Genomic DNA, 57,671 nt, shown 5'->3' on the forward strand with positions numbered 1-57,671 from the left:
TGACCCATATAGTTCGGGTTATGATCAACGGCACCAATCAAGGTCATATCATCGGCTTGACTGACCGCCTTAATCACTTCACGACCCATTTTACCCGCCGCACCGTTGACTACAACGGGGATGGGAGATGCATTTGTCATGGTTTTGCTCTATCCTTGAGACTCGTCAAGGGAATTTTAGCTTCTTTTGGCGATAGGCGGCGTTGTAGAACACAATAGTATAATGTGTCAATTGTGTTATAAAAACTATTACGGTATCACTATAGTTAACATGATCGTTGGTACAACTCAAGCGGCTCAACTTTTAAATATCTCTACGGCTCGACTGAGAGTCCTGTTGCTTGCGGGTCGAGTCGAAGGTGCTTACAAGACTGGGAAGATGTGGTTAATGCCTCTATTTAACGGCAAACCGATCATTAAGCGCGGTCAAAGAGGTCCGCAGCCTCGTTGGCGCAATCCCCGAAAGCCGGCGAAAACGATTATTCACGTTAACTCACAAAGAATTCGCTCCAATCAAAAAAACGACTCACGCCAGCCGGTGATTACGGTGAAGAAGTGGTGCGACAGAATACCGGGGATTGGGGCAAAGGAGCAGGGAGACCCAAGCGGCAAGACGAATGTCTATGGTCATGAGGTGGAAATACCGGGAGGATGCCGTGTGGTTTATCGTCCTGATCGTCCCAGATGTGGTGCCCAGGTTTGGATCGAAACCCTTTACGACGTCAGGGTGATTTCTTGGCAAAAAGACGGTTCGGGCTGATTTATACCCAGTTCCGTTCAAGATAGCAGATCGAGTCGATGGGGTGATATCAAGTCCGACTTTCTCACCTTAAGTTGACACGGGTGGGTATTGTTTCAATTGCCCTACCCCTACAGATAACGCCAGCGCCGCCAATAAAACGTAAGTGTTTTCCCTATTCCAGCAAGCGTGAACAAAATTTATGTCCAAATCCTTATCCATTATCGGTTGGCGGGAACGAGTCGCCTTGCCGGATCTAGGAATTGCCCAGATTAAAGCTAAAATTGACACCGGGGCGCGTTCCTCCGCCTTACACGCCTTTGATGTCGAACCCTTCTCACGGGATGACAAAACTATGGTTCGGTTTAAAGTCCATCCCTATCAACGAGATACCCATCGCACCGTATCCGCCGAAGCCGAACTGATTGACCAGCGACAGGTTCGCAATTCTGGCGGTCACGCCCAGTTACGACCCGTTATCCAAACTATGGTAGAACTAAACGGGGAGCGCTGGTTGATTGAACTGACCCTGACGAACCGAGATGTTATGGGATTCCGGATGCTGTTAGGGCGTCAAGCCGTCCGTAAACGCTTTTTAGTCGATGCGGGTCGGTCTTTTGTCCAAAGTTCAACCAGGAAGCGCACAATTAAGCAAATGATTCTATAGTCCTTTTATGAAAATAGCTATCTTGTCCCAAGATGCTTCGCTATATTCCACGCGACGCCTCAAGGAAGCGGGGGAAGCGCGGGGTCATGACATGCGGGTGATTAATTACCTGCGTTGTTATATGAATATTACGTCTCATAAGCCCAAGGTGGTGTATCAGGGGAAAGTTTTGGAAGAGTTAGATGCGATTATTCCTCGCATCGGTGCGTCGAAGACGTTCTATGGGACGGCTGTGGTGCGCCAATTTGAAGTGATGGGGGTGTTTACGGCAATGAATCCCAAGCTATTTCTCGTTCCCGCGATAAGTTACGCTGTCTTCAGATTCTCTCCCGTGAAGGTGTGGGACTTCCGGTGACGGGGTTTGCTCATTCCACGCAAGATATTGATGGGTTGATTGATATTGTGGGTGGTGCGCCACTGGTGATCAAACTGCTGGAAGGGACTCAAGGGATTGGTGTAGTTTTAGCAGAAACCCATCAAGCGGCGAAGTCGGTGATTGAAGCGTTTCGCGGTTTAGATGCCAATATCTTAGTGCAGGAGTTTATTAAAGAAGCGGCGGGTATGGATATTCGCTGCTTTGTGATTGATAACAAAGTGGTGGCGTCGATGAAGCGACAAGGCGCACCGGGGGAATTTCGTTCCAATCTGCATCGGGGTGGTAATGCTGAACAAATTAAGTTAACTCCAGAGGAACGCAGTACGGCGGTACGGGCGGCGAAAGCGATGGGATTGAGGGTGGCGGGTGTGGATTTGTTGCGATCTAATCATGGTCCGGTGGTGATGGAAGTTAACTCGTCTCCTGGTTTAGAAGGGATTGAAAACGCGACGGGTGTGGATGTAGCGGGAAAAATTATTGACTTTTTGCAGAAAAATGCAGCATCCGGAAAAACGCGCGATCGCATTCAGTATTAGTTTGTCATTTGTCCTTTGTCAAATAGCGACGCGCAGGGTCAAGTTGGGGCGGGTTTAGTTTCATCTGGGTGAGGGAAGAAATGATAGTAGTGAAACCTGCGCCTACATTTGGAAAGGGCGGGTTTTGTGCAAACATTATCATCAATAGCGAAACGTAAGTCCCTAAACCCGCCCCTACGAACTCGGTTACCTCAAACGCAGTGAAGGGTCAAAATGAAAAACTCAACTGTGAATCATGAATCTATAACAATTGGTGGAATTAGTATTGCGCCCGGAGAACGGAAGCGCACAGAAATTCCGGTTGCCCGTCTGCCAACGCAAACACTGCTTTCATTACCGATTACTGTGATTAATGGTGTGGATGCGGGTCCACGATTGTGGATTAGTGCGGCGATTCATGGGGATGAAATTAATGGGGTGGAAATTATTCGCCAAGTCTTAGAACGGATTAATCCGTCTCAACTTCATGGTGTCCTGATTGCGGTGCCAATTGTTAATGTTTTTGGCTTTATTGAACAATCGCGTTATTTGCCCGATCGCAGAGATTTAAATCGTTCCTTTCCGGGTTCCCCTCGTGGTTCTTTAGCCTCTCGGTTGGCGGATTTGTTTATGACTGAAGTGGTGAGTCGCTGTACCCATGGGATTGACTTGCACACAGCGGCTCAACATCGCACAAATCTACCACAAATTCGGGCGAATTTGGATGACTCAGAAACCTATTCCTGTGCGAAAGCGTTTGCTGCACCCCTGCTGATGCATTCAACCATTCGGGATGGTTCGTTGCGTCAAGCGGTAACCAAGCGAGGTATCCCCATCCTCTTGTATGAGGGGGGTGAGGCGTTGCGATTTGATCCGGATGCGATCGCCATTGGGGTAGAGGGTATTCTCCGGATGATGGTGAGATTAAACATGATTGAGTTGGCATTTCCTGACTCGTTGCACCCATCACTAGAAGTTAAGCAAAGTAAGTGGGTACGAGCGCCCCGGAGTGGGATTTTGCGTCTTACTGTTAAATTGGGTCAGCGCGTTGACAAAAAGCAAGTTTTGTGTATTATTTCCGATGCCTTTGGTGAGAATAGCATTAAAGCGTATGCACCCTTTGATGGTTTAGTGATTGGTCACACGCAGAATCCGTTGGTGAATCAGGGCGATGGGATTTTGCATTTAGCGGTTTTGAGGGATTAGAGACTAGGGAAAGGGTGTAGTACGAGCGTCTCGCTCACTATTTTATATGGGTTTGTCCTACACCTCAAATAGCTTGTCACCCCTTCAGGGATACAGGATTGATGCAACCCTCGATAGTCTCAGTGGATTGCCCTCTATCTTTGCAAATCTTTACAAGTTTGTATTATTTTATCCCTATTCGTTAAGATAGATATACGTTTATAATAATTCTCAAAATCTGAGTCAGAGTAGCGACAACGCCCCAAAAGGGGTTGAGTCTGTCACTCCCAGACAAATGCCGTTAGAAATTTAAAGGAATTGGTTATGGCAAGCAACGCTACTTCCCAAGGAAAAGCTAATAGTAAAACAAACAGTCGTACCCGTAAAAAAAGTGAGGAAACAAGCATGGCAAAAGATAACGACAAGCAATTAACAGCGATAACGACTCAAGACAAACAAACTGGGGGAGTGTCTCTGGTTGAACCTTCAATCCCTCTACCGGGAAATCGTCCCATCGCCACCAGTACGCTAAAAGTGAGTGACCAAGCTTCGATCATGAGGATGCGTCCTGTTGATACCAGTGAGTTACAAGTTGTTGGTACGCTTTCCGCCTTAGGCAATCGCCCGATCGCAGCGAGTAATGTGCAAGTCCAAGATGTCATCCCTGTGTCTGGAAATCGCCCCATTTCGATTAGCACGCTGAATCTGGCGGAAACAGAAATGATTATGGGCAACCGCCCCATTGCCTCCAATATCATGGAAGAAGTTGATGAACTGATGGGTTATCTGGATTAACGGTTAGTGGAAAATCTTTCTGGTTGTAGAGACGTGCCATGGCGCGTCTCTAAAGTTTTGTCGGGGAGTTCTAAGTAATCAGATCTTTCTTTAGACGTAAACAGGGGATCAGGTTAATCTATCCGTAGATTGACGATTATCTCCCAAAATACAGATACATTAGATACTAATACGAGAGAAATTTACCCAAAAAATCATTCACTTTTTTTTAGGGCAAATTTATCATCATCACAATTAGGAGACAATTAAAATATGAGTACCGAAGATAGAGCTAAAGCCACTGCCAAAAACCTGGAAGGAAAGGCACAGGAAGCCATGAGTAATGTCACGGGTGATCCTGAAGATAAGGCAGAAGGTAAAGCAAAGCAAAATGAAGCTGAAGCTCGCCACGCTGTTGAAGACGTGAAAGACAAAGCCAAACAAGCAATTGACTAATTGCATTATCAGAAATAGTAAGCAGGTTGATAGTTTTGCGTGATTGGGAACGCCGAAAAACTCGTATCTGATTTGAGTTGGCTGATTTATTTCGACCTGCTTTACTAGAATCAGAAGGTCTAGTCAGTCTTGATCTAGACCTTCTGGTTATGTATTTAAAACCCACTATTCGTTTTATCAGGAGGTTGCTGTGACTTTAGGTCAAAGAACTCGTCAATTTTTCACAGCATTGGCTTTAATTTTAGTTCTAGCGACAACATCGGCTTGCCAAGGAAATCAAAGCCAAGCAAAAACACCAACAGCATTAAATCCCAGTGTCACCTATCAACAATTAGAACGAGGGAATACGGCAGCAGGTCAAGAGTTTGGGAATTGGGTGGTGCAAACGGCAAAAGGATTAATTAACGACGCCTACGTGCGTGATAATGATAAGTTAGGCGTTGTGATTACTCCTCAAGTTCGTCCGCAAGAGGTTAAGGATTTAGCCCGGTCTTTAGTTCAAGGGTTTCACCATAATTTTCCGAATCGAGATTTGAAAGTATTGGTATACGCCCCAGATAAAGAACTTATTGTGACAGCTAATTACAATAATCAGTCCAATCAAGTTACCTATCAATAAAAAAGGAGATAATAAACGATGGCAACGAGTGACCAGTATAAACGTCAGATCATGAAGGATTTGGCGGGTGGTAATACTGAATCTCTGGAACCTGTTCCAGAAACACCAGAGCAAGAATATCAAAACTTTGATGACTTTGCACAACGTTCTTCGCGAGATGAACGACGCCAATTATTTGGCAAATCTCTGCATCCTGATCGCATTCCTCCCAGTCAGATGGAACCTGAACTGCGACAGGCGATCGCTCAGATTAAGCCCAATGAACGGGATGATGTGGCGCGTGAGTTTTTCAAGCAACTCAAGAAACGCGGATTGAGCGATCGCGACTTGGAAAAACAACTGGGACTTTCCACCCATCACGCCCGTCGGATGACAGAGGATGATGTAGCTAAACTCGCTGCGTTTACCTATCACTCTCATCCGGATATCTTTCAGGAGGTTTTAGCCGATCAACCTGCGATTGTCAAATTCCTCAGTAATCCCTTAGTGGGGGCGGTTATGGGGGCAATTGCCTCAAAATGGTTGGGACATCGCCGTTAATCCTTTCAATAGTAGAGACGTTGCATGCAACGTCTCTACAATGGTGGCGAAAGTCCTAATCGATGTGTCTACTGCTATATCATTGCCACGAACCTGCGTCAGCAGGTTTTTTATTAGCCATTCGACGGATGATACCCAATCTGATGAAGTCATATCATGTCCGCCGAAATAACCATAATATCCTTCTTCCTTGCAACCTTGCTCCTTCCCTTGGAGCCCTGGAGCCTTCTGCCCTCTGCCTTGTCTCCACCTAAATGTGAGTATTCAACCGGACATGATATCATCCCCTTTCCGAAATGCTAAAGTTTATGCACAACTGATGAAGAAAGCCCGAACCCTTTATAGCTCAGAAATCGTGAGTCGAGCCGAAATGGTGGATGGGATCAGCGTGACTCATAACTATTTGAATCAAGAGGGTGGGATTCCTCTACCTGCAACCTACTTACTGGAACTGAGTCGTGAAATTCGAGAAAAGAAAACTGACATGTCCGTTCGACTCTACAGCGATTATCCATTTCCTTGGCGACGTGAGGAAGCAGGACCCAAAAATCAATTTGAATGGGACGCCCTCAACTACTTAAAAACCAATCCTGAGCAATCTTTTTTCCGAGTTAAAACCCTTGATGGCATTTCTGGTTTGACCTTATCCATCCGCCGTTTACGCCAGCACTTCAGACAATTAAAACCAGCCGATGAAGTTGGCGGGGACTACTATGAGTGTGAGTGGACAACATGAAGAAATGATTGTCTGTACTAAGGAATGTAAAGAAGCCTGAAGTCCTTCCTGTTGCCTAATCTCAACCGTTAACTTTAAATTAGATCTTATGGGATTTACGGAACCCGTTGACGAAGTTGGAGGAGACTATTATGATAGTCTCCATTACAACGATGTGGAATAGGATAGATTTAGGTTTTCCAATTGGCTTAGATGAGGAAATCACTGAGTTTATCAGCCACGCTTGTGTGCAGTTAGAGTCAGGGGATGATATTGTGCTATATTGAGTCAACCCTCAACAGTCGTATAACGTTATTGAGCAACTTACTTATGAGAAAACGAATAACCTTGGATTGGATATAAGGGCTATGCATAAAATATTCGGAGAATTTAAAGAAAATCTATCGAATGAACATGAGTTTTTAATTCTTGGCTTCTCACCGAGTTCCATTCCCATTCAGCAACGCTGGCGCAATAATGGTTTGTCCGCTGATTTTGTCGCTGATTACTTGACTACATTTTTTCCCGCTATTGACGAAGATCCAGATCCTGAGGGAAAGCGGATTGAAATAAAAGGAGCCGTGAGTTATGTCGCGAATGAGTTACTGGAAAACGCGATGAAGTTCAATGACGATAGTTCATCCTATCCGATTAAGTTTGGTCTACATATTTTAGAGGTTGCGGCAGAAATAACATTAGTTTTGCTGGCAACGAATAGTATTTCTCATCAATCTATGTATAAGTTCCAATCCTTCATTAAAGAATTACTGGGATCTGATCTGGATGAACTCTATATCCGTCAACTCGAAAAAAGTGCTGAAGATGAAAGTGGAGGCAGTTCTGGGCTGGGGCTATTAACCATGAAAAATGATTATTTTGCCAAATTAGGTTGGAAATTTGAAACCGTTCAAAAAGAACCAGAGGTGGTTACGGTAACAACTATGGTGCAACTTCAGGTATAGAGCCTAAACCTTCAAAACATAAGATTTTTGATTCGTTATTTTAGGAGATAATGTATTCATGGACAAGCAAGCAGTTCAGGGTGAAAACTACCAAGTAATCGGGGAGCCAGAAACAGCAACCGTATATTTTCAAGGGTCACTGCGACTGGGTGGAATGAAGGAGTACCAACCGATTGTAAACATCCTCGATCAGATGATTCAGCAAGATCCTGCGCTAATTACGTTAAATCTGCGAGAGCTAGAATTCCTGAATAGTTCAGGAATTAGTATGTTGTCGAAATTTGTTCTGAATGTACGTAAAAAGAAGACGATCCAGATTGAAATTAAAGGATCGGATAAAATTCCTTGGCAAGGTAAATCGTTAAAAAATTTACAGCGATTAATGCCAGGGTTAAAGTTGGAATTGGAGTAATTAATAGCCCTGATTTCAACATGGCTAGACTGTTGATCCCTGTTTCTTGAGAGCGCACCGCACTCATCTCAATCTCATCCGCAGGACGACTCACAGTGTTAGAAATTTGTAGCATAATTAAATAATTGCCTAGGGATGAGTCGTACCAGTATTGGAGCAAATTTTACCCAAGTTTGCCTTTACTGAGTATCGTCCAGCAGAGTGAGTTGTTAGCCAAACAAGCCGATGGATCGATTAAATTTCAAGGTACTCCAGCAATTCTGGACGATCGCAAAGTCTTATTGGTTAGGAGATGAGAAATGGCTTGCCAGAGGGTTACTCCTGAGTGTGGTGCTGTTTCTGCTAGCCTATACGGGATTGAGTGTTTTACTCAATAACAAACGAGGGGTACTCATCTCAGCCCTTTCTGCCCAGGATGAAGCCCGTTTCTGGCAAACGGTGATCATTTTTATCGGTGTGCTGGTGATTTATGCACCTCTATTGGCGGGCTATACCTATCTACGCGATCGCCTCAGCCTGCAATGGCGCAAATGGCTCACCCATCGATTCGTGGATAACTATTTTCGCGTTTCGCGTAGCGATCCCTTTGGGAATCGCGCTTATTACAACCTGCATATCGGTAAAACTGAGATTGATAACCCGGATCAACGGATTGCCGAGGATGTCAGGAGTTTTACCCAGGAGTCTCTCACCTTTTTGCTGGTATTGGTGGAGTCGGTGCTGTCGGTGGTTGCGTTCAGCAGTGTACTTTGGGGCATTTCTAAGCCCCTGGTGTTTTTTCTGGTGCTGTATGCTCTAATCGGAACGCTGGTGACGACGTTCGTATTTGGTAAGCCCCTGGTGCGACTTAACTTTGAACAACTCAAGCGGGAAGCAAATCTCCGGTTTAGCTTAGTACGAATTCGGGAAAATGCCGAAGCGATCGCGTTTTACCAGGGAGAGGAGCAAGAGTCGAATCAGGTTAAGCAGCGATTTTTTGATGTGTTTGAGAATGTCAAACGGCTGCTGGTTTGGGAGTTGAATTTAAATATTCTCACCAATGCTTATGAGTTCATCCCCTTCATCCTACCTGCCCTAGTGGTTGCCCCAGCGATTTTTGCCGGAGAAATGGAGGTGGGTAAAGTATCTGAGGCGCAGGGAGCCTTTATTCGCGTCTTCTTCTCCCTCAATGTGGTGGTTGCCCGTTTCCAGCAATTAACCACCTTTGGCGCTGGCATTAATCGTCTCTATACCTTTGCCGAGTTTTTAGAGCAGACAGAGGCAAAACAGGCATCGGAGGTTTCCCAGCCCCAGATTCAGACGGTTGAGGCAGAGCATCTAGCAGTGGAACACCTGAGTCTGCAAACGCCCAATTATCAGCAGACGTTGGTAGAAGATTTATCAATCGAATTACCTGCTGGAGAGGGACTTTTAGTCATGGGACCCAGTGGGTGTGGTAAGAGTTCCCTGCTAAGAGCGATCGCGGGATTATGGGATTCTGGTACAGGTACAATTATTCGTCCGGAACTCAACCAGATTCTATTTTTGCCCCAGCGTCCTTACATGGTACTAGGTACTCTTCGTGATCAATTGCTCTATCCTAACACCCACCTTGAGGTTGAGGAGCAACAGTTGAAACAAGTTTTGGAACAAGTGAATTTAGCGGGTTTAGCTGAACGGTTTGGCGGGTTTGATGCCCAACAGGATTGGGCAGATGTCCTCTCTTTGGGCGAACAACAACGGCTAACCTTTGCCCGATTGCTGCTGAACCAACCCCAGTACGCGATTCTAGACGAAGCAACCAGTGCCTTGGATCTGGGGAATGAGGAACGGTTATATCACCATTTGCAGGCGAAAGGGACGACGTTTTTGAGTGTGGGGCATCGCTCGACGTTGGCAAATTACCATCAGTCTTTGCTGGAACTTTCTCAGGACAAAACCTGGCAGATTAAAGAATCGTTGGCTGGGGTTAAAGACTAATCGGAGTACCCGCCGTTAAGTTTAATTGTGTCCACCTAATTCAACATTCCTCCCCCCGCAGATAGATGAAAGCTATTCCTACTTCTCCCTTACAGTAGGACAATAGTGAATACTTGGATAAACCCATGACTTTGATTGCTGGAAAACCTGCTTCATTTTGGATTGATTCAACGCCAACGTCTACATTTTCTCCTTTTATCAACAACCTGGTTGTCGATGTAGCGATTGTTGGTGCCGGAATCGCGGGACTGACCGCTGCGACTCTGTTAAAGCGTGCGGGTAAAACCGTTGCGGTGATTGAGTCGAAACGAGTTGCTATGGGTGTGAGTGGTCATACAACGGCAAAGATAACATCGCTGCACAAGTTAATCTATGCCGATCTAATTCAGCAATTGGGAGAAGATAAAGCCCGCCTTTATGGAGAGTCCAATCAGGCGGCAATTGAGCAGGTGGCTCAACTGGTTAAAGAGGAGAAGATTGATTGTGATTTTAGCCGTCAAAGTGCCTACACTTTTGCCGATTCTCCAGAACAGTTGAGTCAAATTGAAGCTGAAGTAGAAGCAGCGATCAAGTTAGGACTTCCCGCCTCTTTTGTCAAAGAGACATCACTCCCCTTTCCCATTGAAGGAGCCGTAAAGTTTGAAAATCAAGCGCAGTTTCATGCCCGCAAATATTTGCTTCATTTAGCAAAAACTATTCCCGGTAATGGTAGCTATTTGTTTGATGATACGCGAGTGGAAACCGTTGACGAAGATAGCCCTTGTCAAGTTCAAACGACTAGGGGGGTACTTAAAGCCAAAGATGTAATTGTCACCACAAATTTACCCATTCTGGATCAAGGGCTGTTTTTTGCTAAAGCCTATCCGAAACGTTCTTATATTGTCGCCGCTTCAATTGATCCAGCCAAAGCACCGGATGGGATGTTTATTGGCATCGGTGAACATTATCGATCGCTGCGGACGACGCCCTACAATGATGGTGTACTCTTACTGATTGGTGGCGAGAGTCATAAAACGGGTACAATCACCCAGACAGAGGAACGATATCTGCGTTTAGAAGACTATGGTCGCACCCAGTTTGGCATAGATACTTTCGAGTATCGCTGGTCAACCCAGGATATGGTATCCTTCGACAAGTTACCCTACATTGGTAAATTAACCCCAGTTAACAATCATATCTATGTCGCCACGGGATTTAGTCTCTGGGGTATGACCAAGAGTACCCTATCGGGGATGATTCTATCTGACCTGATTTTAGGACGTTCCAATCCCTGGGCAGATTTGTATGACGCCACTCGCGCCACTCCCTTTATCTCGGAAACCTCGATCAAAGAGAATCTGGACGTGGGTAAGCATTGGATTGGCGATCGCTTGAAGGGATTAGATAAGTCCTCTTTTGCTGATGTTAGCAAAGGGGAAGGAAAACTGCTCACCATTGATGGGAACAAAGTCGCCGCGTATCGAGATGAAAAGGGTTCAATTCATGCGGTTTCCGCCGTTTGTCCTCACTTAGGCTGTATTGTTGATTGGAATAGTGCTGAGAAGAGTTGGGATTGTCCCTGTCACGGTTCCCGCTTTACCTGTGATGGAAAAATTCTCCAAGCACCAGCGGTTAAGGAGATGGAACGGATTCAATAGTTGTGCGTAGTGGGAGCATCTTGCTCCCCTTAGTCAGTCTGAGTTTCTATCTGTGCGATCGCGTCTTCTGGCGAAGCATCACCTTTAGTCACAGCCGTAATTCCGGGTAAATATTCATCCATCATCATCACGTTAGTATAAACTAAGCGTTTGCTCAATGGAAACGTGAGGGTTGCACCTTCTACATCAATACTGGTTTTGTAGCGGATTTCTCCGTCAACAAAATCTAATTCAAAATTACCAAGAATCATGCCATAATTAGCTCTGGCAATAAATTCTCCTACAGCCCGACGCTTAGGTTTTGGCACTTTGACAGGGCAAATCGAGTAAAAGACAAACTGCGATTGTTCAACTCTCGTTCTAGCGTAGCAAGTCCATGTGCCATTTTTGCCTTGAAATAGCATCCGCAACGTTGGCTCACCTTGAACCTTGGCAAAAGACCAATCATCGTCTGTGAAGAATTTGATAATGGTATCAAAAAGCTGGGGATGGGAATCATCTTGAGTGTTATCCTCAAATTGACTCGCATCAGCTAATTGTTCAAAAGCATTAACCATTTCCTCAAGAATCGGAGTAATGCTTTCTTCGGTTATGGAGGATAGATTGGTATCAACCCATTCTTCAAATCCTTTTGCTACTTCGTCAAGGGCTTGAGAAATGGCTTCGGTTCCCATTGTTGAGAGATTAGCATCAGTCCAATCTTTGAAAAAGTTAAAGATAGCTTCGTTAATTTTTTCACTATCAATCGTATCAGCATTCATAGCTGAGGGAGGTAGATAATCCCAGAAGGTACGATAGCCTGTTTCAACAGGTTCTCGTTGTTGTTTGACCTGTAAGGCTAACCAACTTTCGGTAGAGAGTAAGGGGTGATTGGGTTGTTCTTGGCTTAGGCGTTTGAGGTAGGCTGGTGGATCATCAAGGTGAGGGGTGAGGTGTGGGAGTAAATCGGGTTTTAAAGTGGCGGTAATTTCGATATTGGGTTCGCTTAAGAATTCTCCGTGTGAAAGGGTGCCGCGCAGTTCGGGTTTAAGGTTGAATAGTGCCTCGCTGTCAATGCGCTGGTAGAGTTCGGGGGTAACACAGAAGGTGAGATGAGGTGAAATTAACGTGTCGTTTTGTTGGGTAAAGGTGAGTGTTTTTGCGTAGATAGTTAGGAGCAATTGGGAGGAGGCTTGTAGGGTGATTTCGGTGTTTATTAGATAAGTTTTAGTGTAAATAGTCATAGGATTTTCTATCAACGTCAGAATCTTATTAATCACATTCTTAACCTGTTTAATAGTACCCCTCAGCCCCATCAATCATGTAGGCTAAAAAACTAATCACTACCGACAGAGCCTGCCCCAAGGATTATGAATTTAGAGCAACCGTCTTTTTGGGCTCACCATTGCCTTCCTAGCTGAAGAATATCTACTACACAGTCTACGAGAACATTGCCCCAATTAACTCAATCGCTCTGGATCAGTCCTTTCATCCCAGGTAGTTGTTCCACCTAATTGATGAACAAGATCTGAAACCCAATTGGCAAGTGGCGTGTCATCGATAAAGAATTCCTCCCCAAAAACTCCTATGTTCAGGATTATTTGTAACGGATTACCTACTCTTTGACGAACAGACAAATCACTTGAAGTTTTTTCATGATACTTACCTAGTTGCATAAATGCTTCATGAATATTAGTAAATATGTGTTTTGGTACGTGGGGGACCTGGGAATGTAGTTCATCGATAAGCAAAATATTCTCTCTCAGTTCCCCTAACCTATCTAATATTTTTTTGGCTTGTGCTAGAGAATCGAAATCATAGAAATCGGCAACTACTACACATTTAATAGGAAAATGTAATGGTTCCCCTTTCCAACTCTTGTCACGGGCAAAAGTGCGTATTAGAGCAGTATCTTTCACCTCCAGATTAATAGGTTTTAAGAGCTTTAAATTGATCTCAGATGTATCTGACCATATATCCTCCCAATCGTCGCTAGGTGGGTAATCCATTAAATAATCTGTAAGGAAATAGTCTATACTCCACCGATCAAAGGAAGCTTCCGGAATTCCCAAATCTTTGAGCATTGTTGCCATCATTTCTTCGGTTCCTTTGTTGATGCGTTGTATTTGTGTACTTGTCGCAAAAAAAGATAACTGGTTTATCTTTTTATCCAATGAAACACTCCAAAGTGTAAAGTTTTCCATATTACCTCTCTCAATCGGGTGGATTATCATTAGGACCACGGAATTTTTTTCCGACTTTACGGATGTATCTTCCTTTGTTTTTGGCGCTATTACATGACTCGCATAAAATTCGTAAATTACTTGGGTTATCATACCACTTATTCCTCTGTTCTTGAGTCATATTGTGACCTTCTCTGTTCCAGTGGACAGTAACATCTTCGATATGGTCTATCTCTGCTTCTGCTTTTGTCACAAGAGGTTTATGGTTTGGACCGAAAGGTTCCTGGTTTTGACAACGATACAATTCTTCGCCTGCTGGTGTCTTTTGTCCAGAATCAGCCTGTGCAAACACCTGAGCTTTTGAGGTAAACTTCTTCTTGTAAAACTTATCACGTATGCTAATCGTAGAAGGTATTTCCCACGTATCGGGATTCACTACATATCTAGAACCGTGTTTCCCCTCTTGGGGGGTGTAAGAAGGTGCTTTTTCTTGATCAAAAGTATATTGATCCCGCGTTCCAGGAATAAGATAACAGCTATAAAGATCTGGGTTTTCTGTCCATTTTTTTGTTCGTCTCTGAGCTGCCCGCAGATTTACTTTCAGTAGATCAGCAAGCTGCTGGGTTGAAAAGCTATTTTTGCCAAATGCTGTCTTTGCCCTGCTTAGGTCTTCATCCTCACGACCTTCTGCTTTGTCTCCTCCAGTTATTTTACTCCGAGCAATAACATAGTCATAATTCCAAGTTTTGCCTCCATCAATCACTGTAATTGATTGAAAAATTGGATAGTTTCTCTTTGTGATCGATGCTACTTCTTGAGCATCTTGTTTTTTGATTTTGCCTTCTTGCCTATGCTGGCGGTCTGCGGTATCAATTGCTTTTAGTCCTTCCTTAATCTTACGGTCATGTTCAGTATCTGCATCTGGCGTATTCGTTCCTTTACCCTTACCCAACAAACTCTTACCCTTCTCCACGATAAAATTCGCCACCTTATGCATGGCATTTTCTATCGGAGCCTGAATCTTCTTAATAACGGTCTTAATCTGCTCACTAATCCCACCTAAGCCAATCAATCGCGCAAGGAAACTAATCACAACCGGAAGCGTGCGCCCCATCGTCTGTTCCACATAATTAGCCGCCGCCTTAATATTCCCTCCAGCAATACTGCCAATCGATGAAAATACCGCTTCAGCTAACGCCGCAATCTGCTTACCCCGTTCAATAAAGAACATGACGGTATTGTAAATCGCCGTCACCGCCTGAATAACTGCACCCGCCGGATTAAACATCGAGATCAGTTTAGTAATCGCCGCCGTGATAACACTGTTCTGTACCCAACTGCGGATACCGCCAATCACCATGTCTTTCAGGTTACCGACAAATTCGGTTATCTTCTGCCAAGCTGCACCTAATCCGCCAGTGACAATAGTTTTCAGGAAAGTAAAGAGTTTCTCAAGTTTCTTAACTCTTGGCTCACCAATCAGCTTAACTAACATCCCCCGGAGTCGCTGATAGGTTAACCCCAACACTTGCATAACCAGGGAGAAAATCCCCTTCAGGTTAAACTGAGCTGGCAGCGTCAACCCAGCACCCGCCAACGCACCAAACAACCAACCCACTAACCCTTTCTTCAGGTGACTTAAGATATTACCAGAAAACTGTTGGAAGCCACCGCGAACTGCCCCAACCAGATTACCAATAAATTTAACCGGGTCGTTAATAATCGTACTGAACACACCCCCAGCACGGCGGATAATCGCCATTACTTTAGCACCGCCAGCACCCATCACCCCTTCAAAGACGAATTCCATCACTTTCTTACCCGCAGCGATGGCAAAATTCTTGATTCGTCCAATGGGTTCAGTAAAGACGTTTTTAATCTTGGCAAAAGCTGAACTTGGACTCACTAAATCTGTAAGTCCCAAAGAATCCCAGGCTTTCTTGAACAATCCTTTAATTGCTGTCCAAGTCAGATTGAGTTTAGCGATTTGTTGAGTAAACCAGGTATAGGCTTTATCAATTGCCCCAGATTTTTGTAAATTCGCAAAAAATTCTTTACCTTTAGGTACAAGGCTGAGGACGCCTTGAATCAAGTTAGTTGCATTGCGCTCTACTGGCGTTCCCTTAATTGGGTCTTTACCTACAACTACTTTGAGTAGAGGATAGCCAGGAATACTGCTCGCTAGATTCGCTACAGGACTCAGGATGGCGCTTTTGGCTTCTGCTAATGAGGTCGGTATGCCAAATAAACCTCTTTGGATACGAGGACTGGTGGAACTTACAGCCAATGATGTGTAGGCTTTTGCCTGAATAGGTTGTGTTTCTGTCTCCGCTTCTGTTGCTTCTGGTTTAAAAGACTGTTCTTTATTGAGACTGGCTTGGGCAATAGAATCAGGGACTGTTTTCGCCACCAGGGTTTGTGTGGATTGGACTGGCTTATTCCGGCTTACTTCCCCGTGACGAACAGGAAGTTCCTTGGCTTGCAGTGTTTCCTCTTCCTCTTCCTCTTGAACCTGTCGCTGCACCTGTTTATTCAGGCGCATGGCTGCACCCTGCTGGATTGTGTGGGTTAACTCATGTGCGGTTAACTCATCGACATTGGGAGATTTTCCTGCACCATAGTAAATATTACTGCCATGGGTAAACGCCTGCGCTCCCAACTCCTTATTCATCTGCACGGCTGTGGAGTCAGTATGCACGCGCACGGGACTAAAATCAGCACCGAAGCTCGGCTCCATGAAACTACGGACATTCGCAGGTAAAGGATTCCCTCCACCCTTAGAACTCGCCAGACGATTTTCTATACTGGGACTGGCTTGGCTGGTATCTGAGGCGGAGCGTTGCACTAAGGAACTAATCGATTTAGCCAGAGGGGGTTTTTCGGCTTCGGTTTGGCGCTGAACAGACTGGGATAGAGTAGAATCTGGCATTGCCATGACTTTCGCCGCCATGGTATCCGCTTCTTGTTCGTATTTATCTCCTGGTTCGCCAATGGTTAATTTGGTTTGAACGGATTCGTCTTGTTCCTCTTGTTCCTCTTGCTGTTCACATTCACTACATTTCGCCTGAATCGCCCCATCAGACTGTACTGGCTGTTGAGGACGTTTCTGTTCCTTGTTGTTTTTGAGTTGAAGATTAAACGGGGTATCATCTGAACCCGAAGCAGTATCATCCTCTGGGTTATCGGGTGGAGAACTGGCAAATGGCTGATTGTGAAGCGATTCGGGTTGTGTTTCTTCCGATTCTTCTACTTGACTTTCGCCAGAACTATCCTGGCGTTGGACAGAATAATCCTGAGCTAATTGTTGAGCCTTAAACTGATTCAACCCATTTAATACAGAATTAGCTCGTTGTCCTATCTGGGGTTGATACTGATGCTCTAATCCGCTGGTGGAAAGCGTCCTCTGTACTGGAGATGGCTGTGTACCTGGAGTATTAACCGGAACCGTGAGCCAGTTAGAACTCAAACGGGATGCTTTTTCCTTTCGAGCTTGCAAATCCGGCTTTTGAGATTGTGAGTGTGTACTTCCTGCTTCCTCCTGCTGATTAGGAGTGACATCTTCTTCCTTTTCCTCTGTGTTGGGAGACTCCGGATTTGGTGATGCGGAGGCGGACAGTTCCTTTGGCTGAACTGTCTCTTCTTCCTCGTCTGAAGTTGCCTCAACCTCTGGCACTTCTGGCTGCTGTATGTTGGGTTCTAACGCTTCACTTGCTGGTTGTTTCTGAACAGGTTGCGGGGGTGGGGTTTTGGGTACATTAACTGGGACATTAAGACCGTTGTAGCCGACAAAGGCTGACTGCTCCAGTTTCTGTTGTAAAAACGCCTTCTGTTCTTCCGGTGAGCGTCGCACCACAGGTTTCTGCGGCTTGGGGACTTTGAAACGGCGTCGCGGCAACGGATTCGGTCCGGACTGCCGACTCAAGGGTGAGAAATTTTTTTTGCGGATGGGTTCTCGAAAAGACATTAGCCGACGCTCCCCCAATCAATGTTGGTTGGTCTTTTGAGTGCCTCCCTATCCCGCCAATAGCCTGTGTGGGATTGTTGGAAGAAAATATCCTTAATCATACCTCCAAGGAGAGAAAGACACTAGAACCGTTTCACGAAACTTAACATACTTGCGATCGCGTGTGTCGGTTTATAGAGTAACTTGGGGAAGCTGAGGGAGCTTGATATTAAACCTCTGGCTCAATTCCAGCCGCTCTTAACTGCGCTATCAAGGCTTGAACACGTTGTCGCTCCTGCTCCACTAATTCTACTCCCCAGGGTAAAAGTTGCCCAGATTCATCCCACCACCGCAACCAATACCCCTGGCGGTTTCCCTTCCTTCCTTCCCACACACCCAGAAATAAACCGAGTGCGTCTATCCAGTAGCGATTCTCCTGGGGTTGTTGTAGGATATATCGCCCAGAATCGTTGAGCTGATAGACTTCTAGCACACCTTGTTGGGGTTCAAAAATAGCATACTGGGGGACTCGCAAGACTTGCTCATAAAAATACCATTTTCCTGGGGGATAGGTGGGTTTGATGGAATATTCACCGCCTTCTGTATCTGAGAGAAACTCGATGACAATTCCTGGACTATCCCCTTGCAGGTGAGGCGTATAACTACGACGGACATTCTCTGGTGACACCTCAATTCGAGGGACGTACATCCAATCGGGAGCTTTAATCACAATCTTGCCATCTAACCGGGCACAAACACCATAATTCGTGGCGACTAGCGTGTTTTCTCGCAATCGCCCTGTTTGTTCCAAACTTTCGCTCAATGCGGCGGCTAATGTTGGCTGATTAATATTATCCACTGGCTCATCGGGTAAGGGAAAATCATCGGGTAGCTTCTCCCAGGTAATTTTAGGCTTGCTGGTTACCGTTGTCATCACGTAGTCTCTCCCTATCCATAAGCTCTATTGTAGATAAGTACGGAGCGCGATCGCACAACTTGATACACTAAGAAAGCAGTGGATAGCGTGGTTCTATCTCAGACAACGACCAAGGAATGACTGGGAATGGCAGAGGATTTTTCAGTTGATCAGCTTTTGGACAAAATGAGCGAAGCCTACGAAGACGCCGGAAAGGACACCGGACAGTGTAATGTATTGGTCATTGGCAAAACGGGTGTGGGCAAAAGTACGCTGATTAATGCGATTTTCCAATCTCGTCTGGCAGAAACGGGAGTTGGCTACCCAGTGACCCAAACTATCCGACGCTACCGCAAAAAAGGCTGTCCGATCACCGTTTATGATACCCCTGGACTGGAACTCAATCCCGAACAGATTCAACAGGTGCGCTTAGATGTTGCGGAACTTATTGACACGCAACGGTTACAAGCCGCCCAAGAGCATATTCATGTGATTTGGTACTGTTTAGAACATGAGGCGGGACGGTTTGATGAAGTTGAGGAAGCATGGCTGAAGACGCTCAACTTGCAAGATGTACCGATTATTTTAGTCTTAACCCAAACCTTAACCCGAAAGCGCAGCGAGTTTCAAGTCTTTTTAGATAGTAAAAACTTACCCGTTTCTCAGATTGTTGCGGTTCTCGCCCAGCCTAAACCCATCGATGATGAGTATACAATTAAAGTCCATGGTTTAGACCATCTGGTTGAAGTAACGGCTAATCTTCTGTCTACCGAAGCACGTAAGGCATTTCTGAGAGAACAGAGTCGCAATATTACCTTAAAAGCTGGGGAAGCATTTAAATATGTGACGGGATATGTGGCGGGTTCTGCATTAGTCGGTGCGTCTCCGATTCCTTTTTCTGATGCACCGATATTAGTCACCATGCAAACCGTGATGCTGGCAAATATCACCGCTATCTTTGGCTTACCCTTTGATCGCGCCTTTACCAGCACCGTACTCTCGGCGATTGTCGGCGTGGGCGGTGTGGCAACTGTGGGTCGAGCGATCGCGGCGAACTTACTTAAAATGATACCGGGTGCTGGGACAATTGTGGGCGGTGCAATTTCCGCTTCTACCGCCGCCGCTTTAACCTTGGCGCTGGGTTTGGCATATATCGAGTCTCTCAAATATTATCTGAAACGCAAACTGGAAGGACACGAAATTCCTCTCTCTGAACTGGCAAAAATTATTGTTGAACAATATAAATTCTATGCCAGAACTGGTCAAAAAACATTGAAAGAGGAACCCCTCACACCTCCTCGCCAAATTGATATTGAATAAGTCAACCCTCTTAAGGGTCAATGGCACTGAAAATTTGCCTTTGGGGAGCATCAAAACCCTTGATATACCGTAGGGTGGGCATTGCCCACCAGCCTTTGAGAATTTCTGGTCATTTATAGCATTACGGGCATACGTTAGAACATTACTCTGTTGCCTATTGCCTATTCCCTATTGCCTTTTCACCTAATTTTATTGTCCTAACCTCAATGCGTAGTGCTATATGCCAGGGAGAAGTCAATTATCTTGTTGTTTTGAATGCTGTCGTTTGAGCAAGACGCCTAAACCCAGAGCGGTGACTGAACCGAGAACAGTTAGGGGTTCAGGGACAGTATGAACTGGATTGAGATTGACCTGCTCAAACCCATTCACTTGGGCAACTCCCAGAATATCCACCTCAGACGCAATGATTCGCTGACTTGCTCCAAAGGTTGTTGATAATAGGGTTGTCGGTCGGTCAATATGTCCGCCCCCCTCTGGAGACGTTGGTATTTTTGTCCCCCTAAAGGGAAGGGGTTCACTGAGCACAATCGGATCGCCAAAGTCAGGATTGTCTTTATTAAAACCTAATGCATGTCCAATTTCATGCTTGACAGTGGTAAACAAATCGACGTTGCCCAAAGCGTTACCACTGTTCGCTGTATAAATACGCCCTATATTAATTTCTCCTCCCCCAAAATCTTCCCTAGTCTCTTCAAAGATTTGAAATTCTTCGTTTTGTTTCGGGGTAGAGTCTAAAAACCAATTGATGCTGCCATTATTGTTAACCTGAATAGTCGCTTCTGTAATGGGAAAACTAATCGGTGTTATCGCCACTCCTAAGACATTATCCTCCAACGGCTCCCATCTCAAGTCAATGTTTACAGTCAAATCATCCTGAATTGCTAGTTCCCACCAATCAGCCGCCGCCTGGAAAATATCCATTAAATTACCTCCCCCAACTGCATTGCTGGGTGCCACTCCGCCTTTGAAATTCCCCTTAATCGTGACAGCCTCAGCTTTTGGTGCGATGACAGAAACGGCAACTAAAGAGCCTAACGTTGCCCAAGTGAGTGAATTGACGAGTGGTTTCATGGTTGTTTTTGAAGTTAAAACAGATAGCCACTTTTTCATGTCAGTTTCCCTCGCTTAAAGTATCTTGACTACTCTCATGATCGCTTTTATGATTTTGAAGTGTCACACTCAGTTTGAGATCAGTAGTCAAGGGATGAAACTGATCTTGTTTGGGGTGACTGAACTGGGACAATTGATTATCGTCAACCTATTAGGGGTTGTCGGATGTAAGGGTTAAAGTTACAAAGTTTCAATCAACTTCAACCAAGCTTTATAATTAAAATAGTTTGGTAAAGATATTGTTAAAATTATAGGCTGTAGGAGACAACCCTCTTGCAGCCTGGAATTGCAAGCCGACCTAAGCACCAAATTTTCCCTCGACAGAGGGTTGAAACCATTGCCCATTGCCCATTGCCCATTGCCTATTCCCTCTCCCCACCACAAGACTTATTCAGCAAGCCCTACTTATCCATTGAAAGAGTGCCGTGCGGCGTCTAAAAGTAACCGTTGTTCAGCCCGAGCGATCGCGTGATAAGTTGCTTCCACATCACTGACATCCACAGAAATCGATTGAATCCCCCATTCCACCAAGGATTCAACCAATTCCGGATACTGGGCTGGGGCTTGACCACAGATTGCACAAGGAATCCCCGCCTCCTTTGCCATATCGATCAATTGCTTAATTGCTCTCATGACGGCGGGATGACGTCCATCGAGTCGGGAACCCAACTCCCCCAAATTGCGATCGGCGGCTAATAATAATTGCGTCAAATCATTCGTACCAATCGAGATTCCCTGCACACCCGCCCTAACATAATCCGGCAATAAAAACAGTACCGATGGCACTTCTGCCATAATCCAAAGTTGAAACTGAGGATTATCCATTAATCCCGCTTGTTCCACCCGACGACGACAAAAGGCAAACTCTTCAACGGTTCGCACAAACGGCAACATGAGTTGAACATTACTATATCCCTGAGCATAAAGTTGATTTAATGCCGCCAGTTCCAAATCAAAACTCGTCGGATCATGTAAATAGCGATACGTTCCCCGTCGCCCTAACATCGCATTCACGACGGGAAATGTCGAACCCGTCACATCCGACGTATCCCCATGGATCAATTCCGCTTCACCCCAATCCAAAGAGCGATAAAATACAGGTCGTGGCATCAACGCCGCCGCAAACTGCATCATCAATTGAGAAAGGCGGGTGACTAACTCCTGTTTCCGCCCTTGTCGCAACCATTCCTGAGGGGGTTGATTATCCAATACGTCCAAAATCATCAATTCTGATCGCAATAAACCAATCCCATCAATCGGCAAATCCCGAATTCGTTCCAGAGATTGGGTTTGGCTAAGATTCACCAACAATTGAGTGGCAATAGGAAATCGGTTATATTCTCTGTGCGATCGCCTTTCTCGGTTTTCAACGGCGACATCTACAGCTTCTCCAGCCTCTTCTTTGGCATCCCTGGCTAAACGTTGAATTTCGCCGCGATCGCCATCTACCAATAGTACCTCCCCCGTTTGTACCAATTGGGTAATCCCCGCGACACTAACCACCGCCGGAATCCCCAATTCCCGCGCCACAATTGCCGCATGAGACGTCATTCCCCCCTGTTCCGTCACCACACCTGCGGCTTGCCTTAACATCGGCAGCCAATCGGGAGCAATTGTTTGCGTCACTAAAATCCGATCTGGGGGGATCGCTTGCCAATCCTGTTCCTCCCCCATCATCACCTGTGCCACCGCTTTTACCTGTCCCGACGCCGCCGGTAATCCTCGCAGTGGTTGAGGTTGGGATAGGAAGGATGGAGAGGAAGAAGCGGACTGAGGGCGAAATTGAGTCACGTATAGCTGAGGTTCTGGAGTGTTAGGAATTTTACAAAGAGTCCAGTCAAAAGAAAAGGGGGGATTGAGTTGGGTTTGCAGTTTTGCGGATAACGCCATAATCTGTTGCCAAGCGTTATCATCCAACACAGGCTGCTGTTGTTCTACCGGGTGGAGAGGATAAGCTTGCACGACATTTCCTGTCGGTTCTGGGTTAAGTCGATAGGCGAGGGTTTTATTTCCCCGTTGATTGAGCAAAATGTGATGGGTAGGAATCGCGATTTGATAGGTATCCGGTAATACTTTACCCTGAGTAATCGCCATACCGAGTCCCCAGGTGGCTTGGATCTGCCAGAGATCAGATTGCGCTTGGATGACGCCAGACGCGACAGTTTCATCGGTTGGTTGTACCAGAACCGCTAACTTAATCTGATCCAGTCCAATGCCGACACGTTGCCAGTAAAATAGGCTTTTGGCGCGAAACAGTTCTGCCCACACCTGTTTTACGGTATGGATTAGAACATCTGGCTGTTGGCGGCAATAATGAGATGCCAACAGTTCTGGAATTGGCGCAGATTCTAGCCAGTCTTCGCGGTTAACTGGATCAGTGGACATCGCCATCCGCGATCGCACCTCAGGAAATGACAGGGATGGCTGTAAAATCAGGGCGGGGGTGTCTAGAGTTTTAGCCGCATCCAGAATCGGCACTCGCCAACCTTCTGGTACAGTGGCAGAGGTAATCACTTGGCGAATATGTTGAGCAACCTGTTGTAACTGACGGGGATTATCAACATTCACGTATAACGAGGACTGCGGTAAATCGGCTAACAATGGTTCAGATTGACTTAAATCAGCGATGACTTGCCAAAACGCGATCGCTGGAATCACAAAGCCAGGAAGAACTGGATACCCTTGTTGCCCAAGTTGACTTAAGCCAAAGGCTTTTTCTCCCACCAGGGAACGTTGTGATGGTTGAATCTGATCCAGCCAGTAGAGATTGTCCACAATTTGCGTTGGAATGCCACTCGCGGTTAAGTGATCTAGAATAACGGAAACTGGAGTGAGCTACAGTGTTGAGTAAACCCCTTTTTGCTATGGCGACTGGAAGTCTACACCAACATAGACCAAGCCTTCCCGAAGGGTAGTCCGCCTGCACGGACTAGATTAGGGCTTGCTGCACAAGTCTAAAACCTTTAGCTATCAAGGCGTTGAGTAGCATGGACATTGGCTCATCTTCAAGTTCCTAAGGTATCAACTGACACCTGCACTATCCTGCCCATACGCCTGCCATGCTAAGTCTACCAGTCCATTCACAATAGCCGCCGCGACGACCGATGACCCTTTACGCCCTTCGATGCGAATATGGGGTACTAAGGAATCTTCGAGTCGGGATTTGGCAACATCGACCTCCACAAATCCTGAAGGTGTACCAATGACCAAGGCGGGGCGGATTTCCTCGGCTTCAATTAGTTCCACCAACGCGGTTAGCGCTGTTTGGGCTTGACCTACCACAAAAATCCCTTCTGGGTAACGTCTGGCTAGGGTTTGAATTCCCCAAGCCGCCTTTGTCTTTTCTTTTTGCGGGCGGGTGATGGCTTCCATGCTGCAATAGACGGGATTGGCAAAGGTTTCTTGGATGTGAGGCGTAATTCCCACCTGTACCATCGGCACATCTACCACAATTGTAGTTCGAGCCGCTAGCGCCGCCGCACCTGCTTGTAACGCACGTTCGGAAAACCGAATCAGCTTTTGATACTCAAAGTCGGCTGTGGCATAAATCACCCGGCGCACAAGTTCGTATTCGGCGGGTGAAAAGGTATGAGCGCCAATTTCGCGATCGATAATTGCCAAACTTTGAGCATCTGTTCCGTGCCATTCCATGGTGTCTCTCAATCCCAACCCGATTTTTGAGCCGTGACAACGTTAAGGCTGACTCTAGGTCAGCTTCCTAGATAGCTTATCAAATTATTCTGACATTCTGTAGACTGAAACGGCTTGCGATCGCGCATTTTGCCTTTGAAAGATAATGTAGCGTGTAATACAAATTAATCAGACCTGTAGGGGCGACCCGCTTGCATTAATTAACAACACCAATCCACTCAATGGGGTCGGGTCGCCCTTTCTCTGGGGTCGGGTCATGATCTGGATTATGTCTTGAACCCCTGGTATAGACGTAGCCTGACCCGTCTGGAACATCACCGACTCTTACCCAATCGACGCTAGAGAGACGGTTTGGTTAAATGGGAACAATAGCTATCCTCAACAATTTTAGATTTAGAGGACATCTTTATCGATTTATGGTGCGAGGTTTGGGAAACAACCTCTTTTTCCGGATGGATAGTAATCCGCTTACAAACCAAGTGCTGGCTTCCAGGACGGACAAAACCCCAGGTATAGATTTGGGAATCAGAGGGGGTTGCTTGCGCTGGAGCTAGTCGGAACGCAGTCAATAATACTAGCTCTGCCACCACTAGAACTACAACTACGGCTTTCAGCATCGTGTTCTTTGGGTTGATAGATTAAATTAATATTGCCACCTGGGATGTCGTCTTGGCAATAACCTAGAGACGGTAAAGTTTGAGTCTCACCAACCGCCTTGGGTTTAAACCCAAGGCTTAAAGCTAAAGTCAGCTAAAGCTGACTGGATAAGTAGGTGGATATCATTAAAGGCGGGCGGTGGAGAACTTGCTTTCGCCAGAAGCGGTTAAATGGGAACAATAGCGATCCTCAACAATTGTCGATCGCGAGGACATCTTTACCGATTTATGATGCGAGGTTGGGGAAACCACCTCTTTTTCTGGATGAATCGTAATCTGCTTACAAACTAATTGCTGACTTCCGGGACGCACAAACCCCCAGGTATACACTTGGGAATCAGGGGTTGTCGCTTGCGCGGGAGCTAGTCGAAGTGTGGTTGATAATACTAGCCCTAAAATAAATAAAACGACAAGTACGGGTTTCCGCATTGGTTTCTCTCAGTTGACTGAGTTCAAATTAATTTTTCTGTCTACTCTTTATTATAAACGCCATTCTTGATCGGGGGTTATAGACCCTTGCTTCGGTTTCTCTGGACGTAATGGTGGCGTCACCAACAAAAGTTGCTCCCGTCAGGTTTGACTCATCCTGGCTTTTGAGCCAATCCGTGCAGGCGAACGTAAGTTAGTCTAACGGCAAATTCCATGAAGCTGTTGGTGAATTGACGCGGGCTTTGACCCATCCCCCCTTATCAAAACTATGCATTACTCACATCTTTCTTAACAATTTCTCGGCAGACTTTGCCTCCAGCCGCCAGTAGGATGATACGCGACAGCATGTCGTCTGGATAGGGCGATGTTTACAAAGTTATTTGCCAATGAGATAATTGCCGATTACTTCCTCCCATCGGTTGCACTGTTCAGATATGGCATCCTGTAGCCTTTCTGGACAGGGATAGGAATTGAACCGATTGATGTGAGTAAGGTTGCCTCGGCTTCTGGAATTCGTAACCATGGTTTATCGCCCTGGCGTTTTGTGGTACTCTCTGCTGTATTGTCAGTGTTCAAGTTCCAGGGTGATGGCACAAACGTCAACATAAAACCGATATAATCCCCAAGTGGTTCAGATGATCACTCAAGCTCAACCTCTCCTCCACTCAAATCACTGTTTTTCCTAGTCTCTAAATAAATATGTGGGTACACTACCTGTGCCAGTTTCTAACTGCCACAACTGACAAGAAATCTAGTCCTAAGGTCATCTTTTGGTTTACCCTTAGCCTAACTTTTGCAGCACTTTACAGTATTTTGGCTCTGCAACAAGTCTTCAGTAGTGAGTATGTTGTCCAGGACGATGCGCGACAGCATGTCTTCTGGATGCGGCGGTTTTTAGACCCAGCGTTATCTGTCTGTAGGGGTCTGGGGGAGCGATAAGACCCACACTGAAATCAAAGATTACAGTGTGGGATGCCTTCACTCCCCCAGGTTAATTTAAGGGGTATTTAACCCCTTAAATTAACACTTAAAGCTACACAGTTAACTGGTAAGCGCTGTATAATAAGGGCATGCTGACATTTAACTATCGCTACCGAATCTATCCAGATACCGCTCAAGAACAGCAATTGATTGAGTGGATGGAGATTTGCCGCCGTGCATACAACTATGCGCTGGGGGAGATAAAAGATTGGTGCAATAGTCGCAAATGTTTGATTGATAGATGCTCCTTAATGTATGAGTACATCATCCCAGCAGAAACCCCATTTCCCGGTGAAGTGAGGCAGCTTAACAATTTGCCAAAGGCTAAGAAGGAATACCCCAAATTAAAAGAGGTTCCCTCTCAAGTCCTGCAACAGGCAATAAAGCAACTGCATAAAGCTTGGGACTACTTTAAATCTCGTGGGTTTGGCTTTCCTAGGTTTAAGAAGGTTGGGCAGTTCAAATCATTGCTGTTTCCACAGTTTAAGGAAAATCCAGTAACGAACCTTCATATCAAGCTGCCAAAATTGGGGACAATCCCAATCAACCTGCACCGCCCTATTCCATCTGGTTTTACGGTTAAACAGGTGCGAATTACAAGAAAAGCCGATAAGTGGTATGCATGTATCAACATCCAGTGCAATGTCAGTGTCCCCGACCCAAAACCTCATGGACACCCAATTGGGGTAGATGTGGGACTAGAGAAGTTTTTGGCAACCAGCGATGGAGTTGTTGTCCGTCCGCCTAAGTTTTTTAAAACGCTGCAAAGCAAGCTGAGATTGCTGCAACGCAGGCGTAAGCGAAAACAAAAGCGGTCAAAAAATTACGAGAAACAACGACTCAAGGTTGCCCGACTTCACCACTACATTGACAATATCAGGAAAGACTTTCACTTCAAGCAAGCTCACGCCCTTTGCGACGCTGGTGATATGGTTTTCATGGAAGATTTAGACTATAGAGTTAGTGCCAAAGGGATGTTGGGTAAGCAGATGCTTGATGCGGGGTTTGGTCAATTGAAGACCATCACCCAATATGTGTGCTGGAAACGAGGAAAGTTTTTTGCTGTTGTTGATGCCAGGGGTACTTCTCAGGAGTGTCCCGAATGTAAAGGTGAAGTGAAAAAAGACCTGAGTGTCCGGGTACATGATTGCCCTCATTGCGGCTATAAAACCGATAGGGATGTTGCTAGTGGTCAGGTAATCAGAAACCGAGGGATAGAGTTAATTAATACCGATGGGCTATCGGGAAAGGAAACTGCCTGTGCAGCCGATCTACCGGGGGTTGAGGTAACTCAATCTAGGCAAGTGGCGAAACCCCGAAAGGGAATAACCAGGAAATCCTCAAAGTGATTTGGGGAAGCCCACACCATAATTTTCAATTTGGTGTGGGAGGATGTCACGAGACAAGAAGGTTCACTGTGCTACAGGCAGATTGTATTTTGAAAACGCCACCCAATTAAAAACGATGCGTTTTGATCAATTTCTGGCTGAGACAATAACGGATAAGTCAAGCAATACTATCCGATTTTGGTTGATTCTAAGCCTTCTCGTTGCTACGCTTTACGGTGTTTTAGCTTTTCAGTCTGCTTTCAGCAGCGAATACGTGGTGCAGGATGATGCGCGACAGCATATCTTCTGGATGCGGCGATTTTTAGACCCAGCATTATTTCCGAATGATATAATCGCCGATTATTTCCAATCGGTTGCACCGTTAGGCTATCGCGCCCTGTACCATTTTATGGCAGGAATTGGCATTGATCCGATTGTTTTGAGTAAAGTTTTGCCTTTGGTTTTGGGATTAGTTACCACGGGTTACTGTTTTGGCGTGGCGGTGCAATTGTTACCCATACCTCTGACTGGATTTATCGCCTCTGTACTGCTGAATCAAAATTTGTGGATGCAGGATGGGTTGATATCGGGAACTCCCAAGGCGTTTATCTATCCCATCCTGTTGGCGTTTTTGTATTATCGGATGCGCCAGTCGCTAATCGGGACAGGAATCGCGATCGCGCTGTTAGGATTATTCTATCCCTCATTAGTGCTAGTCTGCGCGGTGTTTCTAATTTTGCAGTTGTGGCGATTTAACCGAAAAATTCCCTATCTGTCTCAAAATCGCCGCGATTATTGGTTCTGTTTCACGGGTTTGGCGGTGGCGTTTGCGGTGTTATTACCCTACGCGATTAGTCTGTCAGAATTTGCCCCGGTAATCACGGCTGCACAAGCCAAAGATTTACCCGATTTCTTATCTCAAGGGCGAACGCGCTTTTTTGTTAACGATGCTTGGTCATTCTGGTTTAATGGACGCAGTGGTATCCGTATTGATACCGCCTTAGCGCCGCCTCTGAGTTATTTGGGTTTGCTATTACCTGTTATGTTACGCTTTCCCTCTCGCTTTCCCCTCGCCAAGCAGGTAACTGGGAAGATGGGAGTCTTAGTCAAGTTCTTATTGGCGTCAGCTATTTTATTTTTAGCCGCCCATGTTCTGCTGTTCAAACTACACCTACCCAGCCGTTATACTCAGCATAGCTTACGGATTGCGATCGCGCTGGCGGCAGCAATCGTTATTACCCTAATTCTGGACAGGGTTTTCGCGTGTAGAGACGCACCATGGCGCGTCTCTACGGTCAAACTGGGATCAGTTTGGGCATTGGGTTTAACCAGTGTAATCGGAATTACCTTACTAGGCTATCCTCACTTGGTTCTAAATACCTTTCCTTGGACGGCTTATATTAGTGGCAATGTGCCGACATTATATGAGTTTTTTCAACAGCAACCCAAGGACAGTAAAATTGCCTCGTTAGTGGAAGAAGCCAATAATTTACCCACATTCGCCCAACGCTCAATTTTAGTCGGACGTGAATACGCGATTCCCTATCATTGGGGTTATTATCGCCAATTTCGCCAGCGGATGTCGGATTTAATTGAGGCACAATATAGTTCCGATTTGGCGATTGTCCAGGAGTTTATCCAAAAGTACGGGATTGATTTTTGGCTGCTACCGACTGCACCGTTAACCGCCGAATCGATTGCGAATGATTCTTGGTTGATGCAATACCAACCTGCGGCGAATCAAGCCATAGCCCAACTTGAAGCTGGGAAACAACCTATTTTGGCATCGTTGAGCAGCGATTGTGCGGTTTTGGAAACGCCAGGATTGATGGTTCTAGAGGCAGAGTGTATCCTAAAACCAAGACGCGATCGCTAAACGATTAAGATTTACGTTTATGGCAACAGTATAAAACTCCAGACTCCGCAATTCAAGTTGAAGTGCAAAAAATTACATACCTGATAAAGGGAAAAATTCAAAAATTTTAACCCTTGAATAAATTCTGTACGCTGTACTAAGAAATGTTAACAAGCCTCAAACCCTTACTGTTGCCTGTTCCCTGTTCCCTGTTGCCTAATCTCAACCGTTAACTTTAATTTTGTCCGACTACGTACTGGCTGGGTAAAGATGTCAATTTGTCAAGATGACGGTGATAGGAATTTTTCGCGATCGCTCCGGGCATAGTAGACCCATGTTCAGAGCGTCCATTTTCGGCAATTCAGCGTGAAAACCGACACTATCTTCTATAACCTGTTTCTCGAATTTCCAGCCATTTTATTTGAACTCATCGATTCTTCGCCAGAGGAAGCCGCCATCTATGAATTCACCTCCCGTGAAATCAAACAACTTTCCTTCCGGTTAGACGGCTTGTTCTTACCCACGACGGAAGACGCAGAAAAACCGTTCTATCTGCTGGAAGTTCAATTTCAACCCGATGAGGAGTTATACTATCGATTATTTGGTGAACTCTTTCTCTACTTGAGGCAATACCAACCGCCTCATCCTTGGCAGGTTGTCGTGATCTATCCCACTCGTAGGATTGAACGAGAACAGAGGTTTCAATTTGGTGAAATCCTTGCCCTCAATCGAGTCAAACGCATTTATATTGATGAATTAGGAGAAACCTCATCGGGTTCACTTGGGATTGAGATGGTTAAGCTGGTGATTGAGGATGAGGAAACCGCACCCGAACGGGCAAGACGCTTAATCGCACAAGCTCAAGCCCAAATCGATGATCAAGCAACTCAGCGCAACCTGATCAACTTAATTGAGACAATCATTGTTTACAAGTTACCACACAAAAGCCGCGAGGAGATTGAAGCAATGTTCAGCTTAAGTGAACTCAAGCAGACTAAAGTTTATCAAGAAGCCTTAGAAGAAGGTGAGCAGATAGGTGAGTACCGGGGTGAACTGAAAGCCAAGTTAACCGCGATACCGCGCATGATAGAATTTGGCTTAAGTTTGTCGCAAATTGCCCAGTTGCAAGATTTACCGCTAGAGGTTGTGCAACAGACAGAAGGGTTATTTCAGCAACAAAAGTTTGCCGCTTTTATCGAACTCTTAAATAACCAACGTGACCTGTTTTCAGCCCAAGATTTGGCACAGTTAAAGCAGTGGGTTGCACCTGTACCGGATCAGATTGAAGATTTATCCGAGGCGATCACACAATGGTGTAATCAGGAATCATATACCATCCAGCGTCAGGCTTGGCGTCAAGTCCTCTCTGATTTATGGCAAGCTACCGTTGAAACCATCTTGAAAACTTACCCCGATACCCTGAACATCCCTTCCTCTCTTCTCACCAAACAAATGTTGCAACAGGGGATTGAAGGGAGATAATTTCCAACTCAACCCTCAAAAACCGCTATACTAGAACGTTAAACGGAGTCGTTATGAGTTTATTTATATGCCTAATCCTACTGTAGAAAACTTGGTGATTATCGGTTCAGGTCCTGCGGGTTACACCGCTGCCATTTACGCCGCCCGTGCTAACCTTAAACCCGTAATGTTTGAAGGCTTCCAAGCCGGGGGACTTCCTGGCGGTCAGTTAATGACGACAACTGATGTAGAGAACTTTCCCGGTTTCCCCGAAGGGATCACCGGTCCGCAACTGATGGAACGGATGAAAGCCCAAGCTGAACGCTGGGGGACAGAATGCTACACCGAGGATGTCACGTCTGTAGATTTGAGTCGGCGTCCTTTTATTATCCGTTCTGATGAGCGAGAAGTCCAAGCCCACAGTATTGTAATTGCCACCGGTGCCACCGCCAAACGTTTAGGACTCCCCAGTGAACATCAATTCTGGAGTCATGGAATCTCCGCCTGTGCGATTTGCGATGGTGCGACTCCCCTGTTTCATGGTCAATCCCTAGCCGTGGTGGGTGGGGGTGACTCGGCGGCGGAAGAAGCGGTGTATTTAACCAAATACGGGGATCATGTGCATTTATTGGTGCGTCGTGACCAACTGCGGGCATCGAAAACCATGCAAGATAGAGTGTTAAATAACCCCAATATCACCGTTCACTGGAATACCGAGGCGGTGGATGTGTTTGGCGAAAAGGGTCGGATGAGTGGGGTTAAACTCCATAACAACCAAACCGGTGAGGAGAGCGAGTTACAGGTTAAAGGATTATTTTACGCGATCGGTCACACTCCCAATACCTCCCTGTTTCAAGGACAACTTGACCTGGATGACGTGGGCTATGTTATTACCAAACCGGGTTCTGTGGAAACCAGCGTAGAAGGGGTTTATGCAGCGGGTGATGTGCAAGACCATGAATTTCGCCAAGCGGTTACGGCGGCGGGAACGGGCTGTATGGCAGCTATGTTAGCCGAACGCTGGTTGTCTGCCAATAACTTGATTCAGGAGTATCACCAGCAACCCGAATCTGAACAACCTACCCAGACGGCGGATGAGAAACCGATAGCAGATACAGAAGCAACCTTTGATATCAACAAAACCCGGCATGTTGGCGGTTATGGCTTACGCAAACTCTTCCATGAGAGCGATCGCCTGATTATGGTTAAGTATGTGTCACCCAACTGTGGTCCTTGCCATACCCTGAAGCCAATTTTAAATAAAGTGGTGGATGAATATGAGGGCAAAATTCACTTTGTCGAGGTCGATATTGAAGCAGAACCCGAAATTGCGGAAAATGCCATGGTGACTGGGACTCCCACGGTACAATTTTTTAAAGACAAAGAGATTTTAGATCAACTCAAGGGATTAAAACAAAAAAGCGAATACCGTCAGATGATTGAGAAATACCTACCCGCCGAAGTTTCAACAGCTAGATAGTGGTGGGAGAAGCATGTAGAGACGTAGCATGCTACGTCTGGGAAGCTGGGGAAACCACAGATAGAATGGTGCGTTACGCTGCGCTAACGCACCCTACTGGGCTGACCCACCTAAAATGGTGAATTAGAATTGTAGGGGCGCACGGCGTGCGCCCATTCTAACAGTAAAATCTATTGCACAATTTTAGCTGGGTCATGGCACTAGATTAATTGTTGGAATCGCTGATCCTGCCGAATACTCGCTAAATCAGAGTCATTTTTAGCTAACTCTCGGTATTGATCAGGACTCAGATTAAGCGTTTTTTGTAGGTTTTCGATCGCCTGGTCAACATTGCCTTGCAAGGCATAACAGCAGGCTTTATTGTAAAACGCATTCGCATTGTTGGGTTTTAACGCGATCACTTTATCAAAGCTAACCAATGCTTCTGAGTAGTCTTCTAATTGTAAAAATGCATACCCTCGATTATACCAAGCCTCATATTTATCGGGCTTAATTTTCAAGGCTTCGTCATAACTGGCTACAGCATCTTGAAAGTGTCTCAAGTTGACAAGAGCATTGCCCCGATAATACCAAGTACTGGGTTGTTGATACTTAAGTTTCAGGGCTTCATTGTAACTCGCCACGGCTTCTGGAAAACGGTCAAGGCGATATAGCACTCCTCCTCGGTTGTTCCAAGCTTCATGAGCATCGGGTTTAATTTTTAAGGCTTCGTCATAGTTGGCGAGGGCTTCTTGGTACTGTTTTACATGTACCCAAGCATGTCCTTGGTTATACCAGGCTTCGTATTTATCTGGCTTAATTTTTAGGGCTTCTTGATAGCTAGCGATGGCTTCGGTAAAGCGTTGTAAGCTAAACAGAACATTGCCTCGGTTGTACCACCCTTGATGTAGGTTCGGTTTAAGGTCTAGGGCGTTATCATAGCTAATGCTTGCCGTTTCATACTGTTCTAAATTCACTAGGGCATTGCCTCGATTGTACCAAGCGGGATAAAAGTCGGGTTGCAATTTCACCGCCTTGTCGTAACTAGCGATCGCCTCTTGATGGCGTCCTGCCTTATCCAGTGCAATCCCGCGATTATACCACAGTTGATACAAGTTCGGTTCACGTTCTAACACTTGATCCAGGGTAGCGATCGCTTCTTCAAACTGTCCAGACTGGATCAATACAATACCCAGATTATACCAAGCTTCATGGGTGGTGACTTCCAGGGGATGATTGTAACTAACGTTTGCGGCTTGAGGGTTTTCTAGAAGGAGAGTACTCATCGATGTATTTTTTGCTATGAGAGGCTTTTAACCTGGGTTTAAAGGTTGCAGCGTTGAGGGGAAACGTTCTCACGATTCTCGATTGAGTGCAATACATTCGGAGTTGGGAAAGAATGGGGGGTTTAGGGTTTAGGGTAGGGCAATCAGAACCGCGATCGTTCACGGCTTCGGTTTGTCTCCTCACTTGCTTGATCAACGCCTTTAATGGCTTATTCTTCCCCAACTCCCCCAAATCCGGATCAGTTAGTGACATCCTCCCACACCAAATTGAAAATTATGGTGCGTTGCTCCCCCAAATCACTTTGAGGATTTCCTGGTTATTCCCTTTAACGAGATGCACCTGCTATTGATTCCTCCCCAATTGTTAAAGGCTGCATAGAGGTTGGGTTGAATGTCTAAAAAGTATGGGTAACGACCAAGATGGTTGCACTACAAGGATTGTGCAATTCTTGATATTATTCTTGATCCTAAAGTTTAAGTGCTAAACAGCTTAAGCCTTCCCACGCCCAATTAGCTTCTGAAACCGCTTATTTTTCCGTAATCGTGCTAAATCGGGGTCAGTTTGAGCGACGGGTAGGTATTTCTGGGGATTTACCTTAATCGCCTGTTCAATATAATTCACCGCCAATGTCACTTTACCTTGGGCGGCGTAACAATACCCTTTGTTATAAACCGCGTTAATATGATCAGGATTCATTTCTAACGCCTTGTCAAAACTTGCCATCGCCTCCCGATAGCGCCCCATCTTAACTAAAGCATAGCCGCGATTGTCCCACGCTTCATAATTCTCAGGCATACATTCTAACGCCCGATCATAGCTAGCGACAGCATCTTGTAAACGTCCCAATCGCCGCATAGTAAGTCCTCGATTATTCCAGCAATGGGTTTCATTGGGGTCGAATTCTAACGCTTTCTCGTAGTAGAGTAATGCCTCTTTTTCACGACCCATTTCCGAAATGACGATCCCTTTATTAATCCAACTGCCGATATGATTAGGTTTGAGTTCCAATGCTTTGTTAAAAGACGCGATCGCATCGTCCCGTTTCTGGAGTTGCATCAATAGACAGCCTTGGTTGTACCAGATTTCTGGGTGATTGGGACTAATTTGCAGGGCTTTGTCGAAACTCTTGAGGGCGGCTTTGTGGCGTCCGAGATTGGTTAAGGCGTTACCGCGATTACTCCAGGCTTTATCGTAGTTGGGATTACAGGCGATCGCTTGATCGAAACTTGCCAAGGCTTCTTTGTTGCGTCCCAGAATCATCAGGGAAGTCCCGCGAGAGTTCCAGGCTTCAGGATGCTGGGGTTCTCGTTCAATCACTTGATCGAAACTGGCGATCGCGGCTTCATGCTTTCCCCAGTCTGACAAAACGATGCCTCGATTCAACCATATACTCGCATCCTGGGGATTTAACACCCCCGCTTGGTCAAAACTGGCGATCGCTTCTTCATGTCGCTGCAAATGTCCCAGGGCGAGTCCCAAACTTGCCCAAACCTCCCCATTTTCCGGGGTAAGCTTCACCGCATCTTGGAACAGGGCGACGGCGGCGTCAAAGTCTCCCCCCTGCAAACAGCGCATTCCTTGTTGAATGATGAATTTAACGGCTTTGGGATCACTCATAAGTAGGTGGACACAATTAAAGTTAACGGTTGAGATTAGAGAACTCTTAACTGGGAACAGGGAACAGTAAGGGTTTGAGGGCGATTTACTTGCACTTAATACAGTACCGTTTTCTTTTGTCTGACTTACTTACTTATAATGATCAAGTTTATCAGTTCACCGCCGCTTCAATGCCAAGGTTAATCCATCGGCAATGGGGACTAAACTTAAGATTACCTGTTCATCTTGACTAATGGCTTGATTCAATGCCCGAATCGCGGCGGTGTTTTTATCTTGCATCTGAGGATCAGCCACTCGCCCACCCCAGAGGACATTATCAATGGCAATTAAACCCCCTGGACGAATTAATTGCAGCGATCGCTCATAGTAGGCTAGATAATTGACTTTATCGGCATCGATAAACGCAAAATCAAAGGTTTCTGCTTGTCCTGCGGCTAATAGGTCGTCTAATGTCTCTAAAGCAGGTGCTAATCGCAAGTCTATTTTATCCGAGACTCCGGCGGCGTCCCAGTAACGACGGGCAATGGCGGTATAGTCTTCACTCACATCACAGGTGACAATTTTGCCATCATCGGGTAAGGCTAAGGCGACGGCTAAAGCACTATAACCTGTAAATACGCCAATTTCTAAGGTTTTCTTGGCACCCATGAGCTGAACCAATAATGCCATAAACTGCCCTTGTTCCGGGGCGATTTGCATGGCGCTATCTGGATGGGTGGCGGTTTCTTGCCGTAATTTTTGCAGGATATCGGGTTCTCGCAAGGACACCGATAATAGGTATTTATACAGTGGAGTATCTAAACCTAGGGTTTTGTTAGACATAGGCAATAGGAAACAGGGAAGCAGGAGGGCTAGGGTAGCCGCGATCGCAGGATGCAGATATTGATATCTATCCGATCTAACTCTGTTATGTTGACTTTTAGCACATTTTCCAATACGTGCCAATCTACCTAAGGGTCAAGTCAGGGCGGGTTTAGTTATACAGCGCTTAATTCTGTAATAAAGTACAGGAGATCAAAGTCCCCCTTTTAGATCCCCCTTCCGTCCCCCTTAAAAAGGGGGAGACCAAAGGATGCTTCGCTTTTTGTTCCATGGGGGATTTAGGGGGATCGAAAATGTACCGCATAGCAGAGCAAACTGCTGTATTTGGGTGAGATAAGACACAATAGTAGTCAAACCCGCCCCTACACCCTAGCCACTTTAGTGAAAAATGGAACCACAAACCCACGCCCAACTTCAACAACGAAATCAATTCCTAGAGAGTATTTATCAAGGCGTTGCTCATCCGATTACGGTAATTGATGTTTTACCCTCTAATGAATTTCGTTTCGTGGAGATGAATCCGGCATCTGAACGATGGATGGGTAAAGGTTTAGAGGAAGTAAAAAACAAATCCCCTGAACAGATTTTTCCGGCGGATGAAGCAACTGCTATCGTGGATAACTATACTCGATGCGTTCAGGAGAGACGTGCAATTGTCTATGAAAATTATTGCCAATCTCAGGATAGTTGGTGGTTAACCACGCTCACGCCTTTATATGATCAAGAGTCGCGGATTTATCGGTTAATCAGCAGTAGCCTGGACATTAGCGAACGCAGACAAGCAGAACTTAATCTTTCTCACTTCTTCAATAAAATACTGATATCTAACCTGAATCAGCGCACCCTGGATTTACGCCACACCAGTCAGAAATTGGTTAAAGAAATTCAATCTTGTCAGCGCGTCAACACTAAATTAAAAGAAAGCGAACAAAACTTGCGCCAAATTGCCGAAACCCTGCGGGAAGTCTTATTTATCCGCACGGTTGACCAGATGATCTATGTCAGTCCAGCTTACGAAAAAATCTGGGGACTTTCTTGTGACTCCCTCTATCAACAGCCAAATTCTTGGCAAGATAGGATTCATCCGGAGGATCGCGATCGCGTGATTACCGAATGGCAAACTCACGTCTGGGACAAACCCTTTGAGCAAGAATATCGGATTATTCAACCCAATGGTGAACAGCGTTGGATTTGGGCGCGTACTTTGCCAATTCTCGATGATTCTGGACAGATTAACCGCAATGTAGGAATTGCTGAAGATATCACCGATCGCAAGCAAGTTGAAGAAAATTTACGCCAAAGTCAAGCTAAACTTGCAGAAGCAGAAGAACTAGCTCATCTGGGTCATTGGCATTATGATATGGCGACTCATAAAATTACTTGGTCAGCCGAAACATTCCGGATTTTTGGTCGAGATCCCCATCACGGTGAACCGACTTATACACAACTGATACACCAGATTACTCATCCTGATGACCGCAAACATTTTACCCAAACCGTTGCCTATAGTATCCAACATAAGCAACCCTACAAATTAAACTATCGACTGATTCGTCCTGATGGTTCAATTCGCCACATTTTCGCTAAAGGGAAACCGACTTTAAACTCAGACAACCAGATCATTGGTGTATTTGGAACAATTCTCGATATCACAAATCTCAAGCAAACTGAAGCCGCATTACGCCAGAGTGAAGAAAAATTTCGTCAGTTTGCTGAGAATATTCAGGATGTTTTCTGGATGACAAATGTAGAGAAGACCAAAAACATTTATATTAGTCCGGCTTACGAAACAATTTGGGATCAACCCTGTGCTTCTTTTGATGAGGATTGCCTATCTTGGTTGCATAGAGTTCACCCCGATGATCGCGATCGCATTGGCAGCGCTATCTCTAAAGAGGTGTTAGGCACGTATGATGAAGAGTATCGGATAATACGACCCAATGGGGAAATTCGTTGGATTCGCGATCGCGCCTTTCCCATCTACAATGAACAAGGTGAAATTTACCGCATTGCCGGAATTGCTCAGGATATCACAGAGCGTAAACAAACAGAAATCGCCTTACAAAAAAGAGAACAACAATTCCGGCAAATTTTTGATCATGCTCCCATTTGTATGTCCCTGATCAACTTTCATACCCATCAGTTTATTCAAGTCAATCCCGCTTATTATCAGACGCTGGGATATTCTGAGTCAGAAATAAAGTCGCTTACCTTTGACGATTTTACCCATCCTGATGACTTAGGACGTGATTTACACTACATGGAACAAATTGATCAGGGTCAAATCGATAGTTTCCGGATGCAGAAGCGCTATTTTAAAAAGAATGGTGAGATTGTCTGGGCAAATCTAACCGTTGCGGTGCTGCGCGACTTGATTGGCGAACCTGTATTTTGTGTTGCCATGATCGAAGATATGACTCACCAGCATCAATTGCAATCTGAATTAAGCCAAAGTGAACACCGATTCCAAACTTCACTGGATAATATATTAGATTGCTTTGGTTTGTATAAACCGATTCGTGATGATTCGGGTCAAATTATTGATTTTGTGATTGAGTATATTAATGATGCTACGAATCGGTCTAACTGCTTTACTCAACCCGTGCAGATCGGTCAACGAATCTACTCAGTTTTGCCTCCTGCTTATCAAGATGAGTTATTCGATGCCTACTGTCAGGTTATGGAAACGGGTCAACCGTTGGTTAAAGAATTACTCTTCGATGATGATTTATCCCATTCTCAACACTTGAGACAAGCCTTCGATATTCGTGCTGTTCGTTTCGATGATGGGTTAGCCGTAACCTGGCGCGATATTACCCAACGCCAGCAAGCAGAAGCTCAAATTCAAGCGTCCTTAATTGAAAAAGAAACGCTGCTAAAAGAAATTCACCATCGGGTCAAGAATAATCTACAAATTATCTCCAGCTTGTTGCGCTTACAGACAAGAAAACTGAAAGCACCCGAAATCTTAGACCTTTTGCAAGAAAGTCAAAATCGAGTGCAAGCCATGGCACTGATTCACGAAAAACTGTATCAGTCTGAGAATTTATCTAAGATTAACTTTGGCGCTTATATCCAAAGTCTGGTCGATTCTCTCTCTCGCTGCTATGGAGCAAGGCAAAAAGGGATTACCTTTAATCTGACGATTGCTCCCGTTTCGCTGTCGATTGATACCGCCATTCCCTGTGGGTTAATTATTAATGAATTAGTATCCAATTCCTTAAAATATGCCTTCCCCGACTCCCGCAATGGTGAGATTGGCATCACTCTCCAGACTGTAGGAGGAACGAATGAAGGCGAAGGGGAGGATCAGGGAGATGGGGGGAATGTCGCTGACTTAAGCTGGGTTCGTAGTAGTCACTTTAGTGCCATAAGCGCTGAAGCGCTGACTACAAACTCTAAAGTCAGTGCCATTGGAGATAGGGAAGATGGGGAAAACAACTTAACAAACGCCACTTCAGACTCTCTATCCTCTGTCCACCAAGAACAGTTATGCTTGATTATCGGTGATAATGGCATTGGTTTCCCAGAGGACGTGGATTTTAGGCAAACCTCGTCTCTAGGCTTACAGCTTGTGTGCCGATTGACTAAGCAACTCAACGGTGAGATCAAACTCGATCGCAAACAGGGAACTCAATTTATAATTGTTTTTAGCTTTAACCAGAATTGCTCCTTCTCATAAACAACCTTTAACTTTTTGGCATCGAGCCAGGTATGTATCCTAAAATACATAATTGGTTGTGGATATATCAATAAAATTATCTTATATATTAGCCAGGATATAAACTTGTCTAGGAGGGGCAATGCTGAGTTAACTTAACCCACTTTGGACTAACAAGGAAGCAATCATCATGATATCGAATGCGAAGCTGCTGATTGTAGAAGATGAAGAAATTGTGGCTTTTGATATTGAAACCACTTTGCAGGCATTAGGGTATGACGTCGTGGGGATAGTGACGACGGGAGAAGAGGCGATCGCCACCGCAACTCAAACCAAACCCGACTTAGTTCTCATGGATATCCGACTCCCCGGAAAACTGGATGGAGTTGAAGCCGCCAAGGAGATTAGTCAACGTCTAAATATTCCCGTCGTCTATCTGACTGCCCATGGTGATGGACATACCTTAGAGCGAGCCAAAATAACCGCCCCCTTTGGTTATCTGCTCAAACCCTTCCAAGAAGACGAACTGCAAACCACGATTGAAATTGCCCTCTCGCGCCATCAGTCTGAAGAACGGCTGCGGTTAGCCTTAGCCAAAGAAAAAGAATTAAACCAACTGAAAACTCAGTTTATCGCCATCACCTCCCATGAATTCCGCACCCCCCTCACCACAATTAGTTCCTCAAATGATCTGCTGGAACGCTATTGTCGGGATAGCATGGACGCCAAAAAAGAAAAGCATTTGCGGCAAATTAAACTATCCGTAAACCAGATGATCCAGTTGTTGGATGACGTTTTACTGATTGGTCGAGCCGAGTCTGGAAAAGTTGATCTTCAACTTATTCCCATCAATTTAGTTGAATTTTGTCATAACTTAGTCGAAGAAATCCAGACCAATGCTGGGGAACAATACCAAATTATCTTTAACCACCAAGGTGAAGTCAGCGAGGCTTGTCTAGACGTTAACCTATTGCGCCACATCCTCTCTAATTTACTGGCGAATGCGGTCAAATACTCCCCCGAAGGCGGCGTGGTTAAGTTTAATTTATTCAGTAGCGATACCAGTGTCACGTTCCAGATTCAAGACAGTGGAATTGGCATTCCTCCAGAGGCACAAAAGAACCTGTTTGAATCCTTCCATCGTGCCAGCAATGTCGGCACAATTAAAGGAACAGGTTTAGGACTGTCCATCGTCAAGCGCTGCGTGGACATTCATGGCGGTGAAATTAGGGTAGACAGTGAAGTTAATGTCGGCACAACGTTTACTGTTACCTTACCGTTGAATAGTGTTGATGGTTGACCCATACCTTTGATGAAGGTGTTTGTGTAGGGGCGGGTTTCACTATTATCGTTTTTCCCCTCACCCAGATGTAACTAAACCCGCCCAGACCACACAACCTTTACCGTGACATCACCGTTGAAATAGTGTTGATTGTTGCGTTTTGACCAGAAAATTTATGGGTCAATTTTAGGCAATGGTTCATGTCGATTTTCCTGGTTTTTTCTGATACCTAATGCAGGGCGACCCGATAAAATTTATCGGTCAATTGTGTTCATTTTTGCAGCGGGTCGCCCCTACCGTTGAATTGATATCGATAGAATTGATGTGACAGTTTCCGATAATTAATCCTACGCGATTCAGGGTTACGTCGATAAAATTAATGGGTTGATTTTAGGCAAGGGTTCATGTCTATTTTTCTGGGTTTTTCTGATACCTGATGCAGGGCGACCCGATAAATTTTATCGGTCAATTGTGTTCATTTTTGCAGCGGGTCTCAAGCCAGCCCTCACCCAAGCCAGCCCTCACCCCCAGCCCCTCTCCCAAGCTTGGGAGAGGGGAGCAAGAGGGGAGCAAGAGGGGAGCAAGAGAATCCGATTTATCGCACTACGGGCAGCCTATTGCCTATTCCCTATTCCCTTTTTACCCAATTTTATTGTCCTAACCTCAATGCGTAGTGCTATAACCAATGACCAATGACCAATGACGAATGACAAATCATTTCACACAATTAAGCATTCGCACCGTCGCCGCCGCCGCATAATTCCGTTGGGCTTGGCTATTGGGAGAAAAAGCACTTCCCCTTTCATTCAACGGAGACGCCACTCGACAATAAGCCGACATTTGGGTAATCAGCGCATCTGCCCAATGACCCTGAATATCGCTAAACTGTAAAGCAGACTGATTGGCTGTCAGCGTGGGTGGCTGACCTTGCAGGGTTAGCGCAAACTCCGCCGCCCGTCGTTCCATTGCCATCAGTTCAGCACGAGTTACAGGTTGGGTGGGTCGAAATTTGCCATCCGCATAACCACTGATAATATTATTATCCCGCGCCCATTGAATTTTTGCCGCACTCCATCGAGAGGGATTAACATCAGGATAAGGGGCAAAGGTAACTTGATCAGGCAGTTCTAAATCAGCGTTGGGAAGTTGATTCAGTGCCTCAAAAATAATCGAAACCAATTGTTCACGAGTTAAAGCCGCTTGCGGTCTGAATGTGTTATCCTCTCTGAATCCGGCAATAAATCCCATTGCCACGGCTTGCTGAATTTCATTGGCATAAATGTCATTGGCAACATCGGGAAATGTCACTGTTGGATTGCCAGTTCCTGAACCTGTGCCTGGGTTAGACCCTGGATTAGACCCCGTACCGGAACCTGTACCTGGGTTAGACCCTGTACCGGAACCGCCACCTGTACCAATACTGCTTAAGGGTTGACTATTTGCCAGATAAATATGACCCAATGGTTTACCTTGATAGGAACGTCGGGCAAAGTCCCAACCGGGTTCTAAAACGATCTTGACAAACCCATTCGCTAATCCTTGGGTTCTACCCACTATAACCTCTGGGGCGCTGCGATCGCGGCTATTGGTCCCTACCAATACTAATTCCCCATCGCGTTCAACGATTCTGAGTAAATAATCTAAGCCCAAATCTTCACCCGCCATGCGGATTGAATAGCCATTACTATCGGTACTACGTCCGCAAATTCCGCTAAAGTCAAAGTTTAATAATAAGGGATCAACGATAACCGGATTACTGCCACTTTCACGCCAACACTGCCGCGCATTGCTTTTTTGTTCAATAATCAGCAGTTGATGGGAACTCTCGCCAAAAGGTGCAGCAACCGCAATAAATTTGCTTTGATCAACCGGAATTTGCTCAAATGTCGCCGCCACGGATTTATTGGCGATTAGGCTAGATAGGGCGATTGTGGCTAGGGTGGCTACTTGTGTAAAAAATGCACGCTTTCTCATTTGTCCGCTTCAATCCTTGTAGGTTTATAGTCCTTCAAAACTTTCCTCTGCACAAAGTCTGTGATGACTTAGACCTATAAAAGTTTCCCAGATTCCTCGGTACTTAGGGTTTATTTAATATCTCGTAACAATCAATCCGATCAGGTGTACCCCTGTGAAACAAGAGAAACTATCACAAGCTGAACCCCTGTTCCTGGAACCCTTACCCATGATCGGGGAAAACGTTTCACACTTACAGGTCACAGGATATGTTATTCAACTTTATCGGATGGAGTGGCGCATTGGGAATCATCACCCTACTGATATTTGGCATCCTACAATGGTTGCATATCAGCGCCGGACATTTTCTGGATTGGGTGATTGGAGTTGCCAGCTTTTGGTGGCTGTTGGTGGTTGTGACAGTTCCCTGGAATGTCCACTTTGAAGCCAAGTCGGTTTTGGCAGATGCGGCGCAATCGGCGGAAAAGGGGATACAGATTGACACCAAACAGGTGAATTATGCTCAAGTGGTAGCAACGCGATCGCTCTGGGTGGCGATAGCTTTACATATTTTATCTGCGATTGGACTTTACACGCTAGCGGCTACGGGGATTAGTGCGGTGGGTTATGTTAGTTCCGGTGCGGCATTGTTGTTAACCGCCTTACGCCCAGCGATTCGACTCTATGAGTATTTAGCCGCCCGTTTAGCGATGATTCGCCAGGAGTTTAAGTATCCTCGTGAGGATGTGTACCAATTGCGCGATCGCGTGATGCTTTTAGAACAGGATATCAGACAGATTCAACCCCAACTTGATCCCGAAAATGAGCAGTCTTGGGTAGCGAGACAGAACCGTAACTGGGAAGAAAGCCGCAAAGATATCGCCCGACTCCGCGCTTCTTTTGATCAACTCGAAGCCCAGAATGAGGCTGAACACAAGCGTTTAGCCCGGGAAGCCCAACAAGCGATCGCGCAATTAACCACAGATAGTCAATTCCTGGATCACGTTCGCGAAATTATCCGCTTTTTCAAGACAGCGTAATTTGTCATTCGTCATTTGTCCTATGTCATTTGTTATTTTTTCTGCACTATTGCCCATTGCCTATTGCCCATTGCCTAGCGCGTAGCGCTATAGTTCAAATCGAAACGACAAGAGGGCGGGTTTTGTTGATCAGTTGTGGGTAAACCCGTCAATTAAACGGCTAAACCCGCCCCGACAATTAACCGTCTCTAACCATCCAAATTAGAAATCCCAGAATCTGATCAACTGGGGGCAACGGATAATCAGTTAGCGCGATCGTTACCGTTTGTCCCTCCAGAAACAAAAAGAGGGCGGGTTTTGTTGATCAGTTATTGGTACACCCGTTCAGTAAACGGCTAAACCCGCCCCGACAATTAACCGTCTCTAACCATCCAAATTAGAAATCCCAGAATCTGATCAACTGGGGGTAACGGATAATCAGTTAGCGCGATCGTTACCGTTTGTCCCTCCAGCTTCAGAAACCGCCACTGCGTACCACTGGTTACACAGCCATACACGGTTGTAATCGAACGTTCCGCCGCCGCATTAAACCGTTGCGCCGCTACCATTTCCGCCACACATTGACCTAATCCCGTGCGAATATCTGCCTTCTTTGCTTCCGTTAATATAACCACTGGGGCTTGAATAAACAGTTGCTCAACTGAACGAGACAAAATAAAATCACACACCCCATTTAAACCCACAGTGGGATCGACATCAAACTCTTCTCCTGAAAACAAGCTAACTTGAGACGATAAAAGGCGTTTGACTTCCCAGAGAATTGGGTAAATAATACCCTCAGATCGTGCCTTTTCACTCCCTGTGGCGGTTAAAGGTAGACTCGTTTCTAGGAATTCCGTTAATGTGGGTGACGGTATAACCGGAGCAACTTCCGGCAGAAATTGCGGAACCTCAACCAAGACGAGATTAAACTCTGCTACGGCTTTGGCAAGTGTAAACTGGCTGTAGGACATAGGTTATCCATTTTTCATATAACGTTCGGTTGAATACTTACACGTTGCTAATTATCAAAAAAATCCCCGTAAAATTAATAATATCATGTCCGGTTGAATACCCATAATTAGGGCTTGCTGCACAACCCAGAAACCCTGATCCATCAATACTTTGAGGCGTATGGACAGTTGATAAAGTGCAAGGAAATGGGGTAGCATCCTTCATAAGTATGACATCACCTTGCTCAGGGAAAATGTACCCTTGCTCCCCCAGCTTCCCCAGCTTCCCCAGCTTCCCCAGCTCCCCCTCACCACAAGACTTATTTCACAGACAGATCCCCGACTTCTCCAAGAAGTCGGGGATCTTGCTTAAGGCTGTACCTGATCAACGTGAAATCTGCTATAACTTGTCCCAGTCCGTTTTAACGGACTTTAGCTATAAGCCTTGAAATTGATTTCAAGGCGGTGTAACGAGGTGGGATTTAATGGAACTTATATCTACTCTTCATTCAAATCTAGAGGAATCTCAATCACAAACTCTGTCCCTTTTCCCCGTTGACTATTCATCTGTAACTTACCTTTATGCTTTTCGACAATAATCTGATAACTAATCGCCAACCCTAAACCTGTTCCTGAACCCACAGGCTTTGTCGTAAAAAAGGGATCAAAGATTTGGCGTTTGACCTCATCATTCATCCCTGAACCATTATCGGCAATTTTAATAACTACATTGGCATTGTCTTTAATTTCCGTACAAATCCAAATCGTTGGTGTTGGCGGATTCGCTTCAAACCCATTGTTGGCTGTTCTCCATTTCTCTTTCTCCTGATCAATGGCTTCAATGGCATTGGTGATAAGAGATGTAAATACTTGGTTAAGCTGACCCCCATAACAGGCAATTTTAGGCAGATCGCTATACTCTTTAATCACTCGAATAGCGGGTCGGTCTGACTGAGACTTAAGACAGTGCTGTAACAAAAACAGTGTATTATTAATTCCTTGATGAATATCCGTTAATTTAAAATCGGATTCATCCAAATGGGAAAAACTCCGCAACAACAGAATAATCTGACAGATTCGTTCCGCCCCCACTTGCATTGAGTTAAGGATTTTGGGTAAATCTGACTGCAAAAAATCTAGGTCAATGGCTTCAGTTTCTGCAACAATTTCGGGGCTGGGATTGTTGTAGGTACGTTGATAAGAATGAAGTAAGTGTAAGAGTTCTTCTAGATAAGTTTTCGTAATTGAGGCATTACTGTAGATAAAATTTAACGGATTATTAATCTCGTGGGCAATTCCAGCAACCATCCGACCCAAACTTGACATTTTTTCGGATTGAATGAGTTGAAGTTGGGTTTGTTGTATTTTCTTTAATGCCTGCTCAAGTTCTAAGGATCTTTGCCGTTCTTTCTCTTGGGAATCCAATAGTTTTTGATTTTGGTCAAGGAGTTGCTTTTGCAGGTTTCTCAAGGCAAGATGGGTTTGAACCCGACATAAGACTTCTTCCGGTTGCAGGGGTTTAGTGATATAATCAACCGCACCAATTTTAAAGCCTTGGACTTTATCCACTGTATCAGACAGCGCGGTCATAAAAATTATGGGAATATCTTGAGTAGATGGATCAGATTTGAAGTGTTTACAGGTTGTAAATCCATCCAATCCCGGCATCATTACATCTAACAAAATCAGATCGGGCTGGGCATATTGCACTTGTTCAATCGCACTTTCTCCATCTAAGGCGACTAAGACTTTGAAGTCAGATTTAGTTAAATACTCAAAGAGAAACCCTAAATTGGTGGGGTTATCATCGACAATCAGCAGTTTACTTTTATCCGGAACTGGAAGGGTCATAACAAAGGATGAATTATGAAGCAAGCAACCAAGACATATAAGAGGCGGACACAATTAAAGTTAACGGTTGAGATTAGGGAACAGGGAACAGGGAACAGTAAGAATTTGAGGGTGGTTGACAAAACTTAATAAAGTACCGTTTTCTTTTGTCCGACTACTTAGTGATTAATAGGGTAATGGTTTGGCTAGAACGATGGAATCAAGAATTCCCGAATACAATGAACCATGAACCATAAACTATTAACCATCAACAAGATGATCTTGAATCAGTTCCCGCAGTTGTTTCAATCGAAACCCTCTCGCTAACTGACAAATTTGGCTTGTCAAGGGTTCAAATTGCGAATTTTGTTGGGCTAGAGATTCAGCGCGTTCGATAATGCCTTGGATATCCCCCATTTTAACCAAATCAGCTAATGCTGTAATTTCTGATGCGGGTAGGGAATTAATCGGCGTCTGCGTCAGAGTAGCCGCCTTCGTTGGGGAGAGAGATTGGGGTAGGGAATAAATCCATTCTAGGTTTAAATGGAGTGCGATCGCGTCGAGAAGTTGCTGGCTTTCCACAGGCTTGGCGAGAAAACCTCGACACCCGGCGGCGAGACTCTCCTGCTGAATCTGGGGATAGACACTGGCAGAAAGCGCGATCGCCACGATATCTTTATCCTGAAGTTGGGGTAATGCTAGCATTCGGCGTGTGGTTTCCAATCCATCCATCTCTGGCATCACTAAGTCGATTAAAATTAGATCGGGATAACATTCGACAACCTTCTGCAAACAGTCTTGACCATTAATCGCCTCTATTATTTCAAACCCTAAAGGCTTTAGCATCGCCCGTAAGAGAGTACGATTAACTTTATTATCATCCACAATCATTAATTTGCGTTTGTTCCCTTTAAAACCTGTAATCCGGCGTTTCGTCGCGGGATTGGGTTCATGCCATCCTGAGACTAAGGGTAAATTAATATCAAACCAGAATGTACTGCCGTTACCGGGAATACTCTTAACTTTAATTTCACTCCCCATCAGTTGAATTAATTTCTGGCTAATCGCCAATCCCAATCCCGTTCCTTCAGTGGCGTGACTCTGATCACTGACTTGATGGAAGGGTAAAAAGATTTGGGCTAATTGATGCGAATCAATCCCTACACCTGTATCTTTAATTTGAAAACGAATTGTTTTACAGTGTTGACCCTTCGCCACCCTCGAGTAAACCTGGTTTGTAGGGGCGGGTTTAGGAACTTGATTTTGACTATTGATAGTAACGTTTGTACAAAACCCGCCCGGGTTTGATTCAAGGGCATAATTTGTACAAGCCGATTTTACATCGGTTCGATTGACAACACTCACCGTAAATGTTACCTCACCCTGATCCGTAAACTTAATCGCATTACTAAGTAAATTACACAAAACCTGTCGCAGTCGTTTGTTATCTGCCATCACCCCATTAGGAAGGGGTGACAGCACTTGATAGGTAAAGATAATATCCTTTTGTTGGGCACGTAACTGAAACAAATCAGCCAGACTATTAAGGAAGTTCGGCAAGTGAAACTCGGTGGGATAGAGTTCCATCTTTTGCGCTTCAATCTTAGCTAGGTCGAGAATATCATTAATTAACGTGAGCAGGTGTTCACCACATTGGTGAATAATGTGCAAATTATGGTGCTGTGGATTGGTTAACGTTGTATCTTGTTTGAGCAGTTGAGTATACCCTAAAATACCATTCAGTGGCGTGCGAAGTTCATGACTCATATTGGTCAAGAATTCGCTTTTGGCACGGTTGGCAATTTCGCTGCGTTTGGCTTCTCGAACTGCCACTTCTTTCGCTTTCTGGAGGGCTTCTTCGGCTTGCTTTCGTTCGGTAATATCTAAATAGGCAACAACCACACCCGAATCCCGTAAGGGAATGGGGGCAGCGGTGGCACTAATCCAGGTAATTTTTCCATCGGGTTTAACGATTCCCGATTCATGGTTTTTGATCACTTGGTTTTGAATTAAGGCTTTAACATTAGCAAATTCTGTTCGGGGCATCATACTGCCATCGGGTCGGATTACCTGCAAGTTTGGCGTCACATAGTTGGCATTAATTCGGTCAGAAACGGATAGCCCCATGATTTTCTCGCTAGCGGCATTCGCTTCAATCCAATTCCCCTGTTTATCGGTGATAGAAATCCCAATCGGCAGGATTTGAAACAGGGTTTTATATTTTTGTTGGCTTTCCCGTAATGCCTTTTCCATACGCTTGCGATCGCTAACATCAATGTAGGCAATGGCAACGCCGTAATCGGGGAGGGGAATCGGGGCGGCGGTGACGCTAATCCAAGTAATTTTATCCTGGGCTTTAACGATTCCCATTTCCATATTTTCAATAACTCGGTTTTCGGTTAACGCGCGAACACTAGCAAATTCAGCGGCTGGCATGGGCGTGCCATCCAGTCGAATAATTTGCCAGTTAGGAGCATCATAGGTGCGACTGGTGTGTTCTTGGCGGGATAGTCCTAAAATTTCTTCACTGGCTTCATTGGCTTCAATAATATTTCCCCCTTTATCAGTAATGGAAATACCAATCGGAAAGATTTGAAACAGGGTTTGATATTTCTGCTGACTTTCCCGCAATACCTCTTCCATTTGTTTGCGATCATTGATATCCTCACAAACCACGGCGATATATCGCGGCGAACCATCATCATGTTTAATCACAGATACGGTTATGCGACCCCAAACACAAGCACCATCTTGGCGCAGATAGCGTTTATCAATGGTGTAGTTGGTGCGTTTGTCGCACACGATTGACTCAAATAAATTAGCATCCAGAGACAAATCTTCGGGGTGAGTCAACCGAGAAAAATGCATCCCGACAAGTTGATCAGAAGAGTAGCCTAAAAACCGACACTTGGCTTCATTAGCGGTTAGAATATACCCGTCGAGATCCAGCAGGGAAATTCCCACCGAAACATTCTCAAAAATAGACCGGAATCGTTCTTCACTCTCGCGTAAGGTTTTTTCCGCATGTTGGCGATCGCGAATTTCTCGTTTGAGTTCTTCATTGGCTTGCTGTAAGGCTTCGGTGCGTTCTTTCACCCGTTGTTCTAATTCAGCATTCAAGCTTAATATTTTGGCTTCGGCTAATTTTATCGTGGTAATATCAGTGGCGACGCCTAAAATTTGTTGGGGTTTGCCATCGGGGGTTTTGCTAAATACTGTATCTCGGCTATAAAGCCAGCACCATTCCCCATTCGCCCGACGCATTCGGTATTCGGTTTCGATAATTTCTCGATCAGACGCTGTCGCCAAGCGTTTAATTCGTGCCGATAATTTGACTAAATCATCCGGGTGCATCAGTTGCGTAAACAGGGTGTCTCCCATGGCTTGTACTGTTTCCGGAGAATAGCCCAGAATGTCAGTAATGGTGCGATTACTATAGATATTCCGCTGTTCGATGATGTCGTAGATATAAACAATAGCGGAAATCGATTGACTAATTTGTTCAATCACATGCTGGGATTGCTGCAATGCCTTTTCCGCTTGCTGACGTTCAGTTACATCTCGCAACACTAATAGATGATGATCGGGTAACATATTGGCGGTACCTTCTAACTCTACATCGCGTTGAGTGCCATCGGCACGCCACAGACAAAACTTATAGGTGATTCGCCCTTGGCTGAGAAAGGAACGCCAGTGGTGAAGACTAATCGGTGTCGTCTCCAATATCGTGTGATGCAGCAGTTGATCCTTAGACAATTTGAATAATTCACCCGCCGCCCGATTGACTCGGAGTAATTGTCCCTGACTATCAGCAACAACCATAGCATCCAGGGAGTCATTGAAGATGGCTAGAAACGCACAAGCCTCAGAAATCCCCTTTTGTTCCTGAAATGGGCATGACGTTGGGTTGGCGGGTTGGCTTGGGCTGGGGTTGCTAGCAGAGTAATGGATAACCATACTGTATTCTGTGCGATCGCATGTGTGAGGTTTGCCCCAACTCGGTATTCCGCCATTGATGCGGTAGATCCCAGTTTGAGGCATACTCCTATCTACAGTGCGATCGTCACAGAATCCCTATTTTGACGCCCTGGTTTGACACCATGACCCCTGATCCGCCTGATTGCTTACCACAAAAATAAATGGAATAGCTTTTATTTAATACTCTTTTAATACTCTTATCCGATTCGCTACAGTCCAGAAACTATAAACTTTTGAAACAGCTTTTTATCCTCAGAATTTCCTCAGATTTCGGTTTTAGTCTAGAGATAAAGCAGAGTTGTCGTAGATTGTATCACACTCTACAGTCTCGTCAAACCACGCCAATAACGGTATCGTACCGGAATTGAACTCTACTGGAAATAGGAAGGAAAAAGATGTTTAATCATACTTGTCTTTGTTGTTCACATACCTTACTCAGGCACATTCGCTCTCACCAAGTCTACTGGTTCTGTCCCCATTGTTACCAAGCCATGCCTGAATCCATTGAACCCTACTCACGGCTAAATGCATCCCAGCTTTTAGAGCTTTCTGTTGTCAAATCTTATAAAGTTGGTAATAGCCCACGCAAACAAGTGACCCAAGTCCCTCAAACATGCCATGTTGTCTAGAGTGTAGAGTCGTCGTTAATTAAATCCCTTTGCAAACTCATAAAACATCAAACATACGGCATCAAAAATTATTCTGCTTAGGCGAAACTATTATCCCCGATTTAAAAGGATTTTTTAATTATCGCCTAAGTGAGAGGTTAGCCCGGACTTAGGGTGATAAGTACCTAGACATAAATTCTGTACGCTGGACTAAGAAATATTCACAAGCCTCAAATCCTTACTGTTCCCTATTCCCTATTCCCTGTTCCCCAAGTACGGAAAAGCCAGTTATGATAGTATCTTGAAATAAGCTCAACTTTTATTTCATCAGGGGAATAGATAAATAATGCCAGATAGCCAGCGATGGGGTGAGGTATCCGCTTTAGTTTCAGGAACTTGCCCTGATTTTTCAGTCGTCCTCCCCCTCTATAATGAAGAAAAAAGTATTGCTGCTACACTGGAACACTTGCAGACAATTCTCAAATGTGTGCCGTGCAACTCGGAAATTATTGTAGTCGATGATGGTTCGACGGATCACACGGCTCAAATTTTACAACAGTATCCAACTATTCAAGTGATTCGCCATGGAATCAATCGAGGATATGGCGCAGCGCTAAAGACGGGAATTCGATGTGCTAAATACTCTATTATTGCGATTACAGATGGCGATGGAACTTATCCAAATGAACGCATTCCCGACTTAGTGAAACTGGCAATTCAAGCCGATATGGTAGTCGGGGCGCGAATTGGGGCTAATGTTCGCTATTCCCGAATTCGTAAGATTCCCAAGTGGTTTCTTGTCCACTTCGCCCAGTGGGTGACGAAGTATCGCATTCCTGATTTGAATAGTGGAATGCGGGTGTTTCGCAAAAATGTGGTGGAACGATTCTTGACTATTCTCCCGGATACTTTCAGTTTTACAACCACGATTACAATTGCCATGCTCACGAATAATTATATCGTCCATTACGAACCGATTGATTACTATCATCGAGTGGGCAAAAGTAAAATTAAGCCAATCCGTGATACCTTAGGATTTATTCAGTTAATTCTCCGCATGGGCGTATATTTTGCACCAATGCGAATATTTTTTCCTGTGGCTAGTTTATTCTTTGTCGGCTTTTTAATTTCCCTGTTTCAAGATGTCTTTATTCGGCAGGATTTAACTGAATCGACTCTGATTCTTTTTGTCGCAGCTACCCAAATCGGTATGTTTGCGCTTTTGGCAGATATGATTGACAAACGTAGTAATCGGATCTAATACTAAATCCGGGTCACTTACCCAGGACAAATGACAAATGACCGTTTACGTTAAACTGTGCTGACTTACTGACTACTCTTTTTATAAATTTTGATTTCTGGATTAATTTTATCGAAATTGGAGTAAACGTACATACGATTGATATGTCGATAACCTAATTCTTGATGATTTAGTAAATCCCATTGGGGGTCAGCTTTATACTGAAAAACTAAATCGTAGCCGAGTTCTTCTGTTTCTAGTTTAGAGAAAAATTCATACTTAGGTGTGCCTGCTTCAAAGCGACGACTATCGTAGGCACTCGTGCCAATAATATAATCTGGATTTTTCTGCTTGAGAGTTTCCAGAGTCGGGCGCTTGAAACTTTCTGAGCTAAACTTTTCTAATCGAGGTAAATATTTAGCGTCACCAGCTCCTAAAATAAAATCGTTGGGGGTAAAGGTTTTTGTCATCCATTGTTCCACTGAGTATCGCGAATCATGGGTCATCAATACATTAACGGATGTAGCATAAAAAAAGGTATAAATAAATACAGCGATAATGGATAAAGCTTTAACGCGAAATAGCTGGGCAGATGGGGTGAGGAAATCCCCGATTAGCTTACCGCCAAAAAATGCCAAAATGAGACAGACGGGAAACAGATAACGCAGGGCGTTATACATGACAATGCTGACAAAAAATAAATAATACGAGGCAATCGGAATCAGTAAACAGAGGAGATAATAGTGTTTTCGTTGCCAAACAGCCTTGAGCAAACCCAGGATGCAGATTCCGTATAAAAGCCAGCCAAAAGACACTCGGATATGCCTCAAGCTTTGCCAAAACATGGTTAGGTGTCCCAATATATTTCGCTCAAATCGAGGACTGATGGTAGCGCCCCCTGATGTAATATCATTGACATGAGCAAAGAAGCCATTTAAGTTAAATATAACGTTATGGATAGCGAGGAATAGGGCAAGTCCTACGCCTAAGGAAAGAACAATTTTTCGGTCTTTCAGGGCATTTTTTAGGGTGACGGATGGATTACGGTGCTGCAAATAGCGATAGTGCTGCCATATAATAAAGCCAGGGGTTAGGATATAGAAGGCATAGGCTTGGTCTTTCGTGGCAACGGTGATGGCGGCTGTCGCTGCAAATAATAGATAATCCCTCGTTTGTTGCTCTTTTAAGATGCGGATATAAAAGAATAACGATAACATGAACCAGAATAAATAGGGGATATCAAGGTTAATGGTTTTGGCATAATAAATAAAGGGTAAATTTAAGCTAGCGATGACTGTGGCGAAGAATGCTGATTGTTGATCATAGAGTTCTTGTCCAAGTTTATAGACAATCCTTAAAATTCCGGCGGCTAGGATCAGACTGAGGACTCTGCCGATATAAAATAACAGGGTATAGGTGGGTAAACTATAGACATTTACCACACCCAATTGATGGAGGAGTAAAATAGGGGAATAGAAAATGGTGAGGAGATAAAAATGAAACGGTGGATATTTATAATGCCATCCATTGGCAAATCCTTGTTCCACGGCTTCTAGTACTCGTATCGGGGTGAGTTCATCCGCCGCCCAGCCGTTAAAACTGGGTAATCCCCAGTTGATTCCCCAAAGGTTAATCAATAGACTAAAAATCACTAAGGCGCAAAAGGCTCTATCGATAGTTTTTGATGGTACAGCAGTCTTCAACGGATTATCCTCCAATCTGATTTTCCTATTTGGGTAGTTATAGTATAAGATTGCTAGGAGTCCATTACCCATTCCCGAAAATTATCAGATTTTTGGACACAACTCAAATAGGATTGCTATAAGTAGGTTGGTGGAAATAAACTTAACTAGATTAAGTTATGTAAACAACCCTCAAACCCTTACTGTTCTCTGTTCCCTGTTCCCTGTTCCCTGTTCCCTGTTCCCTAATCTCCACCGCTAACTTTAATTGTGTCCACCTCCTTAGTTCACAATATCAGCGTTTATGGCGCTAAAGCGCAACTACAAGCGCAACTACGAACTATTTGACTTTAAAGACATTTTGCATCTAATACTATAAATCGTTGGGTTTGAAAGATGGAGCATTTTGGAATTAAGGGGGGAATGGCTAAGGGGGTTCCTTGTTCTATTCTGAGGCTGGCTTCTGTGGCGACATCTGGAAATTGTTGTATCCATTTGTTGTGGGTGATGTAGTCGAGGGTGAAGGCGGATTGGTCGATGAGCCAAAGGTCTATGGTATTGTTTTGGATGAATGTTTTGATCTCGTTTGCGTTGGGGCTGTATTGAGCGCGAATTAAGTCAATGGCGCGTTGGCGCAAGGGGAGGTAATAGCCGAGATGATAGGGGATGGCGTATTCCCAACTGACTAAAATTGAACGGTGGGTAAAGGTGGGGAGGTTATCGGTTTCTGGGGATAGGGAGGCGATAAGGCTGTCTTTGGGTTGATGGGTGATAAATTGGTAGAGTTTGGGTGCGGTTCCGATTTCGTAGGCGGTTTTGGGGAAGTCTGTGACGAGGAGGGGGTAGAATAGCAGGATTCCGGCGAGGATTGTGGTTAATCCGATGGCGAGGATTTGGGTTTTCTGGAAGAGTCCATGACATAAGATGGTTAGGGCGATTCCTGTGGCGATGGGGAGGAGGAGTCGTAAGGTGTGTTCGCTATAACGACTGGGTAAATGGAGGTGGAAGAGTAGCAGATGGGCGGTAAAAAATAGGCTGAGGGAAACGATGATAATTTGAGGGAGGAGGATGATTGAGGGTTTTACCTGTCTGGTTAGGGGAAAGTGTTGGGGAATTTTCCCGAAAAAGGGTAATAAGAGGGCAGCGTATAGTAGGATGGGAAGGGATTGGCGTCGAGGAAGAAGTCCACTGCGATCGCCATTTAACCAGAAATCCCAGAAATTATCGGTAAAAAAGCTGGCTCGCCCCCCCGCCCAGAATTCCCGCATTTGTTGGGCTTGGCTGGCGGTAATAATTGGCTCAAACTCGGATGTGGTGATGGCGTAGGGTAACATCACCAAAAATGCCACGATTAAACCCGCCGCGCTGAAGTAATAATCCTTCCTTTCCCGCGACAGTCGCAGTTTTCCCCTTTGCCATTTCCCCAACTGGAGAATTAAGACTCCACTGGAGATGAGGACACTTTGGGGATAGAACCATCCTTGTAGCGCGATCGCACCTAAAGTGGGAATTAGCGATCGCTTGATTAGATAATACCAGAATCCCAGCAGTAATGGGTAGACAAATGCTCTGGGTGTGGCGGAGACTAAATCATCCCGCATCCACAGGGTTTGATTGACTAGCAGGGAACTAATAAATCCGGTGATGGGTAGGGGGAGGAGTTGTAGGGTGAGTGCAAAGGTGTAAATTGTGGTGATTAGGGTGAGGAGTAGGGGGAGGAGTTTACTCAGGGTTAGGGGTTCGATTCCTAGGTTGGCGATGAGTTGGTAGAGTGTTTTATAGCCGACGGGAACGACGGATTGGAAATAATCGGCAATGATATCATTGGGGAATAATTGGGAATCTATATATCGCTGCATCCAAAAGACGTGTTGTCTGGCGTCATCTTGGACAATATAAGGGGAATTGAAGGCTTTTTGTAGGGCTAACAGGCTATAACTGGTGGCAATGATGAGGCTGAGGGATAACCAGAAAATTTCCCTGGGTTGGGATTGATGCGTGATGAGGGAGAGTTGGGTTTTTTTTGGGTGGTTTTTCGGCATAGAGAGACGGGTTTTTGAACGGTTTATAGAGGGGAAGAGTCGATTTTTTTCAACGCAGAGGTTCGCAGAGGGAAAGCGCAGAGGTTCGCAGAGGGAGCGCTTCAGGTAGTATTGGGAGAAGGGGGGCTGGGGGGCGGTAAATCAAGGCAATAACTTTAAAGTATATACGATAATTTCTGTCTCTCCCTCATCACCCTACAACTCCCAACAGCAGACCCTAATTAGAAAGTAGGTTGGGTTGAGGAACGTAGGCGAAGCCTTCTCGTACTCCTTTGGAGTTCCCGAAGGGTAGAGTAACCCAACTTATCCGGTTAGCTCTCACAATTTATTCAGCATACCCTAATTAGGGGACAAGATTTGCCAAAGCCATCCTAATTCATAGATGGGTTTTATTTGATAGGGGGATTGCTGTTCGAGTTCAGCCCGTAAGTCATTGGTGGGTTGAAATAAAAATACATCACTAAATTGATTGAGATTGTCGGGAAGTGGGGGGGCTTCGATTACCATTAGTTGGATTTCGGGGTTGAGCCAATAACTCAGCGATGTGGTTCTCACGACACTGCTACTGATGACTAAAGGGGTAGGAGATTGATTGACAATCCGAGCGACTTTGGGGTCATAGTAATTGGTGTATTTGTTCCACCAGGTTTCGGATTGAGAACTTACCGCACTGGATAAAACTCCCAGAGAAATTAAGACAACGGTTCCCACTTGCCACAGTTTCTGTTGTCGATTTTTGGCAAAGCCGGGAGTTATTTTAACGCTGAGTAAATAAGCCACCGCTAACTGAATCCCCACAAAACTAGGGATGAGGTAACGAGCAATCGTTGAACGTTGTCCCCGCCCTAGTAAATCGGGTAAGGCTAAAGGG

43 protein-coding genes and 2 pseudogenes (2 of these 45 cut by a window edge) are annotated in these 57,671 nt (G+C 45.1%); 25 read left to right on the top strand and 20 right to left on the bottom strand.

The window, feature by feature from the left end; all coding sequences use genetic code 11:
- Positions 1 to 140, bottom strand: partial view of a 4-hydroxy-tetrahydrodipicolinate reductase gene (dapB, locus tag RIE73_RS22135; protein ID WP_446403244.1) — the start only. The gene continues 688 nt to the left of window position 1, outside the view; the window shows 140 of its 828 coding nt (coding positions 1–140); the start codon lies at positions 138 to 140; the stop codon falls past the left edge of the window.
- Positions 141 to 270: 130 nt separating this feature from the next.
- Here dapB and RIE73_RS22140 point away from each other — a divergent pair, with 130 nt between their 5' ends.
- The 14 genes and pseudogenes from RIE73_RS22140 to RIE73_RS22205 all read left to right on the top strand — a co-directional run bounded on the left by RIE73_RS22140 (position 271) and on the right by RIE73_RS22205 (position 11,555).
- Positions 271 to 759 carry a DNA-binding protein gene (locus tag RIE73_RS22140; RefSeq protein ID WP_446403245.1) on the top strand — a complete coding sequence of 163 codons (489 nt, stop codon included), beginning with the start codon at positions 271 to 273 and terminating at the stop codon, positions 757 to 759.
- Positions 760 to 940: 181 nt separating this feature from the next.
- Positions 941 to 1,405, top strand: a complete 465-nt coding sequence (locus RIE73_RS22145; RefSeq protein WP_446394412.1) for an ATP-dependent zinc protease family protein — start codon at positions 941 to 943, stop codon at positions 1,403 to 1,405.
- 7 nt (positions 1,406 to 1,412) lie between these two features.
- Positions 1,413 to 2,317 (top strand): annotated as a pseudogene (gene rimK / locus RIE73_RS22150) (30S ribosomal protein S6--L-glutamate ligase).
- Between the two features lie 213 nt (positions 2,318 to 2,530).
- A complete protein-coding gene (locus RIE73_RS22155) occupies positions 2,531 to 3,502 on the top strand; it encodes a succinylglutamate desuccinylase/aspartoacylase family protein (RefSeq protein ID WP_446403246.1) in 972 nt (323 codons plus the stop codon).
- 303 nt (positions 3,503 to 3,805) lie between these two features.
- Entirely contained in the window at positions 3,806 to 4,276 is a 471-nt protein-coding gene (locus tag RIE73_RS22160) for a hypothetical protein (protein ID WP_446403247.1), read from the top strand.
- A gap of 252 nt (positions 4,277 to 4,528) precedes the next feature.
- Complete coding sequence (locus RIE73_RS22165) at positions 4,529 to 4,711, top strand: CsbD family protein (protein ID WP_446403248.1); 183 nt, start codon at positions 4,529 to 4,531, stop codon at positions 4,709 to 4,711.
- Between the two features lie 190 nt (positions 4,712 to 4,901).
- Complete coding sequence (locus RIE73_RS22170; RefSeq protein ID WP_446403249.1) at positions 4,902 to 5,330, top strand: hypothetical protein; 429 nt, start codon at positions 4,902 to 4,904, stop codon at positions 5,328 to 5,330.
- An 18-nt stretch (positions 5,331 to 5,348) separates the two neighbouring features.
- A complete protein-coding gene (locus tag RIE73_RS22175) occupies positions 5,349 to 5,870 on the top strand; it encodes a hypothetical protein (RefSeq protein ID WP_446403250.1) in 522 nt (173 codons plus the stop codon).
- A 274-nt stretch (positions 5,871 to 6,144) separates the two neighbouring features.
- A complete protein-coding gene (locus RIE73_RS22180) occupies positions 6,145 to 6,606 on the top strand; it encodes a c-type heme family protein (RefSeq protein ID WP_446403251.1) in 462 nt (153 codons plus the stop codon).
- A gap of 131 nt (positions 6,607 to 6,737) precedes the next feature.
- The gene (locus RIE73_RS22185; protein ID WP_446403252.1) at positions 6,738 to 6,872 is read left to right on the top strand and encodes a hypothetical protein; all 135 of its coding nucleotides are present in this window, start codon (positions 6,738 to 6,740) and stop codon (positions 6,870 to 6,872) included.
- An 81-nt stretch (positions 6,873 to 6,953) separates the two neighbouring features.
- Positions 6,954 to 7,547 carry a DUF6272 family protein gene (locus tag RIE73_RS22190; protein ID WP_446403253.1) on the top strand — a complete coding sequence of 198 codons (594 nt, stop codon included), beginning with the start codon at positions 6,954 to 6,956 and terminating at the stop codon, positions 7,545 to 7,547.
- Positions 7,548 to 7,605: 58 nt separating this feature from the next.
- Positions 7,606 to 7,959 (top strand): slr1659 superfamily regulator, encoded by a 354-nt coding sequence (locus tag RIE73_RS22195; RefSeq protein ID WP_446403254.1) that lies wholly within the window; start codon positions 7,606 to 7,608, stop codon positions 7,957 to 7,959.
- A gap of 225 nt (positions 7,960 to 8,184) precedes the next feature.
- Positions 8,185 to 9,918: an ABC transporter ATP-binding protein/permease gene (locus RIE73_RS22200; protein ID WP_446403255.1), complete on the top strand. Its 1,734-nt coding sequence runs from the start codon at positions 8,185 to 8,187 to the stop codon at positions 9,916 to 9,918.
- Positions 9,919 to 10,043: 125 nt separating this feature from the next.
- Positions 10,044 to 11,555 (top strand): FAD-dependent oxidoreductase, encoded by a 1,512-nt coding sequence (locus RIE73_RS22205; protein ID WP_446403256.1) that lies wholly within the window; start codon positions 10,044 to 10,046, stop codon positions 11,553 to 11,555.
- A 29-nt stretch (positions 11,556 to 11,584) separates the two neighbouring features.
- Here RIE73_RS22205 and RIE73_RS22210 read toward each other — a convergent pair whose 3' ends face one another.
- The 4 genes from RIE73_RS22210 to RIE73_RS22225 form a co-directional block, all read right to left on the bottom strand.
- Positions 11,585 to 12,778 (bottom strand): YbjN domain-containing protein, encoded by a 1,194-nt coding sequence (locus RIE73_RS22210; protein ID WP_446403257.1) that lies wholly within the window; start codon positions 12,776 to 12,778, stop codon positions 11,585 to 11,587.
- A 216-nt stretch (positions 12,779 to 12,994) separates the two neighbouring features.
- Positions 12,995 to 13,738 carry a hypothetical protein gene (locus tag RIE73_RS22215; protein WP_446403258.1) on the bottom strand — a complete coding sequence of 248 codons (744 nt, stop codon included), beginning with the start codon at positions 13,736 to 13,738 and terminating at the stop codon, positions 12,995 to 12,997.
- Between the two features lie 10 nt (positions 13,739 to 13,748).
- The gene (locus RIE73_RS22220; RefSeq protein ID WP_446403259.1) at positions 13,749 to 17,681 is read right to left on the bottom strand and encodes an eCIS core domain-containing protein; all 3,933 of its coding nucleotides are present in this window, start codon (positions 17,679 to 17,681) and stop codon (positions 13,749 to 13,751) included.
- A gap of 208 nt (positions 17,682 to 17,889) precedes the next feature.
- Entirely contained in the window at positions 17,890 to 18,594 is a 705-nt protein-coding gene (locus RIE73_RS22225) for a Uma2 family endonuclease (RefSeq protein ID WP_446403260.1), read from the bottom strand.
- A gap of 129 nt (positions 18,595 to 18,723) precedes the next feature.
- On the opposite strand from RIE73_RS22225, the gene RIE73_RS22230 reads away from it, so the two are divergent.
- Positions 18,724 to 19,896, top strand: coding sequence for a GTPase (locus tag RIE73_RS22230; protein ID WP_446403261.1), 1,173 nt, complete (start codon positions 18,724 to 18,726; stop codon positions 19,894 to 19,896).
- A gap of 234 nt (positions 19,897 to 20,130) precedes the next feature.
- Here RIE73_RS22230 and RIE73_RS22235 read toward each other — a convergent pair whose 3' ends face one another.
- The 4 genes from RIE73_RS22235 to RIE73_RS22250 form a co-directional block, all read right to left on the bottom strand.
- Positions 20,131 to 20,967, bottom strand: coding sequence for a PEP-CTERM sorting domain-containing protein (locus RIE73_RS22235; RefSeq protein ID WP_446403262.1), 837 nt, complete (start codon positions 20,965 to 20,967; stop codon positions 20,131 to 20,133).
- Between the two features lie 444 nt (positions 20,968 to 21,411).
- Positions 21,412 to 23,781, bottom strand: a complete 2,370-nt coding sequence (locus RIE73_RS22240; RefSeq protein WP_446403263.1) for a putative PEP-binding protein — start codon at positions 23,779 to 23,781, stop codon at positions 21,412 to 21,414.
- Between the two features lie 246 nt (positions 23,782 to 24,027).
- Positions 24,028 to 24,657: a precorrin-8X methylmutase gene (locus RIE73_RS22245; protein ID WP_446403264.1), complete on the bottom strand. Its 630-nt coding sequence runs from the start codon at positions 24,655 to 24,657 to the stop codon at positions 24,028 to 24,030.
- Between the two features lie 782 nt (positions 24,658 to 25,439).
- On the bottom strand, positions 25,440 to 25,742 hold the full coding sequence (locus RIE73_RS22250; protein ID WP_446403265.1) for a hypothetical protein: 303 nt from the start codon (positions 25,740 to 25,742) through the stop codon (positions 25,440 to 25,442).
- A gap of 699 nt (positions 25,743 to 26,441) precedes the next feature.
- Here RIE73_RS22250 and RIE73_RS22255 point away from each other — a divergent pair.
- From RIE73_RS22255 to trxB, 5 genes and pseudogenes are all read left to right on the top strand, one after another.
- Positions 26,442 to 26,651 (top strand): annotated as a pseudogene (locus RIE73_RS22255) (hypothetical protein); the annotation flags it as partial.
- Between the two features lie 161 nt (positions 26,652 to 26,812).
- The gene (locus RIE73_RS22260) at positions 26,813 to 28,072 is read left to right on the top strand and encodes an RNA-guided endonuclease InsQ/TnpB family protein (protein ID WP_446403266.1); all 1,260 of its coding nucleotides are present in this window, start codon (positions 26,813 to 26,815) and stop codon (positions 28,070 to 28,072) included.
- A gap of 43 nt (positions 28,073 to 28,115) precedes the next feature.
- Positions 28,116 to 29,927, top strand: a complete 1,812-nt coding sequence (locus tag RIE73_RS22265) for a hypothetical protein (RefSeq protein WP_446403267.1) — start codon at positions 28,116 to 28,118, stop codon at positions 29,925 to 29,927.
- A gap of 345 nt (positions 29,928 to 30,272) precedes the next feature.
- Positions 30,273 to 31,388 (top strand): Rpn family recombination-promoting nuclease/putative transposase, encoded by a 1,116-nt coding sequence (locus tag RIE73_RS22270; RefSeq protein ID WP_446403268.1) that lies wholly within the window; start codon positions 30,273 to 30,275, stop codon positions 31,386 to 31,388.
- A 67-nt stretch (positions 31,389 to 31,455) separates the two neighbouring features.
- On the top strand, positions 31,456 to 32,847 hold the full coding sequence (gene trxB, locus RIE73_RS22275) for a thioredoxin-disulfide reductase (protein WP_446403269.1): 1,392 nt from the start codon (positions 31,456 to 31,458) through the stop codon (positions 32,845 to 32,847).
- Positions 32,848 to 33,047: 200 nt separating this feature from the next.
- Here trxB and RIE73_RS22280 read toward each other — a convergent pair whose 3' ends face one another.
- The 4 genes from RIE73_RS22280 to RIE73_RS22295 all read right to left on the bottom strand — a co-directional run bounded on the left by RIE73_RS22280 (position 33,048) and on the right by RIE73_RS22295 (position 36,552).
- Positions 33,048 to 34,112 carry a tetratricopeptide repeat protein gene (locus RIE73_RS22280; protein ID WP_446403270.1) on the bottom strand — a complete coding sequence of 355 codons (1,065 nt, stop codon included), beginning with the start codon at positions 34,110 to 34,112 and terminating at the stop codon, positions 33,048 to 33,050.
- A complete protein-coding gene (locus tag RIE73_RS22285) occupies positions 34,069 to 34,365 on the bottom strand; it encodes a hypothetical protein (RefSeq protein ID WP_446403271.1) in 297 nt (98 codons plus the stop codon). Before RIE73_RS22285 ends, RIE73_RS22280 begins: the two co-directional genes overlap by 44 nt.
- A gap of 237 nt (positions 34,366 to 34,602) precedes the next feature.
- A complete protein-coding gene (locus tag RIE73_RS22290; protein WP_446403272.1) occupies positions 34,603 to 35,730 on the bottom strand; it encodes a tetratricopeptide repeat protein in 1,128 nt (375 codons plus the stop codon).
- A 156-nt stretch (positions 35,731 to 35,886) separates the two neighbouring features.
- Positions 35,887 to 36,552 (bottom strand): class I SAM-dependent methyltransferase, encoded by a 666-nt coding sequence (locus tag RIE73_RS22295; RefSeq protein ID WP_446403273.1) that lies wholly within the window; start codon positions 36,550 to 36,552, stop codon positions 35,887 to 35,889.
- Between the two features lie 388 nt (positions 36,553 to 36,940).
- Here RIE73_RS22295 and RIE73_RS22300 point away from each other — a divergent pair, with 388 nt between their 5' ends.
- A complete protein-coding gene (locus RIE73_RS22300) occupies positions 36,941 to 40,234 on the top strand; it encodes a PAS domain-containing sensor histidine kinase (RefSeq protein ID WP_446403274.1) in 3,294 nt (1,097 codons plus the stop codon).
- A gap of 169 nt (positions 40,235 to 40,403) precedes the next feature.
- The gene (locus RIE73_RS22305) at positions 40,404 to 41,513 is read left to right on the top strand and encodes a hybrid sensor histidine kinase/response regulator (protein WP_446403275.1); all 1,110 of its coding nucleotides are present in this window, start codon (positions 40,404 to 40,406) and stop codon (positions 41,511 to 41,513) included.
- A gap of 696 nt (positions 41,514 to 42,209) precedes the next feature.
- Here the strand turns inward: RIE73_RS22305 and RIE73_RS22310 are convergent.
- The gene (locus RIE73_RS22310; RefSeq protein ID WP_446403276.1) at positions 42,210 to 43,469 is read right to left on the bottom strand and encodes a DUF3747 domain-containing protein; all 1,260 of its coding nucleotides are present in this window, start codon (positions 43,467 to 43,469) and stop codon (positions 42,210 to 42,212) included.
- 248 nt (positions 43,470 to 43,717) lie between these two features.
- Here RIE73_RS22310 and RIE73_RS22315 point away from each other — a divergent pair, with 248 nt between their 5' ends.
- Positions 43,718 to 44,488: a hypothetical protein gene (locus tag RIE73_RS22315; protein WP_446403277.1), complete on the top strand. Its 771-nt coding sequence runs from the start codon at positions 43,718 to 43,720 to the stop codon at positions 44,486 to 44,488.
- Positions 44,489 to 44,841: 353 nt separating this feature from the next.
- Here the strand turns inward: RIE73_RS22315 and RIE73_RS22320 are convergent, their stop codons facing one another.
- From RIE73_RS22320 to RIE73_RS22330, 3 genes are all read right to left on the bottom strand, one after another.
- Positions 44,842 to 45,441: a hypothetical protein gene (locus RIE73_RS22320; RefSeq protein WP_446403278.1), complete on the bottom strand. Its 600-nt coding sequence runs from the start codon at positions 45,439 to 45,441 to the stop codon at positions 44,842 to 44,844.
- A gap of 477 nt (positions 45,442 to 45,918) precedes the next feature.
- Positions 45,919 to 47,271 (bottom strand): hybrid sensor histidine kinase/response regulator, encoded by a 1,353-nt coding sequence (locus RIE73_RS22325; RefSeq protein WP_446403279.1) that lies wholly within the window; start codon positions 47,269 to 47,271, stop codon positions 45,919 to 45,921.
- Between the two features lie 240 nt (positions 47,272 to 47,511).
- On the bottom strand, positions 47,512 to 51,207 hold the full coding sequence (locus RIE73_RS22330; RefSeq protein WP_446403280.1) for a PAS domain S-box protein: 3,696 nt from the start codon (positions 51,205 to 51,207) through the stop codon (positions 47,512 to 47,514).
- Between RIE73_RS22330 and RIE73_RS22335 the strand changes: the two genes are divergently transcribed.
- Both RIE73_RS22335 and RIE73_RS22340 read left to right on the top strand, forming a co-directional pair.
- Complete coding sequence (locus RIE73_RS22335; RefSeq protein WP_446403281.1) at positions 51,196 to 51,333, top strand: hypothetical protein; 138 nt, start codon at positions 51,196 to 51,198, stop codon at positions 51,331 to 51,333. The genes RIE73_RS22330 and RIE73_RS22335 overlap by 12 nt on opposite strands.
- A gap of 849 nt (positions 51,334 to 52,182) precedes the next feature.
- Positions 52,183 to 53,097 carry a glycosyltransferase family 2 protein gene (locus RIE73_RS22340; protein ID WP_446403282.1) on the top strand — a complete coding sequence of 305 codons (915 nt, stop codon included), beginning with the start codon at positions 52,183 to 52,185 and terminating at the stop codon, positions 53,095 to 53,097.
- Between the two features lie 65 nt (positions 53,098 to 53,162).
- Here the strand turns inward: RIE73_RS22340 and RIE73_RS22345 are convergent, their stop codons facing one another.
- From RIE73_RS22345 to RIE73_RS22355, 3 genes are all read right to left on the bottom strand, one after another.
- Positions 53,163 to 54,779 carry an ArnT family glycosyltransferase gene (locus RIE73_RS22345; RefSeq protein ID WP_446403283.1) on the bottom strand — a complete coding sequence of 539 codons (1,617 nt, stop codon included), beginning with the start codon at positions 54,777 to 54,779 and terminating at the stop codon, positions 53,163 to 53,165.
- 329 nt (positions 54,780 to 55,108) lie between these two features.
- Positions 55,109 to 56,800, bottom strand: a complete 1,692-nt coding sequence (locus RIE73_RS22350) for a hypothetical protein (RefSeq protein WP_446403284.1) — start codon at positions 56,798 to 56,800, stop codon at positions 55,109 to 55,111.
- A gap of 339 nt (positions 56,801 to 57,139) precedes the next feature.
- A protein-coding gene (locus RIE73_RS22355; protein WP_446403285.1) for a glycosyltransferase family 39 protein crosses the window boundary here: on the bottom strand, positions 57,140 to 57,671 show its final stretch. The gene runs 1,016 nt beyond the window's last position; the window shows 532 of its 1,548 coding nt (coding positions 1,017–1,548); the start codon falls outside the window, past its right edge — the gene reads right to left on this strand; its stop codon occupies positions 57,140 to 57,142.

It is taken from the genome of Coleofasciculus sp. C1-SOL-03 (assembly GCF_040220555.1).
In the GTDB taxonomy this organism is placed as follows: Bacteria; Cyanobacteriota; Cyanobacteriia; order Cyanobacteriales; family Coleofasciculaceae; genus Coleofasciculus.

Coding starts and splice junctions, on each gene's coding strand:
- RIE73_RS22140 (WP_446403245.1), top strand. CDS start 271: ATGATCGTTGGTACAACTCAAGCGGCTCAACTTTTAAATATCTCTACG.
- RIE73_RS22145 (WP_446394412.1), top strand. CDS start 941: ATGTCCAAATCCTTATCCATTATCGGTTGGCGGGAACGAGTCGCCTTG.
- RIE73_RS22155 (WP_446403246.1), top strand. CDS start 2,531: ATGAAAAACTCAACTGTGAATCATGAATCTATAACAATTGGTGGAATT.
- RIE73_RS22160 (WP_446403247.1), top strand. CDS start 3,806: ATGGCAAGCAACGCTACTTCCCAAGGAAAAGCTAATAGTAAAACAAAC.
- RIE73_RS22165 (WP_446403248.1), top strand. CDS start 4,529: ATGAGTACCGAAGATAGAGCTAAAGCCACTGCCAAAAACCTGGAAGGA.
- RIE73_RS22175 (WP_446403250.1), top strand. CDS start 5,349: ATGGCAACGAGTGACCAGTATAAACGTCAGATCATGAAGGATTTGGCG.
- RIE73_RS22180 (WP_446403251.1), top strand. CDS start 6,145: ATGATATCATCCCCTTTCCGAAATGCTAAAGTTTATGCACAACTGATG.
- RIE73_RS22185 (WP_446403252.1), top strand. CDS start 6,738: ATGATAGTCTCCATTACAACGATGTGGAATAGGATAGATTTAGGTTTT.
- RIE73_RS22190 (WP_446403253.1), top strand. CDS start 6,954: ATGCATAAAATATTCGGAGAATTTAAAGAAAATCTATCGAATGAACAT.
- RIE73_RS22195 (WP_446403254.1), top strand. CDS start 7,606: ATGGACAAGCAAGCAGTTCAGGGTGAAAACTACCAAGTAATCGGGGAG.
- RIE73_RS22200 (WP_446403255.1), top strand. CDS start 8,185: ATGGATCGATTAAATTTCAAGGTACTCCAGCAATTCTGGACGATCGCA.
- RIE73_RS22205 (WP_446403256.1), top strand. CDS start 10,044: ATGACTTTGATTGCTGGAAAACCTGCTTCATTTTGGATTGATTCAACG.
- RIE73_RS22210 (WP_446403257.1), bottom strand. CDS start 12,778: ATGACTATTTACACTAAAACTTATCTAATAAACACCGAAATCACCCTA.
- RIE73_RS22215 (WP_446403258.1), bottom strand. CDS start 13,738: ATGGAAAACTTTACACTTTGGAGTGTTTCATTGGATAAAAAGATAAAC.
- RIE73_RS22220 (WP_446403259.1), bottom strand. CDS start 17,681: ATGTCTTTTCGAGAACCCATCCGCAAAAAAAATTTCTCACCCTTGAGT.
- RIE73_RS22225 (WP_446403260.1), bottom strand. CDS start 18,594: ATGACAACGGTAACCAGCAAGCCTAAAATTACCTGGGAGAAGCTACCC.
- RIE73_RS22230 (WP_446403261.1), top strand. CDS start 18,724: ATGGCAGAGGATTTTTCAGTTGATCAGCTTTTGGACAAAATGAGCGAA.
- RIE73_RS22235 (WP_446403262.1), bottom strand. CDS start 20,967: ATGAAACCACTCGTCAATTCACTCACTTGGGCAACGTTAGGCTCTTTA.
- RIE73_RS22245 (WP_446403264.1), bottom strand. CDS start 24,657: ATGGAATGGCACGGAACAGATGCTCAAAGTTTGGCAATTATCGATCGC.
- RIE73_RS22250 (WP_446403265.1), bottom strand. CDS start 25,742: ATGCGGAAACCCGTACTTGTCGTTTTATTTATTTTAGGGCTAGTATTA.
- RIE73_RS22260 (WP_446403266.1), top strand. CDS start 26,813: ATGCTGACATTTAACTATCGCTACCGAATCTATCCAGATACCGCTCAA.
- RIE73_RS22265 (WP_446403267.1), top strand. CDS start 28,116: ATGTCACGAGACAAGAAGGTTCACTGTGCTACAGGCAGATTGTATTTT.
- trxB (WP_446403269.1), top strand. CDS start 31,456: ATGCCTAATCCTACTGTAGAAAACTTGGTGATTATCGGTTCAGGTCCT.
- RIE73_RS22280 (WP_446403270.1), bottom strand. CDS start 34,112: ATGAGTACTCTCCTTCTAGAAAACCCTCAAGCCGCAAACGTTAGTTAC.
- RIE73_RS22285 (WP_446403271.1), bottom strand. CDS start 34,365: ATGTCACTAACTGATCCGGATTTGGGGGAGTTGGGGAAGAATAAGCCA.
- RIE73_RS22290 (WP_446403272.1), bottom strand. CDS start 35,730: ATGAGTGATCCCAAAGCCGTTAAATTCATCATTCAACAAGGAATGCGC.
- RIE73_RS22295 (WP_446403273.1), bottom strand. CDS start 36,552: ATGTCTAACAAAACCCTAGGTTTAGATACTCCACTGTATAAATACCTA.
- RIE73_RS22300 (WP_446403274.1), top strand. CDS start 36,941: ATGGAACCACAAACCCACGCCCAACTTCAACAACGAAATCAATTCCTA.
- RIE73_RS22305 (WP_446403275.1), top strand. CDS start 40,404: ATGATATCGAATGCGAAGCTGCTGATTGTAGAAGATGAAGAAATTGTG.
- RIE73_RS22310 (WP_446403276.1), bottom strand. CDS start 43,469: ATGAGAAAGCGTGCATTTTTTACACAAGTAGCCACCCTAGCCACAATC.
- RIE73_RS22315 (WP_446403277.1), top strand. CDS start 43,718: ATGTTATTCAACTTTATCGGATGGAGTGGCGCATTGGGAATCATCACC.
- RIE73_RS22320 (WP_446403278.1), bottom strand. CDS start 45,441: ATGTCCTACAGCCAGTTTACACTTGCCAAAGCCGTAGCAGAGTTTAAT.
- RIE73_RS22325 (WP_446403279.1), bottom strand. CDS start 47,271: ATGACCCTTCCAGTTCCGGATAAAAGTAAACTGCTGATTGTCGATGAT.
- RIE73_RS22335 (WP_446403281.1), top strand. CDS start 51,196: ATGGATAACCATACTGTATTCTGTGCGATCGCATGTGTGAGGTTTGCC.
- RIE73_RS22330 (WP_446403280.1), bottom strand. CDS start 51,207: ATGGTTATCCATTACTCTGCTAGCAACCCCAGCCCAAGCCAACCCGCC.
- RIE73_RS22340 (WP_446403282.1), top strand. CDS start 52,183: ATGCCAGATAGCCAGCGATGGGGTGAGGTATCCGCTTTAGTTTCAGGA.
- RIE73_RS22350 (WP_446403284.1), bottom strand. CDS start 56,800: ATGCCGAAAAACCACCCAAAAAAAACCCAACTCTCCCTCATCACGCAT.